The 47942-nt window shown below is 35.9% G+C and carries 40 protein-coding genes; 23 read left to right on the plus strand and 17 right to left on the minus strand.

The features are described from left to right. Positions 1-567 precede the first annotated feature (567 nt). From ABY905_RS00995 to ABY905_RS01035, 9 genes are all read right to left on the minus strand, one after another. Positions 568-1869, minus strand: coding sequence for a 4Fe-4S binding protein (locus ABY905_RS00995; RefSeq protein ID WP_372639543.1), 1302 nt, complete (start codon positions 1867-1869; stop codon positions 568-570). 30 nt (positions 1870-1899) lie between these two features. Further along, the gene (locus tag ABY905_RS01000) at positions 1900-2469 is read right to left on the minus strand and encodes a hypothetical protein (protein WP_372639544.1); all 570 of its coding nucleotides are present in this window, start codon (positions 2467-2469) and stop codon (positions 1900-1902) included. Between the two features lie 11 nt (positions 2470-2480). Then, positions 2481-2687 carry a hypothetical protein gene (locus tag ABY905_RS01005; RefSeq protein WP_372639545.1) on the minus strand — a complete coding sequence of 69 codons (207 nt, stop codon included), beginning with the start codon at positions 2685-2687 and terminating at the stop codon, positions 2481-2483. Between the two features lie 91 nt (positions 2688-2778). Then, positions 2779-3744, minus strand: a complete 966-nt coding sequence (locus ABY905_RS01010; protein ID WP_372639546.1) for a hypothetical protein — start codon at positions 3742-3744, stop codon at positions 2779-2781. A 25-nt stretch (positions 3745-3769) separates the two neighbouring features. After that, a complete protein-coding gene (locus ABY905_RS01015; RefSeq protein WP_372639547.1) occupies positions 3770-5197 on the minus strand; it encodes a PQQ-binding-like beta-propeller repeat protein in 1428 nt (475 codons plus the stop codon). A 10-nt stretch (positions 5198-5207) separates the two neighbouring features. Further along, positions 5208-6455, minus strand: coding sequence for a PQQ-binding-like beta-propeller repeat protein (locus ABY905_RS01020; protein WP_372639548.1), 1248 nt, complete (start codon positions 6453-6455; stop codon positions 5208-5210). A gap of 208 nt (positions 6456-6663) precedes the next feature. Then, positions 6664-7869, minus strand: a complete 1206-nt coding sequence (locus tag ABY905_RS01025) for a PQQ-binding-like beta-propeller repeat protein (RefSeq protein ID WP_372639549.1) — start codon at positions 7867-7869, stop codon at positions 6664-6666. Positions 7870-8110: 241 nt separating this feature from the next. After that, positions 8111-8758 (minus strand): class I SAM-dependent methyltransferase, encoded by a 648-nt coding sequence (locus ABY905_RS01030; RefSeq protein WP_372639550.1) that lies wholly within the window; start codon positions 8756-8758, stop codon positions 8111-8113. A gap of 46 nt (positions 8759-8804) precedes the next feature. After that, positions 8805-9242 carry a hypothetical protein gene (locus ABY905_RS01035; protein WP_372639551.1) on the minus strand — a complete coding sequence of 146 codons (438 nt, stop codon included), beginning with the start codon at positions 9240-9242 and terminating at the stop codon, positions 8805-8807. A 337-nt stretch (positions 9243-9579) separates the two neighbouring features. Between ABY905_RS01035 and ABY905_RS01040 the strand changes: the two genes are divergently transcribed. The 15 genes from ABY905_RS01040 to ABY905_RS01110 all read left to right on the plus strand — a co-directional run bounded on the left by ABY905_RS01040 (position 9580) and on the right by ABY905_RS01110 (position 26674). Continuing rightward, positions 9580-10038, plus strand: a complete 459-nt coding sequence (locus ABY905_RS01040; protein ID WP_372639552.1) for a division/cell wall cluster transcriptional repressor MraZ — start codon at positions 9580-9582, stop codon at positions 10036-10038. 49 nt (positions 10039-10087) lie between these two features. Then, positions 10088-10993: a 16S rRNA (cytosine(1402)-N(4))-methyltransferase RsmH gene (gene rsmH, locus ABY905_RS01045; RefSeq protein ID WP_372639553.1), complete on the plus strand. Its 906-nt coding sequence runs from the start codon at positions 10088-10090 to the stop codon at positions 10991-10993. 21 nt (positions 10994-11014) lie between these two features. Continuing rightward, complete coding sequence (locus tag ABY905_RS01050; RefSeq protein WP_372639554.1) at positions 11015-11395, plus strand: FtsL-like putative cell division protein; 381 nt, start codon at positions 11015-11017, stop codon at positions 11393-11395. 4 nt (positions 11396-11399) lie between these two features. After that, complete coding sequence (locus ABY905_RS01055) at positions 11400-13517, plus strand: penicillin-binding protein (RefSeq protein WP_372639555.1); 2118 nt, start codon at positions 11400-11402, stop codon at positions 13515-13517. A gap of 67 nt (positions 13518-13584) precedes the next feature. Further along, the gene (locus ABY905_RS01060) at positions 13585-15042 is read left to right on the plus strand and encodes a UDP-N-acetylmuramoyl-L-alanyl-D-glutamate--2,6-diaminopimelate ligase (RefSeq protein ID WP_372639556.1); all 1458 of its coding nucleotides are present in this window, start codon (positions 13585-13587) and stop codon (positions 15040-15042) included. Positions 15043-15044: 2 nt separating this feature from the next. Continuing rightward, a complete protein-coding gene (gene mraY / locus ABY905_RS01065; protein WP_372639557.1) occupies positions 15045-16298 on the plus strand; it encodes a phospho-N-acetylmuramoyl-pentapeptide-transferase in 1254 nt (417 codons plus the stop codon). Continuing rightward, on the plus strand, positions 16299-17642 hold the full coding sequence (murD, locus tag ABY905_RS01070; protein WP_372639558.1) for a UDP-N-acetylmuramoyl-L-alanine--D-glutamate ligase: 1344 nt from the start codon (positions 16299-16301) through the stop codon (positions 17640-17642). It begins immediately after the preceding gene. Positions 17643-17652: 10 nt separating this feature from the next. Beyond that, positions 17653-18825 (plus strand): FtsW/RodA/SpoVE family cell cycle protein, encoded by a 1173-nt coding sequence (locus ABY905_RS01075; protein ID WP_372639559.1) that lies wholly within the window; start codon positions 17653-17655, stop codon positions 18823-18825. Beyond that, positions 18812-19915 carry an undecaprenyldiphospho-muramoylpentapeptide beta-N-acetylglucosaminyltransferase gene (gene murG / locus ABY905_RS01080; protein WP_372639560.1) on the plus strand — a complete coding sequence of 368 codons (1104 nt, stop codon included), beginning with the start codon at positions 18812-18814 and terminating at the stop codon, positions 19913-19915. The genes ABY905_RS01075 and murG overlap by 14 nt, the downstream gene beginning before the upstream one ends. 44 nt (positions 19916-19959) lie before the next feature. Next, positions 19960-21336 carry a UDP-N-acetylmuramate--L-alanine ligase gene (murC, locus tag ABY905_RS01085; protein ID WP_372639561.1) on the plus strand — a complete coding sequence of 459 codons (1377 nt, stop codon included), beginning with the start codon at positions 19960-19962 and terminating at the stop codon, positions 21334-21336. Continuing rightward, entirely contained in the window at positions 21330-22058 is a 729-nt protein-coding gene (locus ABY905_RS01090) for a cell division protein FtsQ/DivIB (protein ID WP_372639562.1), read from the plus strand. The genes murC and ABY905_RS01090 overlap by 7 nt, the downstream gene beginning before the upstream one ends. Positions 22059-22062: 4 nt before the next feature. Next, positions 22063-23313 (plus strand): cell division protein FtsA, encoded by a 1251-nt coding sequence (ftsA, locus tag ABY905_RS01095; protein ID WP_372639563.1) that lies wholly within the window; start codon positions 22063-22065, stop codon positions 23311-23313. Positions 23314-23426: 113 nt separating this feature from the next. Next, positions 23427-24740 (plus strand): cell division protein FtsZ, encoded by a 1314-nt coding sequence (gene ftsZ / locus ABY905_RS01100; protein ID WP_372639564.1) that lies wholly within the window; start codon positions 23427-23429, stop codon positions 24738-24740. Between the two features lie 154 nt (positions 24741-24894). Beyond that, positions 24895-26169 carry a cell division protein FtsZ gene (ftsZ, locus tag ABY905_RS01105; protein ID WP_372639565.1) on the plus strand — a complete coding sequence of 425 codons (1275 nt, stop codon included), beginning with the start codon at positions 24895-24897 and terminating at the stop codon, positions 26167-26169. Positions 26170-26227: 58 nt separating this feature from the next. Further along, the gene (locus ABY905_RS01110; RefSeq protein ID WP_372639566.1) at positions 26228-26674 is read left to right on the plus strand and encodes a GatB/YqeY domain-containing protein; all 447 of its coding nucleotides are present in this window, start codon (positions 26228-26230) and stop codon (positions 26672-26674) included. A 78-nt stretch (positions 26675-26752) separates the two neighbouring features. On the opposite strand, the gene miaB is transcribed toward ABY905_RS01110, so the two are convergent. Continuing rightward, positions 26753-28087 carry a tRNA (N6-isopentenyl adenosine(37)-C2)-methylthiotransferase MiaB gene (miaB, locus tag ABY905_RS01115; protein ID WP_372639567.1) on the minus strand — a complete coding sequence of 445 codons (1335 nt, stop codon included), beginning with the start codon at positions 28085-28087 and terminating at the stop codon, positions 26753-26755. 326 nt (positions 28088-28413) lie between these two features. Here miaB and ABY905_RS01120 point away from each other — a divergent pair, with 326 nt between their 5' ends. Both ABY905_RS01120 and ABY905_RS01125 read left to right on the plus strand, forming a co-directional pair. After that, complete coding sequence (locus ABY905_RS01120) at positions 28414-29247, plus strand: 1-acyl-sn-glycerol-3-phosphate acyltransferase (RefSeq protein WP_372639569.1); 834 nt, start codon at positions 28414-28416, stop codon at positions 29245-29247. Positions 29248-29440: 193 nt separating this feature from the next. Continuing rightward, positions 29441-30421 carry a GNAT family N-acetyltransferase gene (locus ABY905_RS01125; protein ID WP_372639570.1) on the plus strand — a complete coding sequence of 327 codons (981 nt, stop codon included), beginning with the start codon at positions 29441-29443 and terminating at the stop codon, positions 30419-30421. A gap of 112 nt (positions 30422-30533) precedes the next feature. Here ABY905_RS01125 and ABY905_RS01130 read toward each other — a convergent pair whose 3' ends face one another. Continuing rightward, positions 30534-32435, minus strand: coding sequence for an amidophosphoribosyltransferase (locus ABY905_RS01130; protein ID WP_372639571.1), 1902 nt, complete (start codon positions 32433-32435; stop codon positions 30534-30536). A 120-nt stretch (positions 32436-32555) separates the two neighbouring features. Continuing rightward, on the minus strand, positions 32556-33122 hold the full coding sequence (locus ABY905_RS01135) for a hypothetical protein (RefSeq protein ID WP_372639572.1): 567 nt from the start codon (positions 33120-33122) through the stop codon (positions 32556-32558). A 780-nt stretch (positions 33123-33902) separates the two neighbouring features. On the opposite strand from ABY905_RS01135, the gene ABY905_RS01140 reads away from it, so the two are divergent. From ABY905_RS01140 to ABY905_RS01155, 4 genes are all read left to right on the plus strand, one after another. Continuing rightward, positions 33903-35420, plus strand: a complete 1518-nt coding sequence (locus tag ABY905_RS01140) for a sensor histidine kinase (RefSeq protein WP_372639573.1) — start codon at positions 33903-33905, stop codon at positions 35418-35420. 5 nt (positions 35421-35425) lie between these two features. After that, positions 35426-36112, plus strand: a complete 687-nt coding sequence (locus ABY905_RS01145) for a response regulator transcription factor (protein ID WP_372639574.1) — start codon at positions 35426-35428, stop codon at positions 36110-36112. Positions 36113-36280: 168 nt separating this feature from the next. Further along, positions 36281-36652: a BlaI/MecI/CopY family transcriptional regulator gene (locus ABY905_RS01150; RefSeq protein ID WP_372639575.1), complete on the plus strand. Its 372-nt coding sequence runs from the start codon at positions 36281-36283 to the stop codon at positions 36650-36652. Position 36653: 1 nt separating this feature from the next. Beyond that, positions 36654-37928: a TonB family protein gene (locus tag ABY905_RS01155; protein ID WP_372639576.1), complete on the plus strand. Its 1275-nt coding sequence runs from the start codon at positions 36654-36656 to the stop codon at positions 37926-37928. Between the two features lie 319 nt (positions 37929-38247). Here ABY905_RS01155 and ABY905_RS01160 read toward each other — a convergent pair whose 3' ends face one another. After that, entirely contained in the window at positions 38248-39792 is a 1545-nt protein-coding gene (locus ABY905_RS01160; protein ID WP_372639577.1) for a hypothetical protein, read from the minus strand. A gap of 157 nt (positions 39793-39949) precedes the next feature. Here ABY905_RS01160 and ABY905_RS01165 point away from each other — a divergent pair, with 157 nt between their 5' ends. Next, entirely contained in the window at positions 39950-40270 is a 321-nt protein-coding gene (locus tag ABY905_RS01165; protein ID WP_372639578.1) for a hypothetical protein, read from the plus strand. 319 nt (positions 40271-40589) lie between these two features. On the opposite strand, the gene ABY905_RS01170 is transcribed toward ABY905_RS01165, so the two are convergent. From ABY905_RS01170 to ABY905_RS01185, 4 genes are all read right to left on the minus strand, one after another. Next, a complete protein-coding gene (locus ABY905_RS01170; RefSeq protein ID WP_372639579.1) occupies positions 40590-43073 on the minus strand; it encodes a TonB-dependent receptor plug domain-containing protein in 2484 nt (827 codons plus the stop codon). Beyond that, positions 43070-43942, minus strand: coding sequence for a FecR family protein (locus ABY905_RS01175; protein WP_372639580.1), 873 nt, complete (start codon positions 43940-43942; stop codon positions 43070-43072). The genes ABY905_RS01170 and ABY905_RS01175 overlap by 4 nt, the downstream gene beginning before the upstream one ends. After that, complete coding sequence (locus ABY905_RS01180) at positions 43942-44457, minus strand: RNA polymerase sigma factor (protein WP_372639581.1); 516 nt, start codon at positions 44455-44457, stop codon at positions 43942-43944. The genes ABY905_RS01175 and ABY905_RS01180 overlap by 1 nt, the downstream gene beginning before the upstream one ends. A gap of 131 nt (positions 44458-44588) precedes the next feature. Continuing rightward, complete coding sequence (locus ABY905_RS01185; RefSeq protein ID WP_372639582.1) at positions 44589-45500, minus strand: hypothetical protein; 912 nt, start codon at positions 45498-45500, stop codon at positions 44589-44591. Positions 45501-46325: 825 nt separating this feature from the next. Here ABY905_RS01185 and lepA point away from each other — a divergent pair. Beyond that, on the plus strand, positions 46326-47942 hold a 1617-nt coding region (gene lepA, locus ABY905_RS01190), incomplete at its 3' end, for a translation elongation factor 4 (RefSeq protein WP_372639583.1).

A 47942-nucleotide genomic window follows, 5' to 3' on the forward strand; every position in this document is an offset into this window, starting at 1 on the left:
GACAGGATCAACCTTATTAATTTGCATATAGTTGACAATAACCATGGCACAAATCAAGATGGCAAAAACGCCAGATACTATGGCAACACCTCGCCAAAGAGGAAGATTAACTGTCTTATTTGAAAATTCTGTTTTCATATATTTTAGAAATATTAATACCTCAACATTTTACACCTCCCTTTTTCAGGAGTATACTTTTATCATTCGTTACGCCAAGCCAGTTTGCTTCTTAGGCAAACAATAAGCTCTTTTAATGTCTTCGACCTACCCAAACATCTCATCAGATTTTCAACAAATAGGTTTCCTTTTAGCATTCCCCTGATCGTTTTCAACATTCCCCTGAACGTTTCCAACATTCCCCCGAGCGTTTCCAGCATTCCCCCAAGCGTTTTCAGTATTCCCCCGAGCGTTTTCTGCATTCCCTTGCCTTAAAAACTCAATCAACCAAACCACAAAATCGGTTACAAGCCTTGCTTTTATTCATTTAATCACTAACACTCCGATATTTCGACAAGCTCAACACAAGGCTCCGCTCAGTATCCGTCTTAAAAGACACACATCATCTCATTATTTCTCAACAGGGCAATATTTTAGACAGCGTGCACAGCTCACACACTCACCTTTATCGGGCGTATAGTCCTCTCGGTATTTGAATACAGACAGACTTGATAGTGTCAATCCGAAAACCAAACCTAAAAAGCCACCCAAAAACCAAGCTCCCACATAAAATTGCTCCACGATAATCGCCGCTTCAGAGTACAATTCCTGAACCGGAGTTCCCGCTGTTTTAAATGCTTCAATTTCGACTGATGGTAACATCACATCAGGTTTAAATAGTATGAGTTCATTCGCCAAGCGAACTTTTGTATTAACCTTGGCTAAATTCTCATGAAAGTTTGAAAGTGTCCAACCACCCAAAATCATAAGCAATGGTATAATTAAACTCAATCTTATAAATCGTTTAGTTGCCGATGGTCTGTCTTCCATCACCTTTACCGGAACGGGTTTATTGATGGCTCCTAATGGGCAAGAATCTTCACACAATCGACATTGAATACATTTATTCGGTGTAATGCTTAGGTGATGTTTCGAGAAACGACTCATCCAATTCAGAAGAACACCGTATGGGCAAAAGAACCGGCAATAAGGACGAGCAACAAAAGCACTCAACAAAAGAAAAATAGCCCCAATAACATACATGAAGAAAGTCGCATCAAATCGGTAGATTCCTACAAAAGGATCGTATCTGCAAATAATAAAATCAGTAGCTGTTGCTGCATACAAGACAGACAATCCCAAATAGATATAGGGAATTAAGCCTAAAACTTTTTGCAACCAGGTTTTCATTGTCACAGGACGCAATAACAAAACATCCTGAATGGCTCCCAAAGGACAAACACCTGCACAAAAGGTTCGTCCAAAAAATAAGGTATAAACAAGAGGGATCACAAAAAATGCCAAGGCTGATATGGGTATGCTATACTCAGGTTGAAAGAGTGCCAATGTCACATTTTGCAGAGAACCCACCGAACAAATACAGCCCTCACGAAAGAAGCCAAAATAAAGAATAGAGAACACCGACATAGCCAAAACGCCTCGTCTTGATCGTTTCTTTAAAATCAGCCAAGTGATTAGGGATAGAGCCAAAATAAGTACAAAGACATCGAAAATGGCAAAAAATTCAGAGCGCGCTTCAGGCATTGAAGTCACGGGCTGGGTATAGCCTGATTCAAATTCCGGCTTGGGAAATCGCTGTTGTTGCGCAAAAAGAGGAAAACCTGAAGTCATTAATAAAATGAACATAGATAGCATGGTGACAAGCTTCTTTATATTCCAGGTTTGTGTTACGTATTTTAAAATTTCTGACATTAAGAAATCTATTTAAGGTATTGAGTTAGGTTAGCCTTTCTTTTCTTTTTTGAAGCCTGAAAACTTATAGGGCTCATCAGCTGGCACACGCGAAAAAGCATCGGAAGGACAATCGCGTGCGATGGCACATTGGTTGCAATTCACACACAAATCGTGGCTGACCTGCAATTGAAGCGATCCGTTTCCAAAGGCCCCACAACCCTTCACACATTTACCACAGCCAATACACAAATCTTCAATTATTTCGTATTCAAAGAATGGATCTTCGATATACTTTCTTTTAATTGCGCCAGTTGGGCAAAGTTGATTTTCAGCACCAGTTGTAATATTCTTCACATTAGGACGAAGGTAACCACCACATAAATCGCAATAGCCACACATATCGTATACATGAATACATTTCACCGCTGAAGGTGTCACCACACAAGAAGTAGCACAACGTCCACATTGAGTACACTTTGTTGTATCAATTTGCCAAAGCGTATTTCCTGATACAGTTTTATGTGCCAAAACACCTGTCACCCCAACCAAACTTGCTCCTGCCGCAAAGCGAAAACACGTATTGATAAAATCTCTTCTATTTTTTCCTTTTTCAGCCATTCTGCTACAAATTATTGTATCGAATTGTTCTTCTTATAGTCTATTCCATCGGGCAAACGACAGCCTTTAACTTTTTTACAATTGCGACATACAAAATCGAAATCACAGCTATCACCATCTGAGTTTAGATTTCGATAAATCATCGTTCCTGAGAAAATAGCCAAGGCACTTAAAATTGTTCCTCTCCCTATATTGTGTAAAAATGTTCTCCTATTCATTGTTTATAGATATGAGACCAGCATTGAGCGAAGTCGAAATGTGTAAGACTTAAGATTTGAGATCGATTTCAAATCAGCAAGAGCACAAACTTTATTCTTTGAGTTCAAAAATTCGAACCATTTTTCGTGAAGGGTCTAAAACAATGATTCTATCATTGGAGTCAACTGCTAAATCCAAACCTGTCGTACCAGCATCGAATTGATTGGGAGCTGCAACTACCGATTTAAAATCACCAGATGGCAAATGAATTTTTATTCTCTCCAAACCTTTCTCACTTGTCACAAATGACCCATCAGACAACATAGCAACATGACTTGGATTACAACAACCACCAAAACCATCAACTTGCATAGAAGTTCGCTCCCATGAAGAAATCAAATCACCTTTATCATTATAAGCTTCCAGAGCATGTCGTCCAGGGTTCACCACCCAAAGCTCACCTTGTCTGCCTAACATGAGATCGAAATAAGGACTTGGTATAACGAAGCCACGAATGCCTTTTTCAAGATTCTTGGCTCCAATAAGATTCACTTTTTTCCCATTTATGGTATACTGATGAACGATCTTTTGTCCTGCGTCAGCTATATAAACCAGGCCTTCTCTTTCTACCAAGCTACTGATGTAAGCCTTTGCTCCTTTAATCTGAAAACTATTATTCAACCCACCGTCTGGTTTACGTATATCAACCCGATTTCCAACTCCCAAGAGGATATTCCCTGATTCAGAAATACTCACAGCATGAGCATCGCCTCGCACTTTCATACTCGATTGAACTTGCCCTTGCGAATCAAAAATCCAAAGCTTATCGTTTCCACTCACATAGATTCGATCTTCAGTGTCTAAAGCGAGTCCAAAAACAGCTTCTGAATTAATTTTAAAAGAGAAAACTTCCTTATAAGCGATCAATGAAGAATCTACCTTCCTCAACTCCTTAAGATCGTACTCGTAAATATTTTGTTGAGGTTTAGGTTTCTCAAAAAACAAGTCACCTGCAATTAATCCCACCAAAAGCAGAAGGAGTACAATCGAAAATATTAATGTCAGCTTGTTCTTCATAATCTCGTATTTTCAGAGTTCAATCTTAATTTGCACGCAAATCGATACAAAGCATATGCTTTGAATCTCTCATCAGCAATCGGCCATCAGTTATAACCATTGGGCCCCATGCATCATGTCCATCCAACAATTTCACTTTATCGAGTAATTCAAATTTCTCAGTCGAAGCTCTGGCAATAGTTAATTCACCATCATCTTTCAGAATAAAAAACTTACCATCGGCAACCAAATAAGGACCTAAACCAAAACGATCCGTCTTTCCACTAGTCCACAATATCTTTGTACAATCGTTCGGATCGCAACACACAAATTGATTACGCATAGCTCCAGCATCCTTTGGCAGAATAGTAAACATGCGGCCCTTATATAATAGTGGCGTCTGTTGTTCGGATGCCATTCCGTCTTTGGGCTTGTATTTTTGTAAGGTTTCTACCTGATAGGCTTCACCTGCTTTTTTCACTTGAAAGAGAACTCCTCCAGCACCATATCCAGCCGTCATAAAAACTTTCCCATCATCATAGATTAAGGGAGATGGCGCAATAACTGAGGGAGAAAAATCTTTTGTTTTCCAAAGGATTTGACCCAAATCATCGCCTTCGGCTGAAACGCCACAAATTCCACCAACGGCTGCATACACCCACATCTTTTTCCCATCCAAAACCATTGGCATGATAGAAGAGTGCGACATTTTCCATCCATCAGGATTAGGCGTTTCCCACAAGACCTTACCTGTTGCACAATCAACACCAATAAGCAGAGCTTTACCTCCTGGGGCGATTATGGCAACATTATTATCGATAAGAGGACATTGCCCCGTATACCAAAAAGGAATTTCAGATTGATATTCTTTGACCAAATCCAATCCCCACAAAAAATCTCCTGATTCAGGATTCACACACATCACATGGCAACGTGGCCCCATACTTACAATATACTTATCGTTTATTGCAGGAATGGTTCTCGACATACCGTGATTTCTTTTCACATGAACCTTATAGGATCGTTTCCATATTTCTTCGCCAGTCTCTAAAGAAAAGCATCGAAGAGCATCTGCCTTTTTCACCTCATCGTAATCGAGCAAATAAACCTTTCCATTATAAACTACAGGAGCAGCATGCCCTTCACCCAAATCTTGTTTCCACAAAATCTTTGGCTCAGGTCCGATCTTATCTACAAGCTTAATCTTCTCTTTAGATATATTGTCGAAATCGGCTCCTCTAAACTGCGTCCATTTTCCAGTTAAACTTGAAGTATGCTCAATATATGACTTGAATTTTTCTCCAATACTCACCTCATCTACGGCTTCGGTTCCTGCCTTAGGACGATTATCCAAGCCTGGCACACTAGCTGAAAAATCCTGAACCGGATCGTAGCATAACCAAGCAATCAATATTGAGATGGCAATAACAACAGCCAAAGTCAGAAGCGTAATATTTAAGGATTTTTTATTCATGGAAATACGGCTATGCTTTAATTTTATAGGCCATCAATGCATCTTCGTGGCGTACATACATAACGCCATCTTTTATCACCAAATGCGACCAATGTGGTCCTTTACCTAAAGGCACTTTAAAAGAACTAATCACTTCAAAACCTTTAGGACTTGCTTTTGATAAAGCAATATTCCCATCTTTCTCATCATAGCAATACAACATGCCTTCAGCTGAAATTATAGAACCCTTATTTTCCCATTCAGTTTCATACATTAACTTGCCTGTTTCCCACTCTAAGCAAACCCAATTACCCATTCGGTTATGTACCCAGTTAGAACCATATACGTAATCGCCTAAGCGAACAGCACCACCATGATGCACATCTAATAATGAATCCACGTAAGCAAGTTTTACCGAAGAAGCATCTTCGCTTAAATCAAGCATTACCGATTTATGATCGTAACCATTGGTCACAAATATTTTACCCTTATAATAAAGAGGTGTATTGGTTTGAATATTTGCCTTCCATTCTCCACCTGCATATTCTGCATAATTGAAAGTCCAAATTATTTCACCAGTTTCAGGATTAACGCCTATGACATTATTTTCAGTAACAGTTACAATAAGTTTCGTTCCATTACGGTCAACCATAAGAGGCGAAACATAGCCGGGTTTATCTTTTAAACTTGTAGATTGCCAAACGGTTTCACCCGTTAGTTTATTTAAAGCAACCATAGTCGTTTTCTCACCACATGGTGTGTAATAAACGTAATCGCCATGTAACAATAGAGATTCTGAGATCCCCCACTTACCGTATGTCCCTTCGAATTTCTCACTCGCTTTCACCTGCCAAAAAATTTCTCCTGTTAGGGCATTTATACAAGCCAAATCACCTTTTCCACTCGATAAGTAGATTCTATCATTTTCAATTGTTGGCGTACAACGACTGTCCGGAAAAGAACTATCCCAGCGACGACCATAAGGCACTTGCCATTTAAGTTGACCTTTCATATCAACAGCCATCAAAACATCCATTGAATCTTTGATTCCGGTCAGATAAACCACATCGTTAACAACTGCAACCGATGAATAACCTTTAGGAATATCAGTTAATGACCACAACATTTCAGGACCTTTATCAGGCCATACTTTCAATAAACCAGTTTCATTATAAACCCCAGTTCTATTTGGTCCACGCCACTCACTTTTTTGTTTGGGAAAGTTACATTGAGAGAAAATTGTAATGGCTGCAAAGCCAAGTAAAAACAGTCGTTTCATTTTTGTATTTTTAATCTTCTTTATTATCAGAATGAAATATTAATCTAAAAAAAAGTAAGTGTTTCAAAACTATTAATTTCACAATCAAACAAGACAAATAATAAGCTCGTTAACATTCAATTAACAAGAAGTTATCGTTAATTAATCTAAAGAAAGATAGTATTGAGATCGAGTCTTATTAAGATGGTAAATTGAATTGTATTTAAATCTAAATTTCGTAAACCATAAATGCACCACCATGACGAACATACATTCTATTTTTATGAATCACCAAGTGCGCCCAATGTTGTTTTGTTCCCATAGGTACACGGAAAGAACTAACTTTATTAAACGAATCTCCTTTAATGTCAATTAGTCCAATCTCACCATTATCACCATAACAATACAGCATACCATCAGCAAAAATCACATTGCCTTTAGCTATCGCCTTTGATGAATAAATTTCTTTACCGGTATTCCAATCGACACAATACCACATGCGATTATTATGTCCTGACACATAGATTTTACCATCCACTAAAACTGCTCCGCCCATCTGATTATCGACAAATATATTTCGCCACAATTCTTTAACAGATGCTCCATCTTCGGATAACTGAAGCATTACACCACCTTTACCGTAACCACTGAAACAAAATAGTTGTCCATCTTTATATAAAGGTGTATTTGGGTGAATATTGTATTGATTCTTATGCTCGAAATTCCAAAGCATCTCACCATTCTTAGTATCAATTCCAATAATAGAACTACCTGTATGTGTTACCATTAGAGAACGCTTCCCGAGCTGAACTAACAAAGGAGAACAGTAAGCTGATTTCTCACCCATTGCTTTCGTTCTCCAAATGAGCTCACCTGTCTTCTTATTTACGGCAATAATATTAGTCTCTTCACCCCCTGGGGTACAAAACAATCGATCACCTTCAATCAAAAGGTTTTCAGTCATACCAAAACGAAGATTTCTTCCACCATATTCAGTCAACATATTTTTAGACCAAACTTTCTCTCCATTTTCTGCAGACATAGCCACCAATTCACCATGTCCGCTCATGATGTACAAAAGTCCATCATTCAACAATGGCGTACCTCTAACACCATCGTAATTATCCATCCACTCTTTTGCGTAGTTCTTTTTCCACAATACTTTGCCAGAATGATCAAAGGCAATAATAAAACCTTGATCACCATCAACACCACCTGTATAAACTCTCGAGTCTGTCACAGTAGCAGATGCATGCCCATCACCCAAAGCATCATAATGCCACACCAATTTCGGACCAGCCTCAGGCCATTTTTTCAATAAATTTTTAGCATCATATGTTCCATCACGCTTAACACCACGCCATTGCGACATATCCTGAGAATGAGAGTGGAATACAAACATCACACCTACAACTAACAAAAAAAGAGATCTCATATATTTAATATTTTGGTTTCAAAATCATCATAAACAATTACAAGATTCTAAAGATAAGACCTATCCGCATCAAATATCTATGAGAAACACCCATAATCAGAAATCCATCATAAGTCTAAATAAGCTCAAGCAAATCATTCTTTCATAAGACCCTTAATTTCAAACAAGACAAAGGGCTAACTGAAAACATCAGCTAGCCCTTAAATATGCTCTTACAAAATAAATTAACCTTACTATTCCTTTAAACCTTTTTAGATGTTTTAATAAAAAGAACAACATTAGATTTTACAGAGACCATCTCTACCTTCCATTTATCAGCTAAAAATCTCATGCTTTGATCAGAAAAAAAACAGACATGAGTCATATCACGCTTATAATACCAAGTTGGGAATTCCTCTTTGGAAGACAATATTTGAGTTTTTATAGCCAAAACACCATTAGGTTTTAACAAACCAAACAAACGATCGAGCTCCATTTGAGGCTTATGCAAATGCTCTACCACCTCACAAGCAGTTATAAAATCGTATGATTTATTAAACACTTCTTCATTTGGAGCAAAATAGGCATCGTAAATATCAGTTTGAAACCCTCGAGATTCAAACATTTTTGATAAAGTTGGACCAGGACCACTTCCAAAATCCAAACCAGATGCACCTTCTGAAATTCTATCAAGAACAGGATTCATAATCTGTTTCAAATAATCTTGATAAACCAAATCATCAGGAAAATTCTCATGCTGATCATACTTAACCTTCTCAGCTTCGTACGTAATGAAAAACACCTGTGGTACGAAAACAAGGCCACAATCTATGCAAGAATAGTACTCACGAGATTCACCTTCATAATAGAACGAAGTATTTTCGGAACGACATAAAGGGCATTTTCCCACAATAAAGATTTAGGTGACACAAAGCTTATTTTTATTTCACAAAGTACTAATTCTCCTTAAATAATTTAACCTGCCTTAAACCTAAGGCAAATAAAGCCGCTACTTTTAACACCTCCATCACGATATAAGTCATATGAACTGAACTTTTCTCTGGCTGCATCCCTTGCATAATCAGCTGAGCGTTTTCATCCAACTCAGGCAACAAATATCCAGATTGAGCGACAATAAAAGTAAAAATAAGAACTCCAGCTGCAACGACAACTTTATCTGTGTATCGATAAAAAACAACAATCAATAGAAATACCGAAAAAATACGTTCAACAACATTTAAAGCACCAAAAACATGTCGACCCACATCAAGAGCTGTAGGCAAATCAAGACTCTCAGCCCTAAACTTCACCCAAGCCTCCATAAAACTGATAGACAGTATAAAACCTATCCATATAAAACTCACTACAAACCCATAATTCACTAGTTTTTTCATGCCATATATTTTTATATTTTTGCAACCAATCTGAAACTTTTCGTTGCTTAATCTTATTTTGAATAAGTAAAAATAACAAAAAGAAAATCCAATTCTCATCCAAAATCAATTAAAGATTTCGATCACTAAATAATTATCAAAAACTAGCACAGAGTCCAGACAGGTAGGCAAAACTAAGTTTTAGAAAACCAATGCAATAACACGCATTACGAGCCCGTTAAATAACTTTCACAAATCACTAAATAAAAAGTTTTCAACAATTAGATTAAAGTGGTTGAAAGTGGTTGAAAGTGGTTCGAAAATTTCTTACTTTTACATTTGTAAACCATTTTTGCCAATGCTAACATTTATAGGTGATTATCCATGCAAACTAGACGCAAAAGGACGAGTTCTTCTCTCCTCTGCATTTCGAAAGTTGCTAGCAGCTTCTTCCGAAGATAGATTTGTCATGCGAAAAAACCTGTACGAAGACTGTCTTGACCTTTTCCCTTCTTCGGAATGGAACAGACAACTAGCAATGATTCGGAGTCAACTAAATCCATTCAATCGGAAGCACGCAACCTTCTTGAGAGAGTTTTACAGAGGGACAGCCGAAATTCAAATTGATGGTAATGGCCGAATTTTAATCCCTAAAAAATTTTTCGATAACACAAATCTATCTAATGGACTAACTCTGGTTGGTCAAGATGGAAAAATCGAAATATGGGATACCGAGAAATACAATGATTCCGGAATGAACCAAGAGGATTTCAACCAATTGGCAAAAGACATTTTGGGAGACAGTATGGCTTTATAAGCCAAATACCAATTAGAATCTATTTTCAAATTTTGTAATATCATCTGGCATGACATCATATCACGTACCTGTACTTTTAAACGAAAGCATTGAAGCTTTAAACATCAAACCAGATGGGATATATGTCGACTTAACCTTTGGTGGAGGAGGGCATTCAAGAGAAATCATCAAACACCTAACTACTGGTAAACTAATTGGTTTCGATCAGGATGTTGATGCAGAAAGAAACATCATAGACGATGAACGATTTATTTTCATTCGTCACAACTTCCGATATTTTAAAAATTTCCTAAAATACATTGGCTACGAGAAAGTTGATGGCATACTTGCAGACTTAGGCGTATCATCTCACGAATTTGATGTTGCCGAACGAGGTTTCTCATTCCGTTTCGATGGTGATTTGGATATGAGAATGAACCAAAGTGCCGATTTCGATGCGGCTGATCTTTTAAACACTTATTCGTCTGACGAATTATTTAGAGTGTTCAAATATTATGGCGAAGTTAAAAATCCAGGCAAACTCGTTCGAACGATTCTCGCGCATCGTGAGAATAATGAATTTAAAACCATACAGCAACTTAAAGAGGTTATTCTGCCTTGTACGCCTAAATTCAAAGAACACAGATATTGGGCACAAGTTTTTCAAGCTTTAAGGATTGAAGTAAATGCTGAGATGGATGTTTTGAAAGACATGCTTAATCAGATTCCTGATGCTCTCAAACCAGATGGTAGATTAGTCGTAATCACTTACCATTCGTTAGAAGATAGATTGGTGAAAAACTTCATTCGAGACGGAAAATTTGCTGGTGGTGCTGAGAAAGATTTCTACGGAAGAACGAATGCTCCTCTTGAAGCTGTAAACCGAAAAGTGATTCTACCTAGCGAAGAAGAATTGGAACTCAATAACAGATCGAGAAGTGCAAAACTGAGAATTGCACAACCAAGAACAAATTAGAACCATTCAAATTGAAATAGGATGTTTGGATTCAAACGAAAATATAAAGACTTCATAAATCCGAAGGAAGAAATAAAAGAAACCCCCTCGGGTTCTTTTAAAGATATTATTTCGGGTAGCGTGTTGTCAAAAGATGTGGTGGTTCATAATCTCCCTTTCATCCTTTTTATTGCTGTACTATTAATTTACTATATCAGTAACCGATATCAGTCAGAACGAGTTTATCGTGATATGGTAAGCCTTGAAAAAGAGCTGAAAGATCTTCGTTTTGAATCCATAACAACTGCATCAGATTTGATGTACATGAGCAAACAGTCAGAAGTTGTAAAAAGAGTAGAAAAAGAGGGTTTAGATTTAATTGAATCAACAAAGCCTCCAGTAAAAATCTATTTAGAAAAGTAAAACTGTGCAAATAAAGAACGACATCATGTGGCGAGTGGGCGTCTGTTACACTCTAATTGTACTTTTCGCATTCTGTGTGGTTAGCCGAGTAGTTTACCTGCAAGTTTTCGAAGGAGATGAATGGAGAGGACGTGCACAGTCTATCAGTAAGAAAGATATTACTGTTTATGCAAACAGAGGTGATATCTGCGCAGCGGACGGTCGTCTTTTAGCCAGTTCTATTCCCTATTACGAATTACGTATGGACTTTCAGGCAGCGGGCTTAACTAATTATATTTTCAAAAAACATGTAGATTCTCTGGCGATTTGCCTATCCAAGTTTTTTGGCGATAAAAGCAGATCTGCCTATCGTAGACAACTATGGGATGCCAAATTCCATTCTAAAAGAAATCGTTATGTATTAATCAATCAACGAAAGGTTAATTATAATGAGCTCAAACAAATTAAAACCTTCCCTCTTTTCAGATTATCATCAAATAAAGGTGGCCTAATCTGCTTACATGAAAGTAAAAGAGTTCAGCCTCATATCAATTTGGCGAGTAGAACCATTGGTTATTTAAATAAGGGTAATGGCAACGAACTTATTGGGAAAGTCGGACTCGAAGGATTATTCGAGAATGAACTAAAAGGTATTGATGGTATCTCGATGATGCAAAAAATGTCGGGAAAATGGCTTCCTGTAAATCAAGCCGATCCTAAGGATGGAAACGATATCATCACAACCATAGATGTCAATTTTCAGGATGTAGCTCAATCAGCCTTGTTACAGCAACTTCAAGCCTATCATGCCGGACATGGCTCTGCTATACTTATGGAAGTAGAAACGGGAGCCATAAAAGCAATAGCTAATTTGGGTTTTAATACTAAAACAAATAGCTACGAAGAAATTTACAATTACGCTATTGGTGAAGCCACAGAACCTGGCTCAACTTTCAAGTTAGCATCAATGATGGCTCTCCTCGAAGATGGTTATGTCCAACCAACGGATTCTATTGACACTGGCAATGGTATCCATCGTTTTTATAAAGATAAAATGCGCGATTCTCACGTTGGAGGCTATGGTAAAATAAGTGTTCAGGAAGCCTTCGAAAAATCGTCGAATGTTGGGATCTCTAAGATGGTCAATCAATATTATAAAGATAAACCTCGCGATTTCATTAATCGATTATACGAATTCAGACTAAACAAAACTTTAGATTTGGATATCAAAGGTGAAGGTCTTCCAAAAATAAAATACCCAGGTGAAGAAGGCTGGTCAGGAATCTCTCTCCCGTGGATGTCAATTGGTTACGAAGTACAACAAACACCACTTCAAACATTATGTTTTTATAATGCCATTGCAAATAATGGTAGAATGATGAAACCCATGTTTGTTCATGAGATTAGATATCATGGAAAAGTATTAAAGCATTTTGATGAAGAAGTGCTCAAAAACAGTCTGTGCTCAAGAGAAACACTTAGAAAAGTTAAATCGATGCTTGAAGGTGTTGTCTTGAGAGGTACTGCAACAAATCTTAGAAATCCGAGTTATAGCATTGCCGGTAAAACAGGAACCGCTCAAATAGCTGACAAGAATAAAGGATATGGTCACAAAGTCTATCAAGCATCTTTTGCTGGCTACTTCCCTGCTGACGCTCCGAAATACTCTTGCGTCGTTGTGATCAACAGCCCTGACAAGAAGAAAGGTTTCTACGGAAATCAAGTTGCAGGACCCGTTTTCAAAACCATTGCAGATAAAGTTTATGCAATGACTTATGCCATGCATCCACCAAAGCAAGATGAGCAAATATGCGAAATAAAAGTCCCTATCTCATTAAATGGGAATAAAGATGATTTGGATATAGTATTTAAAGAACTCAACGTATCAACAGATGACCGCGAAGTCTATAGCGATTGGGTTTTAACATCGCGACAAGATTCTATAATCAAATATAAAAACAGAACGATAAGTAGTCATTTAGTCCCAAATGTAAAAGGAATGGGACTACAAGATGCTCTATATATTTTGGAGAATGCAGGATTAAAAGTTAAAGTTAGTGGCTTTGGTTCTGTAAAAAAACAATCGCTTCGTCCAGGTTCAAATTTTCGATCTGGCAATAGAATTCAAATTGAACTATCCTAAAAATCAAATTGGGATAGCGACTAAAAAAAATGGCAAAGACCGATATCATATATAAGAAATGATTAATATGACTAAAAAAATAACGGATCTGTTAAGATCCATCGACATACTCGAAAGTGTGGGTGAGCTCAATATAGAGATCAACGACCTTCATTTCGATTCAAGGAAAGTTGGAGACAATGATTTTTTCATAGCACAGGTTGGCACACAGTCAGATGGTCATGATTTTATATCAAAAGCTATCGAACAAGGTGCTAAGGCTATTCTATGCCAGCATCTACCTGAAAATATTAATCCAAATGTAAGCTACATTAAGGTAGAAAATACGTCGAAGGCTCTTTCTGCACTGGCTCACAATTATTACGATTGTCCATCTAACAATTTAAAGCTTGTAGGAGTAACTGGAACAAATGGAAAAACGACCATTGCCAGCTTACTTTATGAACTATTCAGAAAGCTGGGTTATAAAGTTGGTCTTCTTTCAACAGTTACCAATTTTATCGATACAAAAGAGGTTAAGTCAACGCATACCACTCCTGATGCCATTCAAATTTCGAAACTTTTAAGCGAGATGGTTGATGAGGGCTGTGAGTATTGTTTTATGGAAGTTAGTTCTCATGCTGTTGATCAGCACAGAACAAAAGCTTTAAATTTTAAAGGTGGTATTTTCACCAACCTGACTCACGATCATTTAGATTATCACAAAACTTTTGATGCCTATTTAAGAGCAAAAAAAGGATTTTTCGATCAGTTGGGTAAAACGTCATTTGCCATTACCAATGCAGATGATAAAAATGGAAAAATAATTTTGCAAAACACCAAAGCACATAAGTTCACTTATTCAACTCGAGCTTTCGCTGATTTTAGAGCTCAGATTCTTGAGAAGCACTTCAATGGCATGCAATTGGGAATAGATGGGCTTGAGTTATGGACAAATTTCATTGGCGATTTTAATGCTCATAACCTATTAGCCGTTTATAGTGCTGCACGACTTCTTGATCAATCAAAAGAAGAAGTCTTAATGAAGATGAGTGAGCTTAATTCTGTTGCTGGAAGGTTTGAGAGTATCATTTCTCCAAATGGTATTATGGCAATTATCGATTATGCTCACACGCCTGATGCCTTAAAAAATGTTTTGCTTACAATCGATCAACTTCGTACAAGAAACGAAACGGTAATTACCGTTGTGGGTGCAGGTGGAGATAGAGATAAAACGAAGCGACCTTTAATGGGTAAAATTAGTGCTGAATATAGCGATAAAGTGATTTTAACTTCTGACAACCCACGATCTGAAAACCCAGATACAATCATCACTGAGATGAGGGAAGGTATTTCTGCTAATAATCTAAAAAAGATACTCGCTATTACAGATAGAAAAGAAGCTATTCGAACAGCTATCATGCTAGCTAAAAAGGATGATATTATTCTTGTAGCTGGTAAAGGTCACGAAGATTACCAAGAAATTAATGGTGTGAAACATCACTTTGACGATAAAGAAATTATTAATGAAATATTCAATCAATAAATATGCTATACTATCTTTTTAAATTTCTACATGAGTTAGATTTTCCAGGAGCTGGGATGTTTGATTATATTTCATTTCGTGCCTCTTTAAGTATCATCACCTCACTTTTAATTGCGACCGTATTTGGTAAAAAAATCATTTATTATCTTCAAAAACAACAAATTGGTGAAGTCGTAAGAGACCTTGGTCTTGCAGGACAACTCGAGAAAAAAGGAACACCAACAATGGGTGGGATCATTATTCTAATTTCTATTCTCGTTCCTGTTTTATTATTTGCCAAGCTCGACAACATTTATATCATTTTGATGATTATCACAACTGTTTGGTTAGGATTGATCGGATTTATAGACGATTATATCAAAGTTTTCAAGAAAGATAAAGAAGGGTTAAAAGGTCGATTCAAAATTGCTGGTCAAGTAGGCTTAGGTTTAATTGTAGGTTTAACTTTATATCTAAACGATGATGTGGTTATTCGCGAAAGAGCCAATATTTATGACATTGGAACACAAACAGAAATTGTTGATGAAGGGTTTACCGCTGACAGAGCAAATCCTACAGCGATGACAAAGGATATCAAGTCAACTAAAACGACTATTCCATTCTTTAAGAACAATGAATTTGACTACGAAGATCTAGTTCGTTTTGGAGGAGAATATTCACCAATTCTTGCCTGGATACTCTTTATTGTTGTCACCATATTTATCGTAACAGCCGTTTCCAATGGCGCTAATATGACAGATGGTCTCGATGGACTCGCAACAGGAACTTCAGCCATAATTGGTGCCACACTTGGTATCCTGGCCTATCTTTCCGGTCACTTAGTTTATGCCAGTTATCTCGACATCATGTACATTCCTCATTCAGGAGAACTAGTTGTTTATATAGCTGCATTTATTGGATCTACTATCGGCTTTCTATGGTACAACTCCTATCCTGCTCAAGTTTTCATGGGAGACACAGGAAGTCTTTCATTGGGAGGAATAATTGCCGTATTAGCAATTATCATTCATAAAGAGCTATTAATACCTGTACTCTGCGGAATTTTTCTGGTGGAAAATATTTCTGTTGTGATGCAAGTTTCATGGTTTAAGTATACAAGAAAAAGATACGGTGTAGGTCGTCGAATATTCAGAATGGCACCTCTACACCATCATTATCAATTAAAGGGATATCCTGAAGCTAAGATTGTAACTCGATTTTGGATTATCGGTATTTTATTAGCTGTTATCACTATTGTGACCCTTAAAATCAGATAAATGAATAGTCATAAAACCATAGTTGTTTTAGGTGCTGGAGAAAGTGGTGTTGGTGCAGCTATATTAGCTAAAAGCAAAGGCTTTAATGTATTTGTTTCAGATAAGGGACAAATCACATCAAACTATAGCAAAATTCTGAACGAATACGAAATTCCTTTCGAAGAAGGAAAACATAGTGAGGAACGCATTATTGAGGCGATTGAGGTTATTAAAAGCCCTGGTATTCCTGATACTGCTCCACTAATTAAAAAACTAAACAGTTTAAACATTCCTGTCATTTCAGAAATCGAATTTGCAGGACGCTACTCAGATGCCAAAATGATTTGCATTACGGGTAGCAATGGGAAAACAACAACAACACTGCTCATATATCACATGCTGAAAAAAGCAGGTATCAATGTGGGCTTAGCAGGTAATATTGGCCATAGTTTGGCGCGTCAGGTAGCCGAGAATGATTATAGTCACTATGTGGTTGAATTAAGCAGTTTCCAGCTTGATGGCATGCAGCAATTCAAAGCAGATATTGCCATTTTAATGAATATCACACCTGACCATCTGGATCGTTACGATTATAAGATGGAGAATTATATTGATTCTAAATTCAGAATCATTCAGAATCAGACTGAGAATGATGCTTTCATTTTCTGTCATGATGATGAGATTATTAAAAAAGAATTAAAGCAAATATCAATTCAGGTTCAAAAACATCCATTTAGTATTTATGAATGTTTACCAAAGGGGGCAAGTTTGAAAGATGACGATTTAATTATTAAGAATGAAGATATCAATCTTAATATGAAACAGAAAGACCTTTCCTTAAAAGGGAAGCACAACACTTATAACTCAATGGCTGCAGGAATTGCGGGAAGCATTCTCGGCATTCGTAAGGAGGTCATCAGAGAAAGCCTTAGTGATTTTAAAGGTGTAGAACACCGTCTGGAGAAATTAACAAATGTTCGTGGTGTTGAATTTATAAATGATTCAAAAGCAACAAACATCAATTCAACTTGGTATGCTCTGGAAAGTATGGATGACGAAACTGTTTGGATAGTTGGTGGCGTTGATAAAGGCAATGACTATTCAGAATTGATGGATTTGGTGAAAGATAAGGTGAAAGCTATTGTATGCTTAGGCGTTGACAATTCAAAAATCCACGCAGCTTTTGATGGCGTCATCAATTCAATTGTAGATGCAGATTCCATGCCCGATGCCGTGAAAAAAGCATTCGAATTAGCAGACGAGGAGGCTACTGTTTTATTATCTCCTGCTTGTGCAAGTTTCGATCTGTTCAAAAATTATGAAGATAGAGGCAATCAATTTAAAGATGAAGTGCAAAAACTATAGCAAGAATTAAATGGGACGATTTACAGGTAATTTTAAATTACAAGGCGATAAGGTGATATGGATCATTATATTTCTACTATCCATCATTTCGCTTTTGGTAGTCTACAGTTCTACTGGAACCTTAGCTTATAAGGTTAAAGGAGGAAATACGTCCTATTTTTTCATCAAGCAATTAGTCTTATTACTGGGTTGTTATTTTATTATTTGGGTCACCCACAAAATTCCCTATAAACATTATTCCAGTTGGGCCAATATGGGGCTATTCATAGCTATAGGTATGTTGTTATTAGCCAAAATTGTTGGGGTTAATTTAAATCAAGCTTCCAGATGGATCACAATTCCAGGCATTGGCTTTAACTTTCAACCTTCTGAATTAGCAAAACTGGCATTAATTCTATTCGTCTCACGAATACTATCAAAATTCCAGACAGATAGAGAATGTCAAAAAGAAGCTTTCTGGAAAATAATCGCAGCAATTGGTGTCGTTTGTGGTATCATCTTTCTCGATGACTTTTCAACTTCTGCCATGCTAGGAGGCATTTGTCTCATGCTCATGTTTATAGGTCGAATAGCAGCCAAATACCTTCTTGGTACTTTAGGAGCTGGTTTAGGATTAATTATCATCTTACTAATAATAGCACCATTCTTACCAGATAGTTTTGGACGTATTCATACAGTGAGGAATCGAATTTTGAACTTCGCTGGCATGGGTGAGAAAAAAACTGACAACGACCGTAACTATCAAGTCGATCAGGCAAAAATAGCCGTCGTTTCTGGTGGTATAATAGGTAAAGGCCCTGGCAATAGTGACCAACGGAATTTCTTACCTCATCCCTACTCCGATTTTATTTATGCTATTATACTTGAAGAATTAGGATGGTTTGGCGGATTTGGAATTCTGGCACTCTATCTTTTCCTAATTTACCGAGCGGGCCTGATAGTTCGGAAATGCGATCGAACTTTCCCCGCGTTTCTCGTCATTGGTCTCAGTTTAAGCATTGTTGCGCAAGCTTTAACCAATATGGCCGTTTCGGTCAATTTAATTCCAGTAACAGGTCAACCCCTGCCTCTGGTCAGTATGGGGGGAACCTCTTTGATATTTACCAGTGCAGCACTAGGAATGATTTTAAGTGTGAGCCGATCAGTTAAAGAACAAGAAGAATTAAACCATGCAGAAGATTAAAATAATAGTTAGCGGAGGTGGAACTGGAGGACATATCTTTCCAGCAATTTCAATTGCCAATGCCCTAAAAGCAAAGCAAGACGATATAGAAATTTTATTTGTAGGTGCCGATGGTAAAATGGAAATGGAGAAAGTTCCAGCTGCTGGTTACAAAATAATTGGACTTCCGATTAGAGGCTTGCAAAGAAATTTCAGCAAAGAGAATTTAAAATTTTTCTCTCGATTATTCAAAAGTTTACGTAAGGCTAAAAAGATAATCAAAGAATTCAAACCTGATGCTGTAGTTGGAGTGGGTGGCTATGCCAGTGGTCCTTTATTACATGCGGCAAACAAGATGGGTATCCCATCATTAATTCAGGAGCAAAATTCATACGCAGGTATAACGAATAAACTATTAGCTAAGAAAGCCAACAAAATTTGTGTGGCTTATCAAGGTATGGAGCGATTTTTCCCTGCTGATAAAATCTTAATGACTGGGAATCCTGTCAGAAAAGACCTAATACAATTAAAGGATCTAAGATCAGAAGCTCAGCGTTTTTTCAATCTTGATCGAAGCAAAAAGACACTACTGGTTATTGGAGGAAGCTTAGGAGCAAGAACCATCAATCAGAGTATTATAGAAAACATTGAAGCCTTTAAAGACAAGGCTATTCAAGTCGTATGGCAATGTGGTAAATTCTACCATACAGAGATGAAGGAGAAGCTTGCTAAAGCCAATGTTGACAACGTACAAGTTTCAGATTTCTTAGCTCGAATGGATTTAGCTTATGCGGCAGCCGATCTTGTTATTTCAAGAGCAGGCGCAGGTACTATTTCTGAACTTTGTTTAGTGGAGAAAGCTTGCATTTTGGTTCCGTCACCTAATGTTTCGGAAGATCATCAAACTAAAAATGCCATGGCTCTTGTTAATCAAGATGCAGCCATGATGATTCCAGATGTTGAAGCGAAAGAAAGATTGGTTAAAGAAGCCTTATTGCTATTAGATAGAGATTCAGAACTGGAAAAGCTTGAGAAAAACATTGCCTTACTAGCAAAACCAAATGCTGCAGACGAAATTGCAGATGAGATATTAAAAATGATTAAGCAATAAGTTTAAGTTTTAAAACTTAAATTGATTCACATATAGGCAGGGAAATGATGAATGTAGAGGATTTTAAAAACATCTATTTTGTAGGTATTGGAGGTATTGGGATGAGTGCTATTGCACGATACTTCAAAGCTATAGGAAAAAATGTGTATGGCTACGACAAGACACAAACTTTGCTGACTGGTGAATTAGAAAAAGAAGGAATAAGTATTATTTTCAAAGATGGCGTTGATCAAATCCCAGAGATTTATCTCAATAAAAAAGAAACGTTAGTGGTTTATACACCTGCTATTCCATCCAATCACGAACAATTGTCATTTTTCAAAAACGAGGACTTCCTCTTGATGAAAAGAGCCCAGGTTTTGGGTTTCTTATCCGATCCTTTGAATGGTATTGGTATAGCTGGCACACATGGGAAGACGACTGTATCGAGCTTAACAGCTCATATTTTTAAAAATTCGGCTCTAGATTGTAATGCCTTTCTAGGTGGTATTGCAAGAAATTACAACACGAATCTGCTTCTATCAAAAACAAGCCCGTGGGTTGTTATAGAGGCAGACGAATTTGACCGATCATTTCTTCAACTACACCCACAAGTAGCTGTTGTTACCTCTATGGATGCTGATCATTTAGATATTTATGGAAAAAAAGAGGACCTTGAAAAAACATTTCAGGATTACGTCAGACAAATAAAAAAAGGTGGACATTTAGTCTATAAAAAAGGCTTAGATCTAAACCCTTCTGACATCAATCTTTATTCATATTCCTTAGAGGATGAAGCCGATTTCTATGCAAAAAACCTCAAGCTAGTTCAAGGATTATATCAATTTGATTTAGTACACCCTAAGGGTTGCATCGAAGGTTTAAAACTTTCATATCCGGGTCGAATAAATGTTGAGAATGCGATTGCTGCTAGTGCTGTAGCTCTAATCTGTGGAATTAGCCATGAAGAACTTCGTTTAGCACTAAATAATTTCATGGGGGTTCGCAGAAGATTCGACTATCGTATTAAAAGTGATAAATTGGTTTTTATTGATGATTATGCTCACCACCCAAAGGAACTTTGGGAAAGTATTTCATCAGTTAAAGCCATTTACCCTGATAAAAAAATAACAGGAATCTTTCAGCCTCACCTCTATACAAGAACACGTGATTTTGCAGATGGTTTTGCTGAAAGCTTAGACTTATTAGATGAACTTATCTTGTTAGACATCTATCCTGCAAGAGAATTACCTATTCAAGGTGTCGATTCAAATCTAATTCTTAGCAAGATGAAAAAGAAAGGCAGAATCTGCTCTAAGGATGAATTAATTGAACAAATTAAACAGAGTGAAATAGAAGTATTGTTAACTTTGGGTGCTGGCGATATTGACAAGCTCGTTGAACCTATTGAACAGATTATGAATCAAAGAATAAAATGTTAAATAAAATCAAACCCATATTAATTACCTTGGCACTATTAGCCTACATTATTTTCACTTTTGCCTTTGTGAATAAGAAAAGTGATGCCTTGCTTGTAACAGGTATTAATATCGATATTATTGATAGTTTAAACACTCATTTTATATCCGATTCTGATATCAGAAATCTCATATTAAAGAATCACCCCGATATTATTGGCAACTATACAGCTAGCATAAATAAGGAGAATCTAGAACGTTTAATTAATAAAATCCCATCTGCTAAAAACACCGAAGTTTACACCTCACTAAAGGGTTGTTTACATGTAGAAATTGAGCAACGCAAACCTATTGTTCGATTATTAAAGGGTAAAGGATTTTATATTGATGAAGAAGGTGGGCGAATGCCGCTATCTTCAAACTACACATCAAGGGTTTTGGTTGTCTCTGGCCACATCAAAGATAAGACGATTGAAACGGATTTAATGCCACTGGTCAATTTTATCACAAAAGATGAATTTTGGTCTTCGCAAATCAATCAAATCTATGTAGATTCGAATGATGAATACATTTTAATACCTAGAGTAGGTGGGCAGAAAATTGAGATGGGTAAAATTGATAATTTCGAAAGGAAATTTGACAAGCTCTATGCGTTATACAAAAATGGATTTTCAACAGAGGGTTGGAACAAATACAAAAAAATAAATTTGAAATACGAGAATCAGGTCGTATGTACAAAAAGATAATAGGATGATCAACACAAACGAAATTATAGCGGCGATAGATATTGGCACAACTAAAATTGTTGCCATTGCTGGGAAAGTTACATCCAACGGAGAACTTCAAATACTGGGATTAGAAAAAACCAAATCAACAGGTGTCGTTAAGGGAGTTATCCAAAACATAAACCAAACAATTGGAGCCATTCGTGAAGTGGTCGAAAAATTAGAACAAAATACAAACCTTAAAATTGATAAGGCATACGTTGGTATTGCCGGACAGCATATTAGAAGCTTAAAGAATCGCCAGTTTAAATACATTCAAAACGGTTCCGAAATTATTACTCAAGAAGATATTGATACTATTCTGAAAGAAAACTTCAGGATTCCAATTCAAGTAGGCGAGCAAATTCTCCACGTCATACCACAAGACTATGTGGTTGATAAAGATAAGGGAATTACTGATCCACTAGGCATGGCTGGACGTAGACTTGATGGCAACTTTAATATCATTATTGGAAGAACGGCGTCTGCTAGAAATATAGAAAACTGTGTAAAAGCTGTTAATATCGATATTGAAGAGTTGGTTCTTGAACCTTTAGCTTCTTCACTTGCAGTACTTACTCATGAAGAGAAGGAAGCTGGTGTTGTACTTGTTGATATCGGTGGTGGAACCACAGATATCACACTTTATTTCGATGGTGTTCTTCGTCATACAGCTGTCGTTCCTTTTGGAGGCGATGTTGTTACCAAGGATATTAAAGAAGGCTGTCATCTCCTACTAAAACAAGCTGAAGCTTTAAAAGTACAGTTTGGCGAGGCAGTTGAGCAATTGGCAGATAGCGACAAGGTGGTAAACATTCCACAAACAGGTGGATGGGATCCTAAAGAGATTGCATTTAAAACCGTTGCACAGATTATTCAGTGCCGTATGGAAGAAATTTTAGATCGTGTGAAATATCAAATTGACATGACACCTTATGGAGACAAACTTGGAGCAGGAATTGTACTTACTGGAGGTGGTGCAATGCTTAGAAACCTTGATGTTTTGACAAAAGAAAAACTGGGCGTAGATGTTAGAATTGGTTATCCAAATGCTTCAGCTATGATTAAGGTTGATGAAGCCATTAATATGCCGATGTATGCAACAAGCATAGGTTTATTATTGAATGGTTTAAACAAACTTCAACATAAGCCAAGCGATGGCGTTTCGAACCAAGCAAATACTAAAACAAAAAAGAGAGGTTTAAAGCGTTTCTTTGAAACTATCTTTGATAACTAATATTAAAATATGAAAGACAAATTTATGCTAATATTGAATTCCCCTAGATATTCATATCAAATTCAAGTCTCATCAATTTGTCCATTAATAAAAAACAATATAAACCCTAAATTATGATTGACGATATACTACCTGTTGATTTTGAGACAAAAGAGGAATCAATGATCAAAGTTATTGGTGTTGGAGGCGGTGGAGGTAACGCTGTCAATCACATGTATAAAGAAGGTATCAAAGATGTTGGCTTTGTGATTTGCAATACCGATGCTCAGGCTCTAGTTGATAGTCCTATTCCTTTAAAAATACAATTAGGTAAAAGTTTAACTGAAGGTAGAGGAGCAGGTAACAAACCTGAAAAAGGTCGCCAGTCAGCCATAGAAAGCATAGATGATGTCAATAAACTTTTGGGAGAAAAGACCAAGATGGTATTCATTACTGCTGGTATGGGGGGGGGGACAGGAACTGGTGCTGCACCTGTAATTGCAGAATTGGCTAAAGAAAAAAACATATTAACTGTTGGAATTGTAACCATTCCTTTCCTCTTTGAAGGAAAACGCCGTGTACAGCAAGCACTCGAAGGCATTGAAAACTTAGAAAAACATGTAGATGCTTTATTGATTATTAATAATGAAAAATTAAGAAGCATGTTTGGGGATTTGAAACTCTCTGAAGCTTTTGCTCAAGCTGATAGTGTTTTATCCATAGCTGCCAAATCTATTGCTGAAATCATAACCGTTCATGGCTATGTAAACGTTGACTTCGCCGATGTTGAAACCGTAATGCGTAATTCAGGAGTTGCAATCATGGGATCGGCCAGCTTAGCTGGAGAGGACAGAGCTATAAAAGCAATTAAACAAGCGCTGAATTCGCCACTATTAAACAGCAATAATATTTATGGCGCACGTAATATCTTACTTAATATTATTTCAGGTGCTGAAGAAGCAACGATGACTGAAGTAACTGATATTACCGAATACGTCCAGGCAGTTGTTGGTAATGATGTGAATATTATATGGGGAAATGGCTACAGCGAATCTTGCAAGGATGAATTAAGTGTAACCATTATTGCTACAGGTTTCACTGATAATCCAATTCCAGAATTGAATATTCAACCTCGACAACATGAGCAAAATAAAGCCCCTCAATTGGAGTTAATTATCGAAAATCCAGAAATGCTGGAAGCTGAAGCCAACAATTCAAAAAGAAAAACAACTGCTCCTAAAATCAAAAGTGTTAATCAAACAGAAATGGTTGAGGAATATTTTGATGATGAAGAAATAGGTGGAGATATTGAAGAAAAGGAGCATAAAAGTAAGTCGGATAATTCTTTTGTAGCACCACAGCCAAAAGAGGTGAAAAAAGATAAAAAATCAGGTTGGCTCAAAGATACTCTAGGTTCATTATTCGATACAGAAGATACCTCAATGTAAATTATAATCTGAAATTCAGATTATTTTTCTAAGTATAATTTCACTTAGAAAATCTAATAAAAATTAAGACATAGATAATTAAGTATTACTTTTGCAGCGCAAAAACGTTAAATACAATTACACACATCCAACAGAGGATAAATAAGATAAATTAATGAGCGAGGAATTAATGGATTTTGGCCTAGTAGAAGACGAAGCTTCAATTATTAAAGTAATTGGAGTTGGTGGAGGTGGAGGCAATGCTGTTAACTACATGTATCAACAAGGTATCAAAGATGTTGATTTTATCATCTGTAATACCGATGCACAAGCTTTAGCAAAAAGTAATGTGCCTAAAAAGATTCAATTAGGTGAATCTTTAACTGAAGGACGAGGAGCTGGTAACAAACCTGAGAAAGGCGAACAATCAGCTATCGAAAACCTTGATGATGTAATGGCGGTTCTAGCTGACAATACTAAAATGGTTTTTATTACTGCTGGAATGGGGGGTGGCACTGGAACTGGTGCTGCACCAATCATTGCTAAAGCAGCAAAGGATATGAATATCTTAACAGTTGGTATTGTAACCATTCCATTCCGATTCGAAGGTAGGCAGCGAATTAGCCAAGCAATTGAGGGCATCAGAAAACTTAAAGAAAGCGTCGATTCACTTCTTGTAATCGATAATGGAAAACTTTCAGAAATATATGGCGACCTTAAACTATCAACAGCATTCTCAAAAGCTGATGATGTTTTAGCCACCGCAGCAAAAGGTATTGCTGAAATTATAACTTTACATGGTTATATCAATGTTGACTTCGAAGATGTTAAAACTGTGATGACTGATAGTGGTGTTGCTGTTATGGGATCGGCAAGTGCTGAAGGTGAAGGAAGAGCTGTAACGGCCATTCGTGAAGCTTTAACCTCTCCTCTACTTGACAACAATGATGTTCGAGGAGCAAAATCTATTCTTCTCAATATCACATCAGGAACCGAGGAAGTAACAATGGATGAAGTTGGTGAGATCACCGATTACGTTTATGAGGCTGTAGGTGATAGCGGTAATATTATATGGGGAACTGGTCAGGATGAAGCTTTGGGAAATAAAATTTCAGTAACCATTATTGCGACAGGTTTTGAACATGACGATTCTGAAAACTACAATCCAATACCTCAGCAAGCTATAATCAATAAACCAAGTGCTTTCAAGGGAGGTAAAGGACCAGCTAAGGTAACTGAAACTCAAAAATTACAGTTGGAATTGGACCCAATGCCTAAGCAAGAAGCTGAGTTAAATGAAAAACTTGATGCCAGTAATATGAATGAGGCTGAAATTCGAGAAAACGAAGATATACCTGCATTCAAGCGTAAACAAATTAATTTGCAACGAACTGAACCTTCCAGAACAACAAACGTGGTCCACTTCAACTTGGATGATTTCGATAATTAATACAAATCTATATAAGTCCGAACATCATACTCGGTTTTATATAATAACCTGATACATCATGACTTTATTAGAACAAATAAACAGCGATATAAAGGCTGCAATGAAAGCCAAAGACAAAGAAAAGCTACAAGCTCTTAGAGCAGTAAAAGCAGCTTTTATGCTTGAAATGACCAAAACGGGTAGTACAGAAATTGCCGATGCTAATGCTTTGAAAATTGTTCAAAAACTAGCTAAACAAAGAAAAGATTCTGCTGATACATACGTAACTGGTGGACGTCAAGAACTAGCTGATGTTGAGTTAAAAGAAATGTCTTTTATCGAAGCTTACCTACCTGCACAAATTAGCGATGAAGAGCTAACTGCTGCCATTAAGCTTTTGATTGAAAAAACTGGCGCTAGCTCTATAAAAGATATGGGTAAAGTTGTTGGTATGGCCTCTAAAGAATTAGCAGGTCGTGCTGATGGAAAAACGATCGCTGAAAAGGTGAAAGCATTACTTGCCTAGCTGAATAAATTCAATAAAACAGAGAGGCTGTCAATTAATACTGACAGCCTCTTTTGTATATTATTTTGTCAGAGTCGTTTATTCAATAATCTCTGCTATTATCGTTGCGGAGTTACAACGAACCGCTTTTACTTTTACAAAATCACCAACTTTGAGGTCCCTTTTAGGTAAAACAAAGGCCTTATTCTGTGAACTACGCCCATACAGTTCTTGATCCGATTTCTTAGAAAAACCTTCAATTAAAATCTCGAAAGTTTTACCAATATCACGCTGATTACTTTCTAGTGATAATTGTCTTTGTAAGGCAATCATTTGATCCAAACGCTTCGATTTCACATCTTCAGGAATATTATCTTTCAGGTTTTTATAAGCGAATGTTCCAGGACGCTCCGAATACTTAAACATATAAGAATAATCGTACTTCGCCCATTTCATCAAATCTAATGTCTCTTGAAACTCTTCTTCTGTTTCGTTATGAAATCCAACAAAAATATCGGAAGTTAAACCACAGTCAGGAATATATTTGCGGATAGCTTCTACACGATCCATATACCATTCGCGAGTGTATTTACGACGCATATTTTTCAGCACCTCGTTACTACCCGATTGAACTGGCAAGTGAATACTCCTGCAAATATTTGGATTAGCAGCCATCACTTTAAGTGTATCATCACTCATGTCTTTTGGATGAGAGGTTGCAAATCGAATACGCATATTGGGTTCTGCTTTAGCAACCGTTTCCAGAAGCTCCGGGAAAGTAATTTCAGAAATCGGATTCTTGAAGTGATATGAATTCACATTTTGCCCCAACAAAGTAACTTCCTTGTAACCTTTAGAAGCCAAATCGTGTACTTCTTTCAAAACACTTTCAAAGTTACGACTACGTTCTCGCCCTCGCGTATAAGGCACAATACAATAAGTACAGAAGTTGTTACATCCTCTCATAATTGAAACAAAGCCAGAAATAGCTGTTTCATCAATACGAGAAGGACAAATATCCTTATAAGTTTCTGTCAATGATAAGTCGATATTAATGGCCTTTTCACCCTTCTCAGCTTTCTTTACTAACAAAGGTAAATCCATATAAGCATCAGGTCCAACAACAATGTTTACATTTTTCTCCTGCTCAAAAAGTTTTTCGCCTAAACGTTCAGCCATACAGCCAATTATACCAACTAGGAGCTTAGGATTCTTCTTTTTTAACACACTAAAACCTTGAACTCTCCCACGAACTCTTTGCTCAGCATTCTCACGCACTGAACAAGTATTTACCAAAATCAAATCTGCCTCAGTTCGTTCATTTGTTCTCTCAAAACCATCGTGCTCCATAATGGCAGCGACTACTTCACTGTCGGCAACATTCATTTGGCAACCATAGGTCTCCATGAATAGTTTTTTATTGCTTTTGCTCATTGTTTTTTCAATTATCCTTAATGTCCACATTCAACCATACTGAAGGAAGACTTATTGTCTTTTGTTTAACGCGCAAATATAGATCTTATTAGCTGAATGGCAATTGAAGACTAACAAAATCTCTTGATATAGATTCAGTAAACACAAGCATTTAACCTGAAAAAAAAACTCTTAATGTACTTTTATATTGATTGAACCTCTGTTTTTTAAGGAAGTCAATATAAAATTCCGATATTTAGGCCATAATTGACTTTAATGGGTTTAATTCAAGTATATATTAATCCCGTTAAGTCATAACTAAGCCTTATTTTCAGAATTATTTCAAAATGCAAGACCAATCAAAATCTCCGGATTTTCAGAAAATTGATATCAAACAAGTATTTGCCAGTAAAAGCAAAAAAGTTGCTAGATTTATCCCTAGCTTCATCATATCTTATTTAAAGCGCATTATCCATCAGGATGAACTAAATGATTTCCTTTCTAAAAACCATCATAAACAAGGAATCAATTTCTCTCAAGCCGTTTTAGATGAATTATCAATTTCATACGAAATTACTGGGCTCGAAAAATTAGATAAAAACAAGCGCTACCTTTTGGTTGCAAATCACCCACTTGGTGGAGCTGATGGGCTTATTCTGATCAGTCTTTTTGGAAAGCATTTCAAAAAGATTCGCTTTTTGGTTAATGACATTCTAATGAATATCAAAAACATGGGACAGGTATTTGTTCCTATAAATAAACACGGCGGCCAGGCCAGAGAAGCAGCTAAAATTATTGAATCTGCTTACCTATCTGAATCTACAATTCTGACTTTTCCTGCAGGACTCGTTTCCAGAAAACAAAAGGGAGTGATTAAAGATCTTGAGTGGAAAAAAAGTTTTATCGTAAAAGCAAAGAAGCACCAACGCGATATTGTACCTATACACATCAGCGGTCGTAATTCAGATTTCTTCTACAACTTAGCCAATTTCAGAAAGTTTATTGGTCTAAAAGCCAACATCGAAATGTTGTATTTAGTAAACGAACTATTCAAACAAAGAGGCAAGAAATTCAAAATTATAATTGGGGATCCTATCCCATTCAAAAGCCTTGATAGTAGTCTAACTCATAATCAATGGGCGGAAAAAATTAATAAGCAATGTTACGATCTTGCTAACTAATTATATAAAAACATAAATCCACAAGAAGTACTATATTTGCGGGGATTTAAAAATTTCATCCTAGTCGATACATAAAATTAGCTATGGAGATATCCTTAATTTCACTTATATTGCTAGAAATACACCACAAACAAATTTAAATATTCTTAATTTAAGGATACTAGAATTGTAGCCATCAAAAAAAAGAAACCAAATGAAAGATATTATCCCACCAGTAGATAGAGAGCTGCTTGAAAAAGAACTCACAGAGGAAAGATTTGTAAGAAAAACAAATAAGGGATCAAACGAAATTTACTGTTTTACTCACCATGACTCGCCAAACTTAATGCGCGAGGTAGGACGTTTACGTGAAATTACATTTAGAAAAGCTGGTGGTGGAACTGGTAAAGAAACCGATATTGATCATTACGATTTAGATGAAAAACCTTATCGCCAGCTAATTGTCTGGGATCCTAGTGCTAAGGAAATACTAGGTGGCTATCGCTATATTATCTGTAAAGAGGCTCACACTAACGAACAAGGTGATCTACAATTAGCGACTTCGCGATTATTTGATTTTTCAGATGAATTCAAAAAAGAATACATCCCAAACATGATTGAACTAGGACGTTCATTTGTTCAGCCAGAATACCAATCGATACTAAAAGGTAGAAAGAGTCTTTATGCCTTAGATAACTTATGGGATGGACTTGGAGCTCTTATTGTTGAATATCCTGAAATCAAATATTTCTTTGGGAAAGTTACCATGTACCCTCATTTCAATACTGAGGCTCGCAACCACATTCTGTATTTTATGAACCGCATGTTTAATGATCCCGATAAACTTGCCTGGCCATTGAACCCTCTAAAGACGGATGCCGATACTGCTGCAATGGATGCAACTTATAACGGTGTTGATTTCAAAGAGAACTATAAAATATTATCCAGAATTGTTCGTGAGAATGGTGCAAATATTCCTCCACTGATTAATGCATACATGGGCCTGTCTCCATCTATGAGAAGTTTTGGAACGGCTGTGAATACACACTTTGGTGACGTTGAAGAAACGGGTATCATGATTACTATTGAAGATGTATACGAAAACAAAGTTGAGCGTCATATTTCATCTTATTTGAATTTCTTGAAAATTCGCTTTCCAAAAACGAATTTCCACCTTTTCAAAAAAAGACACTAGGCAATATCTTATTGCCGCAAACGAAAAAAGTCATCCAATTGGATGACTTTTTTCATTTATTCTAAATATGAAAATGTGTGAGGAATCTTTAACTCACACATCATCTTATAGCTTAATAAGCTCTCTTAGTGTTTCCTTCAACATAGTTAATGTATGATGTATTCACTACTTTGTTTCCACCCGGAGTTGGATAATCACCCGTAAAATACCAATCACCATTATTCTCAGGACAGGCAGCGTGTAAATTCTCAACAGTTTGGAAAACAATCTTAACCTCAGCCTCCATATTATCAGGAGTTAATTGTTTAGAAATTTTATCAGAAATTTCTTCAGGGGTGAATGGCTTATAAATCTCAGTTACATAATTCATCACCTCTTCCTTAGGTAAGTTCTCTTGAGCCTTACATTTCTGATAAACCTCATCGATAACATTCTCCATATTTCTTTCCTTAAGCAATGCAATGGCGGCATTAAAGGCACAGAAATCGCCCATTCTTGTCATATCAATTCCATAACAATCAGGATAACGAATTTGCGGTGCAGATGACACAACCACAATTTTCTTAGGATGAAGTCTATCTAAGATTCTTAAGATACTTTTCTTAAGTGTTGTTCCGCGAACAATTGAATCGTCAATAATAACTAAGTTATCAACACCATTACGAACAATACCATAAGTAACATCGTAAACATGACCAACTAAATCATCACGACCTTCATCACCCGAGATAAAAGTTCTAAGCTTAACATCTTTAACAGCAATTTTCTCAACACGAGGCTCTACAGAAATAATCTCTTGTAATTTTTCCTCGGTCCATTCACCATTCAAATCGTGAATCTTGCGTTTTTTAACTTCCATCAGTTCATTACGCACCCCTTCCATCATACCATAAAAAGCAGTCTCCGCTGTATTTGGAATGAATGAGAACACAGAATTTTTTATATCATGATCGATACTGTCAAGAATGGCTGGGGTCAATAATTCACCCAATTTCTTTCTCTCAAGATATATATCCTTATCCGATCCTCTTGAAAAATAAATACGCTCAAAAGAACAAGATCTTCTTTTTTCCGGAACACGAATAGATACTTCCGAAACGTCTCCGTTCTTACGGATGATTAAACCTTTACCTGGATCGATTTCCTTAATATCACTAGCTCTTACATTCAAAGCAGTTTGAATAACAGGACGCTCTGAAGCAACGACTACAATCTCATCGTCTTGATAATAGAAAGCTGGACGAATCCCCCAAGGGTCGCGCATTACAAATGAATCGCCATGTCCAAACATACCCGCAATAGCATATCCACCATCCCAATCACGAGAAGCATTAGAAAGTACTTTCTGCACATCAAGATTATCCTCGATTAGTGGAGATATTTCCTGAGAAGTATAACCTTCATTTTTATATTGTCTGAATTTAAGTTGGTTTTCTTCATCAAGATAATGACCAACTTTTTCAAGAATAGTTACTGTATCTGTATAATCAGTAGGGCTCTGACCTAATGAAACTAATAGATCAAATAGCTCATCAACATTAGTCAGGTTAAAATTACCTGCTAATACAAGGTTACGAGAACGCCAGTTGTTTTCGCGCTTTACAGGATGAACAAAATCGATACTATTACGACCGAAAGTTCCATAACGAAGGTGTCCTAAGTAAACTTCACCTGCAAAAGGCACATTCTCTTTTGCCCATTTAGCATCTTCAAATTTCTCTGGATTGGTAGCACGTACAGTTGCCAAATCACCATAAATACTATCGAAAACATCTTTTATTGGCTGATTACCATTTGAGCGATGACGATGAATATATTTCGTTCCAGGCTTTTGATCGATTTTTATACTAGCGGCTCCTGCTCCTTCTTGTCCTCTATTATGCTGCTTTTCCATCAAAAGACAAAGCTTCTGAATTCCATATTGCCAAGTCCCATACTTTTCCTGATAATACTCAAGAGGTTTACGCAAACGGACTAATGCAATTCCGCACTCGTGTTTAAGTTGATCACTCATTTCGATTTATTATAATGGTTATTTAGTACTTTCTTATCTCTGAAAAGGCAAATTTACAATTTCCTTTATAATTTTTTCAATAAAAAAAAAACCGCTTAGAGTCATCCAAGCAGTTCAATATTATTCTATTTCTTCAATCTCATTTTTTTCCTGCATTTCAAGGTCAACCAAATCTATACGATCTCTCCTAATGTAACTATTAGGATATAACTTCAAGCATTCTTTATATAAATAAACAGCCTCTAAATTGGTCCTGAAATTCCCAATGAGAACTCGAAAATCTGGAGCATGGTATTTAAGATAAACTCTATCATTAGGAAATCTCTCTTCAAGTTCATTTTTTATAAAAACAGCTTTTTCTCTATCACGACCTCCTCCAGAAAACACTTGAATTCTCCATCCATAAAAACCGGGAGTTACTGAATTTTCAGATCTATCAATTTTAAGTAAATCATCAATTCTATAATCCTGTATAATTCTTACCTGTCCTTGTCCCTCATCCTTTTGCCTAAGTCTCTCTAGAAACTCAACATCCCCTTCATAAAATTTCGTCTTTTTCACGCGAATTATTTCTTGAATTTGCTGATCAAGAGAATCTACATTTTGACTTGCATCATACACTTGTGCATGCACTGATGTGATACAAAAAGCAAATACAAAAGTGAGTAAAGAAAAAAGATGTTTCATTTGATATGTGTTTCCAAAACTAATGACTACTCTATCCTTTTATATTTCAAACAAGTATCATACAAATACAACTGAGTATCAACACTATTAATATTTTCAGAATAGATCTCAAAAATAATCAAATTTATCTAGCTTCAAATATTATTTAACGATTGATAAGATTTCTCCTTTTCAACATGATAACATTCGAAATGGGAACATTAACACACACCTTAATATGAATATGTTAGGGGATAGTTAGGCTTTTATATAAATAATCCAATGCTGAAATTTTAGCATTAATTAAGGTATTTATAGATATGGAATAAAAGCGGAGTGTGTACTTATTTTTGATAGAACTGCTGATTTGATTTTATACAACTAGGGGAAAAGAAAAAGGATGGTAACCACAACCATCCTTTCTTCTAACTATTAACCAAAATTTGAAGATCGATTCCAAGGATTCAATCTTCGTGCGCAAAAATAAGACCTATAAATTAAACTCAACATTATAATGATGAAAAATAAGACAAAATGTCCTATAACATATTATCAATCAAACTAAAATCTTTTAACAAATAGTCTAATTTATATTAGTAAAGAGCATAAACACTCAAACATTTACTCTTACGTATTAATAGGCAAAAACTATCTTTCTTTAATTTATCAAGGTTAAAAACATCCTCTTTGAAATAAATAACACTAAAAATTTACAGATCAGAGATACTTCAAAGCTTTCTTCCTCCGTTAAAGATTGTTAAGCATGAACGAGCACATTAGTATTTTTCTATATTTGTATCTATGAGTAAAAAATACATATGGTTAGTAACAATCGTTTTGGCGATATCCTTATGCGGATTGATCTTAATTCAGATCAAATACTATCAGTCTACAGCAAAAATTAAAGAAGATCAGTTTATACTTACGGTGAGCAAAGCTCTTGATCAGGTTGTTTCAGAGATGGAATCTGATGACGAAGCCAAGAGTATCCTCGAAGGCACAAGCAGTAATCAAATTCCTAATAGTTTAAAAAGGAATAAAAAAATAAATAGTCTCAGTTACACAATTGATATTCCAGCAAATCCTGACAAGCATCCAACGGCTGCAGTTAGTTACTATCAAGAAGGTAAAATCCTATCCACAAAAGAAACAGAGCTCAACTCAAAAAGTTTTAACGAATTATTAAAGAAAGCTCAAGATTCTCGATATCAATTCCCTAAAAACAGAATGGGATATCAATTTCAAACTTCCTTTCTTGCAACAAGTATGGCTCGTATGAACATGCCTCTAAAGGAGCGAATTGACTTGAATTCAATACACAAACTGATTAAAGAAAAACTGAAGAATAATGGTATTAAATTAGATTTTGAGTTTGCTATTCTATCCAATAATATCTTTTTGAAAAAATCGAAAGATTACTTCAAATACAAACAGCAAGAAAAATACTCCAAACAACTATTCCCTAACGATTCATTCAAAAATTCACATTACATAAACATCTTTTTTCCTGGGATGCATAAGTACATCATCCAGTCGTATACCATGTTAATACCTTCATTGATATTATCATTAATCCTGATTCTGTGCTGTGCCTTTACAATTTACATCATATTTAGACAGAAGCGTTTATCTAAAATTAAAAACGACTTCATCAATAATATGACTCATGAGTTTAAAACCCCTATTTCGACAATATCATTAGCTTCTCAGATGCTTAGAGACAGCTCTGTAACAACAACAGCATCGAGTATTGATCATATGGCAAAGATCATTAATGATGAAAGTCGTCGATTGACTTATCAGATTGAGAAAGTATTACAAATGGCCATTTTTAACGAAGGCCGTTTAAAATTAAAATTGAAAGCTATTAATCTTCATCATATAATTGAGAATCTAATGCCTAACTTCACAATTAGAGTTGAAGACAAAAAGGGTAATACATATCAACATCTTGATGCCAGAGAAGATCTAGTCATGCTAGATGAAATTCATATAGGAAACCTTATTTCAAACTTACTGGACAATGCCATAAAATATAGCAAAGACGTACCTGAGATAAGTATTAGCACAAGAAATAAAGATAAAGGAATTGTGATATCTATTACCGATAATGGTATTGGAATAGCAAACGAAGATCAAAAAATGATTTTCGAACGTTTTTTTAGAGTACATACTGGAAATGTTCACGATGTGAAAGGCTTTGGATTAGGTTTATCCTATGTAAAAAGAATTGCCGATGCTCACGGCGGACATGTTAGTGTTGATAGTAGCCTTGGGAAAGGCACAAAATTTGAAGTATACCTGCCATTTAAAAAATAGACATTATGAAAAAAGAAATTAAAGTCTTATTGGCTGAAGATGATGCAAATCTCGGCCTTTTGCTTAAAGAATATTTAGTAGCTAAAGGCTACGACACAACACTATGCGAAGATGGAGATAAGGCATACGATGCATTTTTAAAAAACCCTTTTGATATTGGCATCTTCGATGTCATGATGCCTCACCGTGATGGTTTTACTTTAGCCAAGGATATTCGTTTGATCAACTCTGAAATTCCAATCATCTTCCTTACAGCAAAATCGATGAAAGATGATGTACTGGAAGGTTTCAAAATTGGAGCTGACGATTATATGACCAAGCCTTTTAGTATGGAAGAGCTTTTGGTTCGTATCGAAGCTGTATTAAGAAGAGCTGGAGGGAAGTCGGAAAATAAGCAGGAAGAATTCAAACTTGGTCGTTTCCTTTTCGATTCTAAAAAACAATTGCTTCACGATACTGACAAAACGATTAAACTAACCACAAAAGAGTCGGAGCTTCTTAAGCTACTTTGCAAAAATGCAAACGAAGTATTAGAGCGTAATTTCGCGCTTAAAACCATCTGGTTAGACGATAACTATTTTAATGCACGAAGCATGGATGTTTATATTACTAAACTTCGTAAGCATCTTAAACCAGAAACTGAAATCGAAATTATAAATGTTCATGGTAAAGGTTATAAACTGATCATGTAATTAAAATAATAATTCGATAAGAAATCCCCAAAGCAAAAACTTTGGGGATTTTTTATACCGCCTTTCTACTATAAAAATAGTAGAAAGCTTTGTTGTTAATATTTATTCTACTATATTTGTAGTAGACAGTGAATTCAAAATCTATAATTGCAATAAATAGAGTATAGTATGAAACAAATGACAAAAGCTGAAGAACAGGTGATGCAGATATTATGGGACCTAAACGAAAGCAATGTAAGAAGCATTGTTGATAGGTTTGACATACCTAAGCCCGCATATACAACTGTTGCAACGGTTTTAAAAGTTTTAGAAAAGAAAGGTTTCGTGACTAAAGTACCACAAGGGAAAACACATTTATTTATCCCTCAGATTACTAAAGAAGAATATTCGGGACACCAAATGGGAAGTTTACTAAAGGACTACTTTAATGGATCATTTTCTAAAATGGCATCTTTTTTTGCTAAGGAAAACAACTTAAGTATTTCCGATTTGGAAGATATGATTGAGATGACTAAAAAAGAAATCAATAAAGACAAGTGATATGAATGAGTTTTATATTTACCTACTGAAATCATCAGCTGCTTTAGCTTTGTTCTATGGGGTTTATCATTTCTTTTTACAAGATGAAAAATTCTATAAGGGAATCAGACTTTACTTAGCCTCATCTCTACTAATGGCTTTCTTTTTACCTCTAATCAAGATGAATTTTGAAGTCACTGAAGCTGCCAATAGCTCAAACATTGTTTTGCTTCTTAACGCCATCAATCTAACTGCTAAAGGAAGTCATACAAACGCCTTATTAGAGAACATCTCATTAACTCAATTCACTGTTGGCTTCTACACCTTTATTTGTCTCATCCTATTCCTAAAATCTATTATTCGAATAAGCCAAACTCAGAGGATTATCAGAAATAACCCTAAAGACGAATATGAAGGACAAAAATTAATAAAAGTCGATAAGGACACTCCAAACTTTTCTTTCCTGGGGAAAATTGTAATTAGTGATAAAGATTATAATACAGAATCATTTAGAAATATTATAGCACACGAAAAAGTACATGTAGAACAAAAGCATTGGATCGATCTGCTTTTGGTGGAATTAACAACAATTTTATTGTGGTTTAATCCTTTTGCATGGCTGTTTGAGCGTGCCATAAAACAAACGCATGAATTGTTGGCTGATGAAGGAGTTATTGCGCAAGGCTGTAACATTGGACAATATCAAGCGAGTATTTTAAACCAAATAATGGGAGTTGAAGTGATGGGCCTGGCCAATAACTTTAATTGCTCTATTACTAAAAAACGAATGATAATGATGACGAAAACCAATACACCAAAACACAGAATATTTAAGCTTCTGTTAGTAATACCTGCAATTGCAATTGCTTTAACACTGAATTTGAAGTGTACATCCGAAACTCAGGTTCCAATGGAAGAAGAACTTATTACAATCACAAAAACAGATCAAGCTCTAACAAAATCTGAAACTGACAATGAAGAGATATTTTTTGTCATTGTTGACGAAATGCCTCAATTCCCTGGGGGGGAAAAAGCTCTACTAACTTGGGTAAATCAGAATGTCGAATATCCAAAAATTGCTCAGGAAAATGGTATCGAAGGAAAAGTCTACATCTATTTTGTGGTTAATAAAAATGGTGTTGTTGGTCGTGTAAAATTAGCTAGAGGTGCTTCTCCCTCTCTAGATGCGGAGGCTATAAGAGTAATCAGCAAAATGCCAAAATGGAAACCTGGCAAGCAAAGAGGTCAACCTGTAAGTGTAGAATATACTATACCAATCAATTTTGCTCTGAAATAGATATCAGCGATAGTGTCGTATCTCTCAATTTGTGTAGATGAGACCACAGGGTTCTAGGGATGCCAACTTGCATTGCAGGTGAGGCCACCAGGTTCCGGGGATACCAACTTGTATTGCAGGTGAGGCCGCAGGGTTCCGGGGATGACAACCTGTATTGCAGGTGAGGCCGCCAGGTTCCGGGGATACCAACTTGTATTGCAGGTGAGGCCACCAGGTTCCGGGGATTACAGATATCTATTAATTACTGAAGATAACGATCACAACAACATATCATCCTATACTTAGAGCTCTCAGAGAATTAATCTGAGAGCCCTTTTTATTATTTATTCTTTCTAGCCTTTTCCATAATCACATCCTGCACAGGTCGTTTTTCAATTTTTGAATCTAACCAGGAGATTAAATCCAAATAGAGGAAAGCACGCTTTTCGAATGGATCATTTACCCACTGCATTAAATCGTGTCGCGATTTAATAAACTCTTTTTTCAACTGATCAGGGCTGATCCCACTTAATCGTCGGATAAAACGAAGAATATATTTTTGCACTTCTTGCAAATCCTCCATCTTAACCAAAAAGCGATAAGTCGATCTGATTTGATAATCCAAATGATCGGTATGTTCTAATTCATAGTGACTAATCAGGTTCAGAATGCGAGCAAAACAATGAATATCAGTTCTGAGTGAAGTATCCTTCTCCTCAATAATTCTATTCAGGTATTTAATTGCCTCTCTGTATTCACCACATCCAAAGTAAAGGCAGGCTATTTTATAGTAAAAGACTAAATTTCGATGCTTATCTAAACTGTATTTATTGGCTTCGATAAAAGCTTCAATTTTTGGAACAATCGAAGTGCCAGCCCTGAATTGCCCCTCCATAAAATACCGATTAATTTGGTGTATAAAGGAAAACTGCTGTTGCAAAATACAAAGGTTAGAATTCGCCTTCACCTGTTCGGCATCTTCAAGATTCTTCAGAATTTTCAGATTTTTCTTAAACTTACTTAGATGATTGGTATAGAATAAGGCAACCAAAACATTATTCAATGCCTTAAGGTACAAATCACACTGGCTCGTAATCATATCAGGATTCATCTGAAATAAATCGACCCATTTTTGTGCGTACTTATAGCACATCAGAAAATCTTGAATAATCAGGTAATACCAAACGTAGGATTGATAGAGGTACAGCCTTTCGTAAAAGCTCAATTTTGTCATATCAACCGATCGGATATTGGCATTAAAGAACTCTCTAACCATCAAAAGATCCTTATCGTTTCGGGCATACCCTACCTTAAGGTATAGTGCATACAAGCGAATAGACATATTGGAGAAATAAATGGTTCCTCCCATCTCTAGGTTAAGTCCTTCAGATTCTGCAGTAATTTCATCAGCTCTGGTCTCCATACTTTTGGTGATATACTGAGACTCAATCAGCTTTTCAAATTCGACAATTTCCAATTGAAGTAGTTTCCGCTCATATTTCTCAGCTAAAACTTTACTCTTTTCCAACATTCGTAAACTTTGTTGGTACAAGCCTTTGTTGTATAATACTTTCGCATGATCAATCTGCTCACGAATACTTATAGTAATATCGTGGTTCACCTGAGTGAGTCGTAAACTCGTTAACAACTGCTTGTAAAGATGAGCTTTCAGATTGGGAAGTTGAGCCAGCTTGATATCCTTAGCTCGTTTCATAATGAGTTCTTCCTTATAAGTCTCCATCTTATCTATAGAGTCGAAAACCTGAATAAATTTACTCTCTTTTCCGCCACCTATTCGATTTGCGTAAAGTTTAAAATTCCTCTTTTCCGACTTAGTCATCGATTTTATAAGCTGAAATAAGGGTTCAATTTGATGCTTAGACATAGTAGTTTTTTTTCTGTATCTAACTAATAAACAAGTTATTTATCGCACAAACGAACTTTGAACTTCGGAAATAACTCACAAAAGTGATTTTCCAGAGCCTAAGCTATGTGCTACATTCATGTCGTTTTTCAAATCAACATAGTAAGCAACATAGGATATGCATTCAAATTTAATAAAATTCGGCAAACCTGTTTTAACTAATGAGATTGAATATGATTCAATCTGCACAAGTCAGAAACAATCTCTTCATAAAATGGTCTTAGATAAGCTATCAGTAATTCTGAATCAGGATATCAACAAAGGACTAACAATGGTTGAGCAATTAATTAGCAAAGAAGAAATGACTGTTTTTAGATCAGAGTTGGATGCAAAATTCTCATCAAAACAAGCAACGGAATATCAGTCTGTTAATTTTAATAAACGTCTTAAAACGCTTAGATCTTGTTTCGAAGGACTTCCAGCTGATAGTATTTTATAGAAAGAAAATATTTAAAATATCAATAAATCTACTTTTCAAGCTTATAGCTTTTAAAATAATAGCTAAAATTTAATGAGGCTATGAGAAGTTGAAAAGTCGGTTTAATGGTGCAGGGCAACTTAAACAGTTTTCCCACTGTTTGGGTCGTCTAATTATTAACCAAATCTGAAGAATACTAAGTCGTGAGGATAGTGAACAAATCGCTTCGTAGGGGCATATTAGATATAATTGTGAATCATCCCTTCTGTTAGAATTAGTAGTTTATTTCTGGAGTAAATCACTTTTCCGATCACTTAGATTCTTCGAGGTTTAAAACGTATTAAAAACCAATCTTCAAAAATAATCGTACCGAAAAAGGCGTGGTCTTTTCGTTGACACTCAATATCGTCTCCTGTCCTATTTTCACTTGCTCCGAGTCGAAATAATTAATATTTTCCCTATCAAAAACGTTTAGGAACATCAATCCAAACTCCGCTTTTACTTTTTTAGGTTTCATTTTATAGATAACAGAGGCATCTAATCGACTATAATTGGGTTCTGAGACAATCGTATTCTGAAGTTCGTTATAGGAAGGAAAGCCTGACCCCAAAATGTAATTAGCCGAACAATAAAAACGACCAACATTAACCAAACCTGCAAGTTTAAGTTCATGAGTTTGATCGTGAAGAGCTCTTTGGAAAGTTTGAACCCGACCATACTCAAACTTCTCCTCAGTTCTGCCCAATGTATAAGCGAACCAAAAGGCGTGTTTATTTATCGTCTTTTTCAAATACACATCTAGTCCATAGGTCTGGCTTTTACCAATTGTTATGCCCTCTACTGTTCTATTTTTGAAATAACGCGTGTGTCCTTTAGTATACTTGTGATAGGCTTCCAAGCTCATCGTAAAATCATCCTGATGATAGGAAGTGCCTAAAACAAAATGTTGCGAATTTAAAATTGGTATGGTCTTATTATCTGCTCCCACCCAAAAATTGCGACGATTACCTTCATCATCCCAAATAATACTGCGACTCATAAATTGCCTATAAATACCCCAAGCTGAATTTACCGATACTGACGGCGATATTTCATAACCCAGTGAAATTCTAGGATCAATATACAATCGTTTTATTAAGGTTGGATAACTTAAATTAGCACCTATTTTTGCACTTAGTTTCCCATTGAGTGAAATCTTATTCTGCAAAAATCCACTCAGCCTCCCCAAGTTTGAATCATAATTCATTGTACTCACATCAAGTGAATCTTCAGAATATTCGATTTTATTATATAAATATGTCATTCCAGTTTGCACTAGAATATTTTTTGATAGGTTGAAATCATGTCTCAATCCAGCTTTATATTCCAGAACCTTCGTGTTCCTATCATCTTTACGCCGAATTTCTGTTTCCTGATTTCTTATCCTATAAATCTGCACTAAATTAGTAAGGGATGAATTTAAACCTGAACTTGTAACAAAAAGCTCACTTCTACCTCCTTTTTTCCATTGCTTATTATACAAAGCTGAAGCACCAAATTGTTCTGTTTCTTCATCCTTACTCTTTTTGATCTGATTGTATCGTCCATCAGTAAAACCATAATCGTATTTATTGAAACCATGAAGTAAACTTACCTGAAATGCATCCCCTTTATCTCCAGAATAGGAATATTTCAGATTCATATCCCGAAATTGATAATTAGGTGTCAAAATTATATTTGATGCTTTCTGTGAATCATTTTGGGAATTAATACTAAGGGGTTCCAGCGACTTGTTTTCATACAAATTATAGTAAGTCTGGCGGTATGCAGCAATGAGTGACGACTTTTTACTCAAAGGCAATTCTAACGAAGCATTAGCAGTCACATTACTCAATACTAAATTAAATGCAGGCTTATTCTTATTTCCGTTTTTACCCGTAATATTTACAAAACCTCCAACTCCCCCGTCATAACGCGCGTCGTACCCACCCTTTTCAACATCGATATGTTTTGCCATTAAAGGATTAATATCTCCAATATCCTGATAAGAATTCTTTAGTCCCCAAAGTGTTATTTTATCAAATAAAACCTGAGTTTCTCCTTCATAAGATCCCCAAATAATCACTCGGTCAGATTGTTCATTTGAGGCTGCAATACCAGGCTGCATTCGCAACAGTTCGAACACAGAATTATCACCATTGCCTGGCAAAAAGTTCACTATTTTATGGTTTAGACTAATATGACCAGCTTCATTCCCAATCTTAATGAAATTTTGAACCATTCTGTCTGAAACCAAAATTTCAGGCAAGTCTGCCTTGGCGGGATGAAGATAGAGTTTATGAATATTGCTGGTATTTAGAACCGTATCCAGAATAAAATAGCCCAAGTGTGAAGCCTGAAGATGTAAATTTCCACCTTCTTCAGAAGTGAAAGAAAAACCACCACTCAAATCGCTAATTTGTGGTATATAATTTATAGACAAATGCGAATAAGGTAAACTTTCATTGGTTTCAAGATCGTATAGATTCCCTCTTAAGTAATACTTCTTTTTTCTCACATCAGCATAAATAAGAAAAACCCCATCTGAATATTGATAATCAAGTGAGGTGCTTTTTAATAAGAATCTAATCGCTTCTTCTACTTCAGGGAAAGTTTGGGATGTCGTAATGATGAATTTGGAGAGTAGCTCATCATTAAAAGAAAATTGCACATCATACCTATCTCTCAAATCAATGAGAACTTGATTTAAGCTTTGTTGTTTCGCGTCGACTCTAATTTCTTGAGAATATGAACTGAGTCTTATTGCGAAAACGAAGCAGAGTAGAATGATGATTTTTAATTTCACTTAGTTTGTTTTGAACCTACAATGTACTTTTTTGATGAAACTTTCGAATATTCTAATCCTAAAGGTAAACAAACCCAATTCAAGACTTCATCAACTGAATTGCTTTTTTTGAAGTTCCCAGTATAGGGAATTTTCGCTAAATCTTTTTTTACAATGCGAATATCATATTGCAACTCAATTTCCTCAAAAACTTGTTGAATTGGGGTAGCCGTAAAGAAAAATATATGATCGCGCCACATGGTCTTTTCTTTAACATTTATTCCTGTTTCCAATTCTATCTGACCATTTCTATTAATCGAAGCAAAATCCTTTGAATATAGAACAACCTCTTCCTTGGTCATATTCGAAAGAACCCTAACCTTTCCCGTAAAACAGGTTACTTTATAATTATTCTTTCGTGTATAGATATTAAAACTCGTACCTAAGATACTAGTGGAACCAGAACGAGATACAATATCGAAACGATTCCCTTTACTGATATTAAAAAATGCCTCGCCTTCAAATTTAACTTCACGAGAAAATCGCCACCAATAAGGATGGTAAGTCAAACTGGAGTTTGCATTAAGCTCTACTCTGCTATTATCAGGCAATAATACGGCCAAATGTTCCCCTTTAGGACAATATATGCTTTCAGTATAAAAACGCATAAAAGCAGCACATGCTACAACAAGCAACAAACTTGCAGCGAGCGAATACATCAACCAATGGCTTTTTATTTTCCTTACTGATTTTTGAATGTCTTCAATATCAGTAAACATCTCAGTCCAAATTTCATCCTTCGATTTTGAATAAGGCAATTCAATCTCTGGTAAGGCGTTTAAAAACTCCTCATCAGAATATTGATCCATATTTTTCAAGTCAAAACTCATTAGAATTTTATTGGTTGATTTAAAATAATTTCATTTTTCAATGCATTTCTCAAAAACTGAAGAGCATTCTTCATTCGTTTTTCCACTGCTTTTACTGATAGGTTCAATCGCTCTGCGATTTCTGAATATTTAAACCCTTCATCCCGGCTCATTAAAAAAACCACTCTTTGCTTTTCAGATAATTGAGTCAAGGCCAATTCATATTTATGATTCAATTCCTTGTACTGTAGAATATCTTCGGGAGATTCCGTTTCATCATATTGCTTTTCGTTAGCAATATAATTCTGTGCAACAACATCTCTTCTATATCTGGAAATAAATAGATCATTTGCCATCTTATAGAGTAAAGCCTTGCCTGGAGGCTCGTTAAAACTATCACGCTTTTCCCAAACCTTCATAAAACTCTCTTGTGCAATATCAGTCGACAATTCTGAATCTCCTGATCGGAAATACAAATAGTTTCGAATAGCATCGAAATAGGTGTTGAAAAGATATTTGAATTGTTCTTGGTTCAAAACAGTGTGTAAAATAGTTCGCTTAAAAATAAAATGTTTTTTAGATAAAGCACTGAAATATAGTCATTATCTATATATGGAATAGCAATCAGCAGGTATGCCAATCACTATTCCATTTTTTTATCCCAAACTTATTTCTTTCTTCCGTGTCTATGATTTCCAAGAGTAATCTCTTCGTCACCATCAGTAGTCGTTTTTATAGCCTTATCATCACACGTTCCATCTCCAAAATCAACTCTGGCAAACTCTTCACTATTCTGAGAATAAACAACGACACCACTTACGATAAATTTACACGTCCCTAATCGTAATAAGTAATCTGCAATCTCTTTCTTAAACTCATTATTTTCAGAGTCGACAAAAACATCCTGTCCTGTAATGTGGATTTTATCATCAGCTCTGTCATAACTTGTGTCTAATCCTTCTACCCATTCCTTCGTTTTATTTCCGACGCAAGAAACCTCTGTCTCATCTGCAAAAGTAAAGTTCAAATCATACTCATGATCAAACTTTCTTGACACACCACTTTCGCCAGAAAATACAACCTTTTTATAACCTGCTATTCCAATAGAATCCACTTTAAAATTTTGATAAGTAAATTCACGCATAGCCCCATCAGTTCTAGGAAGCGCTGAAACGACTATAGTCACAATACCACTTATCACTCTACCATTCCTTAAAGTAATACCATCACCATAATCAATAGTAATTGTTTTAGGGAAACCCTCATTATCACCTTCTTCAATGGTAACCACAGGTCCTAAATCATCTTGGTAACAGCGCCATCTTTTATATAGTTCTGCCAAATTTTGAAATCGATATCCATAACCTCCTGATTTTGTTGAACTCTCTTCTAAAGTAAACATATCACTTTCATAGTCGACTTCTGTCATAACATTAGCGATAGCTACTTCCGTATCAATAACTGAGGCAACATCTGTTATACTAATCTCATCTTCGCCAATAAATTTCACACTGTCATCCGATTTATCACATGATGCGAAGGCTATTCCTATTAAAAAAACAAATAATAACTTTTTCATGATTATAGATTTTTATGGGTTTAACTCATTTTATTTCGGAAAGAATGATTCATTATTCCTTCTTCTACATGTATACCGCATAAATCATCTTTCACCCTACCTTTAATATCAAAAAAACTTTTTTATAGATATCTGATAAGATCGTATGAAAGTAATTCCAGACGATTATCAGGTTTTTGAATGCCTTTATCAACAAGATTAATCTATTAAAAGAAAACAGCACTTTTTTGGGTTACTTTTCCCCATAATAGGGAATTAATTAGTTGACAGGAATTGTTACATGTTGATTAAAAAAGAACGATAAGTGAAAGAAAGGAAATTAAAAAAGGCTCAGATTTATTCAATTTTGGGTTTCAGCATTATTACAGTCGCCATTGGGGTTCAGTTTTATTCAAATAATAAAACTTATACATATTCATTACTAATTTTAGGATCAAGCATTTGTTTTTTTGCATTGATTAAAGCCATTAGAAATTTTAAGTAGAAACACATTCTGCCAGGATTAAAAACTTTATCTCAAATTCAATCCTGGCAAAAATATTTAAGTTAGATTATAGAAAATCAAGCACATCCGAAATCTCATTATTTATCCTATTTATTAAATAAATCAAAGACTTAGGATCTACAAAATCAAGAAAACTACTTCAAACAAGAAATTAGCTTTCATCTCATTAGTTATACTTCTTATTTAAAGGATCTTAATCATCTTGTCTAATCCAAGGAATTGAATATCTTTGTTGATTGGTTAAGAAGCTCCGTAAATGAAGTTGAATCAGTTGTAAAACGATTAGGAGTCTCAAGCATTATCTAATTTGATTTTTGAAGATGAAGAACATTCGTAATTTTTGCATAATAGCCCACATCGATCACGGGAAAAGTACACTTGCCGACCGTTTGTTACAGGTAACTGAAACAGTCAGCGAACGCCAACAGCAAGCCCAAGTACTTGATGATATGGATCTAGAGCGTGAACGTGGTATCACCATTAAGAGTCATGCCATTCAAATGGATTATAAAGAAAATGGTGAAGATTATGTATTAAACCTAATTGACACTCCTGGACACGTCGATTTCTCTTATGAAGTTTCAAGATCGATTGCAGCATGCGAGGGAGCCTTATTGATTGTTGACTCAACTCAAGGCATACAGGCACAAACCATATCAAATTTGTATTTGGCAATTGAACACGATTTGGAAATCATTCCTATCCTGAATAAAATTGACTTACCAAATGCAAATCCTGAAGATGTGAAAGATCAGATTGTTGATCTTTTGGGTTGCAAGAGAGAGGATATTTTATCAGCAAGTGGTAAAACAGGAGAAGGTGTTCCTGAAATATTGGAAGCCATTGTCGATAGAGTTCCAGCTCCAAGTGGCGACACGAAAGCTCCTTTACAAGCCTTAATCTTCGATTCTACCTACAATGCTTTTCGTGGCATTATCACCTACATCAGAATAATGAATGGTGAAATACGAAAAGGAGATATGGTTAAATTCTTAAATACCGATAAAGAATATTACGCAGATGAAGTTGGGGTTTTACGTCTGGAACGAGAACCTCGCCAAATACTGAGCACAGGAGACGTTGGTTATATCATATTAGGGATAAAAACGTCTACAGAAGTGAAAGTAGGTGAAACCATTACGACCAAGGAGAATCCTTGCGAAAAGGCTATTGAAGGATTCGAAGAGGTGAAACCTATGGTATTTGCTGGTGTTTATCCTATCGATAGTGAAGACTACGAAGACTTGCGTGCTTCAATGGAAAAATTAAAACTAAATGATGCTTCGCTTACTTTTGAGCCTGAATCATCGTTAGCTCTTGGTTTTGGTTTCCGCTGTGGATTTCTGGGTCTTTTACATATGGAAATTATTCAGGAGCGTTTGGATCGTGAATTCAACATGAATGTGATTACTACTGTTCCTAACGTGTCGTACATTGCTCATACAAAAAAGGGTGATACATTCGAAATGCATAATCCATCAGATATGCCTGATCCGAATTCGCTAGACTTTATAGAAGAACCCTTTATTCGAGCACAAATCATTACTAAATCAGAATTTGTTGGTTCACTAATGACCCTTTGCTTGAGCAAACGAGGCATGATGACCAATCAACAATACCTAACCAGTGATCGTGTTGAGTTAACTTACGAGATGCCATTGGGAGAGATTGTTTTCGATTTCTACGATAAACTGAAAAGTATCTCGAAGGGGTATGCGTCTTTTGACTATTTCCTAATTGGTGTAAAACCAGCCAAATTGGTGAAATTGGATATTCTTTTGAATGGTGAAGGCGTTGATGCTCTTTCTACTTTAATTCACTTCGACAATGCTCAATCATTCGGTCGAAGAATGTGTGAAAAATTAAAAGAACTCATCCCACGTCAACAGTTTGACATTGCGATTCAAGGTGCAATTGGTGCTAAAATCATTTCCAGA

It is taken from the genome of Ancylomarina sp., from assembly GCF_041555295.1.
In the GTDB taxonomy this organism is placed as follows: domain Bacteria; phylum Bacteroidota; class Bacteroidia; order Bacteroidales; family Marinifilaceae; genus Ancylomarina.

Excerpts from the sequence above, each read along its gene's own strand:
- ABY905_RS01090 (WP_372639562.1), top strand. The coding sequence starts at position 21,330 with ATGTTAAATAAAATCAAACCCATATTAATTACCTTGGCACTATTAGCC.
- ABY905_RS01130 (WP_372639571.1), bottom strand. The coding sequence starts at position 32,435 with ATGAGTGATCAACTTAAACACGAGTGCGGAATTGCATTAGTCCGTTTG.
- ftsA (WP_372639563.1), top strand. The coding sequence starts at position 22,063 with ATGATCAACACAAACGAAATTATAGCGGCGATAGATATTGGCACAACT.
- ABY905_RS01185 (WP_372639582.1), bottom strand. The coding sequence starts at position 45,500 with ATGAAAAAGTTATTATTTGTTTTTTTAATAGGAATAGCCTTCGCATCA.
- ABY905_RS01155 (WP_372639576.1), top strand. The coding sequence starts at position 36,654 with ATGAATGAGTTTTATATTTACCTACTGAAATCATCAGCTGCTTTAGCT.
- murD (WP_372639558.1), top strand. The coding sequence starts at position 16,299 with ATGAATAGTCATAAAACCATAGTTGTTTTAGGTGCTGGAGAAAGTGGT.
- ABY905_RS01150 (WP_372639575.1), top strand. The coding sequence starts at position 36,281 with ATGAAACAAATGACAAAAGCTGAAGAACAGGTGATGCAGATATTATGG.
- ABY905_RS01035 (WP_372639551.1), bottom strand. The coding sequence starts at position 9,242 with ATGAAAAAACTAGTGAATTATGGGTTTGTAGTGAGTTTTATATGGATA.
- ABY905_RS01140 (WP_372639573.1), top strand. The coding sequence starts at position 33,903 with ATGAGTAAAAAATACATATGGTTAGTAACAATCGTTTTGGCGATATCC.
- ABY905_RS01125 (WP_372639570.1), top strand. The coding sequence starts at position 29,441 with ATGAAAGATATTATCCCACCAGTAGATAGAGAGCTGCTTGAAAAAGAA.
- ABY905_RS01060 (WP_372639556.1), top strand. The coding sequence starts at position 13,585 with ATGACTAAAAAAATAACGGATCTGTTAAGATCCATCGACATACTCGAA.
- ABY905_RS01175 (WP_372639580.1), bottom strand. The coding sequence starts at position 43,942 with ATGAGTTTTGACTTGAAAAATATGGATCAATATTCTGATGAGGAGTTT.
- ABY905_RS01110 (WP_372639566.1), top strand. The coding sequence starts at position 26,228 with ATGACTTTATTAGAACAAATAAACAGCGATATAAAGGCTGCAATGAAA.
- ftsZ (WP_372639564.1), top strand. The coding sequence starts at position 23,427 with ATGATTGACGATATACTACCTGTTGATTTTGAGACAAAAGAGGAATCA.
- ABY905_RS01010 (WP_372639546.1), bottom strand. The coding sequence starts at position 3,744 with ATGAAGAACAAGCTGACATTAATATTTTCGATTGTACTCCTTCTGCTT.
- ABY905_RS01000 (WP_372639544.1), bottom strand. The coding sequence starts at position 2,469 with ATGGCTGAAAAAGGAAAAAATAGAAGAGATTTTATCAATACGTGTTTT.
- ABY905_RS01025 (WP_372639549.1), bottom strand. The coding sequence starts at position 7,869 with ATGAGATCTCTTTTTTTGTTAGTTGTAGGTGTGATGTTTGTATTCCAC.
- murG (WP_372639560.1), top strand. The coding sequence starts at position 18,812 with ATGCAGAAGATTAAAATAATAGTTAGCGGAGGTGGAACTGGAGGACAT.
- ABY905_RS01075 (WP_372639559.1), top strand. The coding sequence starts at position 17,653 with ATGGGACGATTTACAGGTAATTTTAAATTACAAGGCGATAAGGTGATA.
- ABY905_RS01050 (WP_372639554.1), top strand. The coding sequence starts at position 11,015 with ATGTTTGGATTCAAACGAAAATATAAAGACTTCATAAATCCGAAGGAA.
- murC (WP_372639561.1), top strand. The coding sequence starts at position 19,960 with ATGATGAATGTAGAGGATTTTAAAAACATCTATTTTGTAGGTATTGGA.
- ABY905_RS00995 (WP_372639543.1), bottom strand. The coding sequence starts at position 1,869 with ATGTCAGAAATTTTAAAATACGTAACACAAACCTGGAATATAAAGAAG.
- rsmH (WP_372639553.1), top strand. The coding sequence starts at position 10,088 with ATGACATCATATCACGTACCTGTACTTTTAAACGAAAGCATTGAAGCT.
- ABY905_RS01120 (WP_372639569.1), top strand. The coding sequence starts at position 28,414 with ATGCAAGACCAATCAAAATCTCCGGATTTTCAGAAAATTGATATCAAA.
- ABY905_RS01160 (WP_372639577.1), bottom strand. The coding sequence starts at position 39,792 with ATGTCTAAGCATCAAATTGAACCCTTATTTCAGCTTATAAAATCGATG.
- ABY905_RS01020 (WP_372639548.1), bottom strand. The coding sequence starts at position 6,455 with ATGAAACGACTGTTTTTACTTGGCTTTGCAGCCATTACAATTTTCTCT.
- ABY905_RS01005 (WP_372639545.1), bottom strand. The coding sequence starts at position 2,687 with ATGAATAGGAGAACATTTTTACACAATATAGGGAGAGGAACAATTTTA.
- ABY905_RS01015 (WP_372639547.1), bottom strand. The coding sequence starts at position 5,197 with ATGAATAAAAAATCCTTAAATATTACGCTTCTGACTTTGGCTGTTGTT.
- ABY905_RS01040 (WP_372639552.1), top strand. The coding sequence starts at position 9,580 with ATGCTAACATTTATAGGTGATTATCCATGCAAACTAGACGCAAAAGGA.
- ABY905_RS01145 (WP_372639574.1), top strand. The coding sequence starts at position 35,426 with ATGAAAAAAGAAATTAAAGTCTTATTGGCTGAAGATGATGCAAATCTC.
- ABY905_RS01165 (WP_372639578.1), top strand. The coding sequence starts at position 39,950 with ATGCATTCAAATTTAATAAAATTCGGCAAACCTGTTTTAACTAATGAG.
- miaB (WP_372639567.1), bottom strand. The coding sequence starts at position 28,087 with ATGAGCAAAAGCAATAAAAAACTATTCATGGAGACCTATGGTTGCCAA.
- mraY (WP_372639557.1), top strand. The coding sequence starts at position 15,045 with ATGCTATACTATCTTTTTAAATTTCTACATGAGTTAGATTTTCCAGGA.
- ABY905_RS01135 (WP_372639572.1), bottom strand. The coding sequence starts at position 33,122 with ATGAAACATCTTTTTTCTTTACTCACTTTTGTATTTGCTTTTTGTATC.
- ftsZ (WP_372639565.1), top strand. The coding sequence starts at position 24,895 with ATGAGCGAGGAATTAATGGATTTTGGCCTAGTAGAAGACGAAGCTTCA.